The organism is Catenulispora yoronensis, assembly GCF_039531695.1.
In the GTDB taxonomy this organism is placed as follows: Bacteria; Actinomycetota; Actinomycetes; order Streptomycetales; family Catenulisporaceae; genus Catenulispora; species Catenulispora yoronensis.
Genome location: NZ_BAAAQN010000034.1, coordinates 57,672 through 115,342 on the forward strand (window position 1 = coordinate 57,672; position 57,671 = coordinate 115,342).

Consider the following 57,671-nt stretch of genomic DNA (forward strand, 5'->3'; position numbering starts at 1 on the left):
CCGGAACCAGTACGCGTAGCCCAGGACCCGGTACCGCGGATGCGCCGGATCGGCCACAGGACGCTCCGGGAGCTGCTTCTCGACCAGGGCCGCGAGGTCGTCCGGCCCGTCCTCGGCCGTCAGGGCGTCCGCCAAACAGTCCAGGCCCTCCTCGTGCGCGATCCGGGACATGAGGCATAGGTCTGTTTCGCCCCCGTGCGACTGGCGGCAGACCTGTACGACCTGCCGGTAATTCCCGCGATGGAGCCGGAAGTCCGGCTCCATCGCGACCATGGCGTCGACGAAGAACCGAACCGCCGGGCTCCGGCCGAGCGCGTCGAGATCGGTCCAGCTGTAGTCGGCCGGCAGCGAATGGCGCTCGCCGATCATCAGGCCATTCATCCGGTCGGCAGGGATGGCGTCATCCGGAATCGTTTTCCGGAAACTGTTTCGGGCATCGCGATCAACCTTTCCCCGTTCGAGCACTCCGCCACGGGGACGCCGGGCGGAGTGCGCGTCTTCGTCCGTGTCTGGTGTCTCGGCAGACAGGCCCGCGGCCCCCGTGGCCAGGCCTACCGCACCGGGGCGGGCGGGCGGCCCCGGACGAACAGAGGGCTCGGCGTCCCGATTCCGGTGACCGGGTCGTAGCCGGGGGCCGTCGCGAGTCCCTGGTCCCGGTCCAGAGTGAACACCGCGTACGAGCCGCCGCCGTAGGGCGGGAAGACGACAGCGGCCGGGGGCGGGCCGCCGTCGGTCCCCGGTGCCACATCGTGGAACCACGGCGTGCCGGAAAGCCGGTAGAGCGCGGGATTCTGGAATCCCGGCGCGTGCCCGCGGGCCTGCGCGGCGTCCGCCTGGATCCCGGCGAACAGCGGTGCGGACAGACTGGTCCCGCCCAGGGTAACCTCGGCGTAGACCGGCGTCGGCGCGGTTCCCACCGGCTGGGTGAAGCCGATCAGCAGGCCGGTGAGCGGGTCGGCGTCCATCGCCACATCCGGGACGACGCGCGACCGCGCACCACCGGCTCCCGCGGACAGCGAACCGGGTACGACGCCGAACTGGTACCAGGGCTCGGGGAACAGCGGAGCGGCACCCCCGCCGGCCCCCTGCCAGAACCCCGTGTCCGTCCAGGTCGGGCCGGTCCGCACCTGCAAGCCGCTCCCCCAGCCGGACTCCCATCGGCGGTGTCCGGATCCGTCGATCGCGAGCGTGGTCCCGCCGACCGCGGTCACCCACGGGGACGCGGCGGGGTACTCGGCCTGCGTCCGCGAGGAGCCCTTGTGCGCCCCGCACGCCGTCGCCGGATCGTCGTCGCCGCAGTCACCGGAGGAGAAGTCGAAACCGATCCCCTCCACCGCGCCGAGCTCGAAGACGAACTCGTACTCGGCGATGATCGAAGGCTGCTGATTCCCGGACGTCGTGGCGAGCGGATCGCCCCAGGACGCCGAGACGATGTCGGCCCGGTGGTTGTCGACGATGTCGGCGAGTGCCGCGACCAGATCGGCGTCCTTGCACGAGTTCGCACCGTAATACAGCACCTTCGCGTCCGGTGCGACGGCGTGGACGGCTTCGACGTCCAGCGACTGCTCGGTGGTCCACTGCCAGCGGCTGCAGACGTCCAGGTCGGTCCACTGGTCCTGGGTGACCTTCTCGGTGTACTGACCCGGCGCGAATCCGGCCGTCGCGCGGTACGCCGAATACGTATTGGCGTCCGCGGGCATCGTCGATGAGCCGTAGGCCCCGACCACGGCGACCGTGTACCCCGCGCCGCTGGCTCCGGCCCCGCCCGCACCGTACGCGCCGCGCAGCTGCTGGGGCGTGTAGCCACACGTCAGGTAGGGCAGGTCCGTGCCGTAGGGGGTCACCACCCCGGTGGCGATCTTCTGCCCGAAATAGTCCGAGCAAGGGGTCGGGTTCAGGTTGAGCGGTCCGCCGGCGGCCGAGGCGGGGCGCGCCTCGGCGGGCTGCCCGGTCGCCTGGGGAAGCGCTATCAGATCCGCCGTCCGGTAGCCGGACGGCCGGTCGTCGAGCCCTGTGACGGCCAGCACGTCGGGTCCCAGCGCGGCCGGAACCGTGGCCGGCGCCGCCGGCGCCCGGAACACGCCGTCCGCCGTGGCGTACTCCCGGACCGCGGTGCCGAACGCCTTCTCGGCCGCCGCCGCCGTGCCGGTGACGGTGACCGTGTGCGCGGTCACCCCGACGGTGTGCAGGCCGGCGCCGGCCAGCCACCTTTCGACCGCGGTCGCCTGCTGGGCGGTCGCCCCGAAGCGCGCCCGGGCTTCGGACGCGGTCAGATGGTGGCCGTAGGCGGCATCGCTCGGATCCGAGACCGCCCGCGCGTACGCGGCCAGACCCGCGGGGTCCTTTCCGGCCAGATAGACCTGGATGGTCAGCGCGGTGTCGTCCCGGACCGGGCCGCGGTCGGCCTCCGCGGTCGCCCAGATCGGGTGCGTGCCTCCTAGGGAAGTGGCGCCGGGCGCGCCGGGCGCCGTGGAGGGCGGCGCCGAACCCGCGGTCCCCGTCGTCGCGACGGCGACCAGCGCCGTCGCCGCGACCGTCCCGAGCGTTCCGGCCCGGATGGCGAACCGGCGGGGTCCACGAAGCGGTTTCGACAGTGGCAAGGTCTCTCCCCCGTTCCCTTCGGGGGATTCACCCCCCGACCTGGATTTGTCGAGCCGATGCGAGCCGGCCTTCGACGCGGCGTCGTGACTCTCCCCCGAGAATGCGGCCGCGACGACGCCGTGGGTCGGCGCACATGCCAGAGCTCTGATATACCACAGATGAAGTGGTCGCGCGGTCACCTCGGTTGGACGAGTCCCCGGTGTGCTCCCCGCGACGGCCTCACGTTTCGAGCAGGCGAGCGCGGGTGGGACCGAGCCAGCTGTCCTCGTCCTGGAACAGCTCGGTGATCAGACCCGGATCGTCGGCGAAGGCTTGGAGGGCGTCGGCATGCGGCATCGCGTGGCGCAGCAGCGCCTCCGCGGCGTCACGGCGCGTCCGCCAGCGCTCCAACGGCTCGGCCGTGGAGACCAGTTCGGTGGGCACCGCCTGTCCGAGCAAGATGTTGTCGACGCCGGCCAGGCCGTAGAACGGCGGGGTGGCCTGCATCAGCATGCTCCTGACAAAACCCTGCCGCCGCGCCAGCGGAGCACCCGTCGCGAAAACATCGAGCAGCGGCTGCAGGCCGGACACGTCGGTGGCGGCGCGGGCACGTTTCCAGAACGGTGTGTCCAACCGCGTATTGAACCGGTAGTGGACAGCCAGGAACCAGCGCAACGCGTCCCACTGACCGTTCAGGGACGCGTTCACCGCGTCCCGCGCGAGGGGTTCGTCCCAGCTGGCCGGCAAGACGCTGACGAAGGTCCGGATCGCTATGGTGGCCATCGCGAGTCCGGTGGACTCCAGCGGCTCGACGAATCCGTAGGAGTTGCCGACCGCCATGACGTTTCCCCGCCAGACCTGGGACCGCCGACCGGACTTGAAGCGCACGTATACGGGGTCGGAGATACCGGGGAACCGGGTGCGCAGTTCTTCGGCGGCCTGCTGATCGGAGATCTCCGACGAGTCGTAGACGTAGCCGTGATGGTCGTTCTCCGGCACCGGGATCGTCCAGCACCATCCGGCGTTCATCGTCGTCGCCGTCGTGTAGGGCTTCAGGTGCCCTTGGTGGTCGCGGTTGCCCGTGACCGCCGAATCGGTGAACAGGCTGTCGGCGTAGCTCTCGAACGGCACGCCGAGCGCCTGGCCCAGCAGTCTGGAGCGGAACCCCGTGCAATCGATGTAGAGGTCGTAGCGGAGGTCTCGGGAGTCGGTGGTCCGCAGGTGGTCCACCCAGCCGTCGCCGCCCAGGACGACCTCGGCGACCGTGGCGTCGACGTGCCGGACACCGCGACGCTCCGCGACGGCGGTGAGGTATCGCACGAACCTGACGTTTTCGAGGTGGTAGGCGCAAGGCAGGTATTTCATCAGGGAAACCGGCTCGCCGCCGAGGTTCAGCACCGGTGCCTTGTCGGCCATCATCAGCAGCGACCCGATGGAGAACCCGTCCACGCTGCCGGTGTCCGCGAGAGCTCCCAGCATCCCGACCGGGTGGCTCGCCCAGTCGAAGGGCGCGGTGAACCCGGACGGGTCCGGTCCCCAGTCGAACTTGATGCCGAGCTTCCAGGTCGGGCGGACCTCCTGGTAGAACTCGACCGGATCGATGCCGAGGTAGCAGTGCAGGAACCACAGCATCTCGGTGACCGAGGCCTCGCCGACACCGATGATCGGAATGTCCTTGGACTCGACCAGGCAGACGTCCAGCCAGGGTCTTTTGACCCGCAGCGCCAGCGCCATGAGGTAGCCGGCGGTACCGCCTCCGATCACTCCCACCGTGCGGACCGCGGCGGGGTCGTCGGGGCTCGGCCGACGCAAGTCGCGGCCGACCGGTTCCAGGATCGCGGTGAGGGCGCCCGGGTGGACACCGCCGCCGTTCCTGGCCGGGCTCAGCCAAGCGCGGACGGCCTCGGCGTCCGGTGGATCCAGCAGATCGATGGCCGTGTCGAGCCGGTTCGCCGCACCGTTCCGGCTGTGGTCCTCGGCGCCCATGTCCATAGACTCCTTCGCCTCGTCGGCGCAATCGTGGGAACGCGGGACCGCCGTCCGCCAGGGCGGGAGCGGCCGGTCCATGACGATCTCCGACGCTAGCCAGCCGGGCTCCGGGCGGTCTATACGACGTTGGTGGAGGTTGCCCGGGGCTCCACCAAAGTCGTATAGACGCTTGTTCACGTCATGGGTGAACCTGAGCGGACGGGGCCCCGGGGTTGTCGTGATCGCGACCGCCGGATCCGGCCGTTCGACAGCGGACGACCGAGCCCGCCAGGTCGGCGATCACCCCTGAGACCACACCGGGAGTGGACAGCGAATGACGCCCGAGACCGCAGGACAGCACCCCGCCCCGACGATGACGGCACCGTGTCCTCCCGAACCCCGCCCTCCCGAATTGCGCACGCCCGAACTGCGCTCGCCCGAGGTCCGCACTTCCGAAGTCCACACGTCCGAGGTCCGCAGCTGCGACGTCTGCTTGGTGTCCATGCCGTATGTGGACCTGGAGCGGCCGTCGATGGCGTTGGGCCTGATCCAGAGCATCCTGGCCGAGGACGGCATCAGCTCGCAGGTCGTCCATGCCAACCTGATGTTCGCCGAGACGGTCGGCCCGAAACTGTACAGCTTCGCGCTGGGCGCGCCGACGACGTATCTCCTGGGTGAGTGGACGTTCGCCCGCGCCGCGTTCGGCCCCCGCCCCGAGCAGGACGAGTCCTACCTGCGGCTGCTGAGCGAAGCCGGCGCGACGAACAAGGGCCGGGACTCGCAAGCGATCGTGGCGGCCGTGACCGCGCTGCGCGACGCCGCGACCGACTTCGTCGACGTGATCGCCAGGCGGGTGCTGGCCACCGGAGCCCGCGTCGTCGGGTGCACCTCGACGTTCGAGCAGCATGTCGGTTCGCTCGCCCTGCTCCGCCGGATCCACGAACTCGATCCCGAAGTGATCACGATGCTCGGCGGCGCGAACTGCGAGACGGTCATGGGCGAGGCGACGCACCGCTGCTTCCCCTGGGTCGACTACGTCGTGTCCGGGGAAGCCGACGCCCTCATCTGCGACCTGGTCCGGAAGGCGATGACCCGGGGCCGGGAGGTCGAGCCCGCCGAGCTGGCGCCCGGCGTGCTCGGCCCCCGCCATCGCGACGCGGAACCGGCGGCGGACCCGTCGGCATCGGGGCTGCCGAGGTCGATGTTCAACAGCCTGGACAGCCTGCCGGTACCGCGGTTCGACGACTACTTCGACGCCCTGGCCACTTCGCCGCTGCGCTCCCGGATCCGGCCGGGCATCCCGGTCGAGACGTCCCGCGGCTGCTGGTGGGGCGACAAGCACCAGTGCACGTTCTGCGGACTGAACGGGCTGGGCATGTCCTACCGGTCGAAGTCGCCCGATCGGGTCCTGGCGGAGTTCCGGACCCTGGCCGACCGCTACGGCGTCAACGGCTTCGAAGTCGTCGACAACATCCTCGACATGAGGTATTTCAAGACACTGCTTCCGCAGCTCGCCGACGACAGCCGCGACTGGCGGCTGTTCTACGAGGTCAAGGCGAACCTGAGCCGCGCACAGGTCGACCTGCTCGCGCGGGCGGGCGTCCGCTGGATCCAGCCCGGCATCGAGAGCCTGCACAGCGAGGTGTTGAAGCTGATGGACAAGGGGGTGACCGCCACGCAGAACATCCAGCTGCTCAAGTGGTCCCTCGAAGCGGGGATCCGGGTCTCCTGGTCGCTGATCTGGGCCTTCCCCGGCGAGAAGGACGACTACTACCGGAAGATGGCGCAGTGGATACCGCTCCTGGAGCACCTCCAGGCCCCGGGCGGCCTCAACCGGCTGCGCTTCGACCGGTACAGCGTCTATCACGCGCAGGCCCAGAAGCTCGGCCTGGTGCTCTTTCCCATCCCGTCGTTGTCCTACATCTACCCGGTGGGGAACCGGGACCTCGACGATCTCGCGTACTTCTTCACCACCGAGCCGAGCCGGGCCAAGCTGGACACGGACCCCGAGCCCGGCGCCGACCCGGCGGCGGGGCCGGGTGTGAGGGCGGTGCAGGAGGCGACGAACCGCTGGGTGTCGGCCTTCGGCGCGCGGACCCGCCCCGTGCTGACGATGACGGACCAGGACGAGGTCCTCGACGTCGTGGACACCCGTGGTTGCGCCCGCCGGCACCGGACGAGTCTCAAACACCTCGACCGCGCCGTCCTGCTGGCCTGTGACGCGGCACCGCGTCCGGACAACCTCGTCGAGCTCGTCGAGCGCGACTATGGGATCTCCGCCTCCCCCGACCAGGTCGCCCAGGCGCTCGACGCCCTCGTGCGGGACAACCTGGTGCTCCTCATCGACGACCGCGCACTCGGCCTCGCGGTGAACGGAACCGTGGCGCCGATACCGAACGAGTCCGAGTTCCCCGGGGGCAGCGCCAGGCTCACGGACCGGCTGGAAGCCTGAGCGGCCCGGCGAAGGAACGGACCGTCGGCCCGGACCGGGAGACGGCTTGATGAGCGCGTCCGGGCGGAGCGCCGAAACCGTTCGCAAGCTGCTGCGTTACACGGCCCCGGAACGGTTCCTGCTGGTCCTGACGCTGCTGCTGGCGGCAGCGGGCACGGCGCTGTCCGCCCTCGGGCCGAAGCTGCTCGGCAAGGCCACGGATCTGATCTTCGCCGGAACCCTGGGGCGGAACCTGCCTCCGGGCACCGACAAGGCCGCGACGATCGCGAGCCTGCGAGCCGCGGGCCGGGGAGAGCTCGCCAACCTGTTGTCCTCGGCGGACTTCGCCCCGGGTGCGGGCGTCGACTTCGGCCAGGTCGGCGACGTCCTGGCGACCGTGTCCGTCCTCTTCCTGCTGGTGTTCCTGCTCGGCGTGCTCCAAGCCCGGCTCACCGCGATCGCCGTCAACCGCTGGGTCCATCGGCTGCGCCGGGACGTCCAGGCGAAGCTGTCCCGGCTGCCCCTGGGACACCTCGACGGCCGGCCACGCGGCGAGATCCTGAGCCTGGCCACCAACGACATCGACAACCTCGGCCAGTCGTTGCAGCAGACGCTGGGCCAGGTCGTGCTGGCCGTCCTGGGCATCATCGGCGCCGGCGTGATGATGTTCCTCACCAGCCCGACACTGCTGCTGGCGACGCTGCTCACCGTCCCGCTCCCGCTCCTGGTCGCCGCCCGGACCGGCGCGCGCTCGAAGCCGCGGTTCGTGGAGCAGGCGCAGGCGATGGGACGACTGAATGCCTACGTCGAGGAGGCTTACAGCGGACACGCACTGGTGCGGGCCTTCGGGCGGAGCGAGGAGTCGGCGGCGGCGTTCCAGGAGCACAACGAGGCTTTCCGGGAGGCGAGTTTCAAGGCACAGTTCATCTCGGGCCTCATCCAGCCGGCGACGACACTGCTCGGCAACCTCACCTACGTGCTCATCGCCGTCGTGGGCGGTCTGCGGGTGGCCTCCGGAGCGATGTCGCTGGGCAGCGTGCAAGCGTTCATCCAATACTCGCGACAGTTCAACCAGCCCTTGACCCAGGCCGCGGCGATGGCGAACCTGCTGCAGTCCGGACTGGCGTCGGCGGAGCGGGTGTTCGACCTGTTGGAAGCTCCGGAGCTGAAACCCGATCCGGTTCCGGCCGTGGAACCGTCCCGCGTCCGTGGGCACGTCGAGTTCCGTGATGTCTCGTTCGGCTATTCGGCCGACCACCCGCTGATCGAGCACCTGTCCCTGACCATCGAGCCGGGCCAGACCGTCGCGATCGTCGGCCCGACCGGCGCGGGGAAGACCACCTTGGTCAATCTGCTGATGCGGCTCTATGAGATCGACAGCGGACAGATACTCCTGGACGACGTGGACACGGCACTGATGACGCGCGAAGGCTTGCGGTCCCACACCGGCATGGTGTTGCAGGACGCCTGGCTGTTCGGCGGCACGATCGCCGAGAACATCGCCTACGGCACGGTCGGTGCCGGCCGGGACCAGATCCGCCGGGCCGCCGTGGCGACCCAGGTCGACCACTTCGTCAGGACCCTGCCGGACGGCTACGACACGATGGTGGACGACGAGGGGTCCAACCTCAGCGCCGGCGAGAAGCAGCTGATCACCATCGCCCGGGCCTTCCTGGCCCAGCCGGCCATCCTCATCCTCGACGAGGCGACCAGTTCGGTCGACACCCGCACCGAAGTCCTGATCCAGCGTGCGATGAACACCCTGCGTGAAGGCCGGACGTCGTTCATCATCGCGCACCGGCTCTCCACGGTCCGCGACGCCGACCTGATCCTGGTGATGGAGAACGGCCGGGTCGTGGAGCAAGGGACGCACGACGCGCTTCTTCGGAACTCCGGAGCCTACTCACGCCTGTACAAGGCTCAGTTCAGCGAGTCGCTGGACGAGTGATGACCGGCTTGCGCGGCACCCGACCAAGTCTCGACCAGCGCCTCCCAGTCGCCGGTGCCGACGAGCCCGCGTGCTCTGACGACACCCCGGTCGAGGTGGTAGAAGAACGGAGTCGACTTGCGAGGGTTGTAGGCGTGGAGCGGGTGGTCGCGCGGAATGAGGAGGACACCGCACGGAATGTCGTACTGGCGTACCAGCCTGGCGAGCCCGGACGTCGTCTTGTCGTTCTCCAGGAACGCCGCGGCGAGCAACTCGCCCCCGGTCCCCCGCGCGAGGTCCCGCCATTCGCCCAGCAAAGGCAGGTACCGCCGGCAGCCGGCGCAGTGGTCGGAGATGAAGATCAGTGTCACCGTGGAGCCGAGATAGCGGCTGGAGTCGACCACGCCACCGTCGAGCGCCTCGGCCGAGAAGGCGGGCGCGGGCCTCCCGACCGGGAGGCTCGGCACGCGAAGCGGGTACTTGACCGGGTCCAGCAGGAACCGGAGCCGCCCGGCGAGCCGCAGTATCAGGAGGCTGTTTCCCAGGCAGAGCACCAGCACGATCAGGGTGAGAAGGTGTCCGCTCATCCGTTTCCTCGGTTCGAGTTCGGCGTACGGTCGGGCCCGACCAGCAGGGCCAGCGCCTCGATGTGGACCAGCACCACGGCGAGGACGCCGGCGCAGAGCACGTCGGCGGCGATCGCCTCCACGGACAGCCGGGCACCGGAATCGCGGTGCAGTACCGCCAGGGCGAGCCCGGTAAGCGCACACGCGAGGAGGACGAGGTTGCGCAGGACATGGATGCCCGACACCACCTCCGCCGAGCCGCCGAAGCAGTTGCAGCGGACCTGGGTCCGCCGCAGAACCGCGGAGCCGATGATCACGCAGTAGGCGGCGAGCAGTGCGGCTCCCGCGGCGAACGCCGCCACCAGCGGGTAGCCGTCGTCCAGGGTGAGACCGGCGATGCCCAGTTCGATCAGCACGACCGCGATCGCGGTCGGCCGGGCCGTTCGCGGCCCGAGGCCCGTCAGGACGCCCACGGTGTCCGCGAACTCGCGCAGGCGGGCCGTCTTCGGCAGCGCAGCGACGCCGAAGACGATGCCGATCACGGCGCGCAGGAACACGAGCGCGTGATCGGTGAAGGCGGCCGTGTCACCCATGGGCCGAGCCTCCGTGAGCCAACCTGTCCGCGACCGCATCAGTGATCCGCAGCTCGGGGACCCGTTGCTCAACGAACATGAACTTCCCCGTCGGATTGACTTCGAGGAACACGAACCGGCCGTCCGGATGCCGGATCAGATCGACCGCGCCGTATTCGAGCCCGTAGCTCCGCACGAACTCCACACAGCGTTCCCGCACGTCGTCCGGAAGGACCGTCGCCTTGTAGACGACGTCCGCGGTGAAGTCGCGGAAGTCGACTCGCGTCCGTTCGTCGTCCTGGGAGTGGATCTCCGCTGCGAAGACGTCGGCGCCGACAACGGTGGCCCGCACCTCGTAGTCCTTCGGAACGTATTCCTGGAACTGGCAGGGAGCCACCTTGACCGAGTCCAGCCTCCGAAGGTCGTCCGGTGTCAGCATCCGCGTCGCCAGGCGGACGGCCGGGGCGGGCACCGGGTCCGGGCCCAGACGGCCGGCCATCGCCCCGGCTCCGGCCATGCTCTTGACGATGACCTGGCCGCGGTGCTTCGCGTAGAACGCGTCCACCTGGCCGGGGTCGGTGGTCACCAGCGTTTCCGGGACGGCGAAGCCCATCCGGGCGGCGCGCGCCAGCTGCTCGCCCTTCCAACTCGCGGAACGAAGCGCCTCCGGGGCGCTCATCCAATAGCACTGGAAGGACGAGTACAGCGTCTGTAGTGCCTGTTCCCGCTCCGCGGCGACGAATCGTCGCTCGTAGTGCTGGAGGTCTGCCGGGAACTCGTAATAGAAGGGCCTGCGGAACCAGATGGAAAGTGTCTCGCCGGCGTGGATGAACCGCCGACTGTTTGTCAGCGCCAAACCACCGGACCAGGTGCCGTCCCGCAACTCCATTCGGAACTCTGCACATTCCTGGAGGTCTTCGGCATTCAACCGAATCGGCTCACAGCTCATGCTGCCAAGTTTCGAAACCATGACGTCGGAATGGCGGTCGGCCCGGCCCGTGAGAATAAGAACACGCCTATTCCCCATACCAATAGCTCCTCGTCGCTGCCGGGCATCTGTGAAGTGGAGGCCAGGTTTCCGGGCCGCCATCACGCCGGACCGGAGCCGACGGAGTCACCTCAGCAGAGGTTCTGGAATTCGAGCCAGAAGGTGGCGCTGACTCCCCAGAACGGAGAGGTGCACAGGTCCAGCGAGACTTGGGTGTCAGTCGCGCCGACCCAAACCTGGTCCTCTGCGTCGTACGCACCGTCCCAATGCAGACCTTCGAAGATATCGATGTCGCTTTCCGGCGCCGGTGCGGATTCGAGCACGAACGGAGGTGCCATGATGTATCTCCGATCAGTCAGGAAATGTTGTCCTTCTCGAACCGTAGCGACCGCCGGGACACGAGGCCATGCCACCTTTGTCGTAGTACTGAGCTTTAAGGCGTGGTGGGGAAGTCGTCGACGGCCGACAGTTGTGAGGATGGAGGCCGGTGAGCGGTTCGCCGCCGGCGACGACCGGGGAGGCTGGCTTGTCGGTGCCCGGACCTAGTATGCGGAGCATGACGCGGTATATCGACGAGGATCTGCACGGTGCGGAGTTCCGCGAGTGCGATCTGACCGGGGCACGCCTGATCGGCGTGGTCATGCAGGATGCCGTGATCGACGGGCTCGTCACCAACCTCGTGGTGAACGGTGTCGAGGTCACCGAGTACGTCGAGGCAGAGCTCGACCGGCGTCATCCGGTGCGGGTGCTGATCCGCTCCGAGGACCCTGACGATCTGCGCGAGGCATCGCGTCAGCTCCATGCCGGCTGGACCGCCACGATCGAGCGGATCCGCCGTACGCCCGGCATCGAGCGCCGCAGCGTGAACGACGAGTGGTCGGCGGTGCAGACGATGCGCCACCTGGTCTTCGTCCACGACTCGTGGTTCCGCCGCTGCTGCCTGGGCTCGACGGAGCTGTTCACCCCGATGGGCATCGGGCCGACCGTCGAGCCCTACCGTGGAGCGCACGGGCTTGACCTCTCGCTCGATCCGGCCCTCGACGAGATCGTGAGCGTGCGCGACGCGCAGGCCGCCGAACTCGAGGCCTGGCTCGACGAGGTCACCGCCGTGCAGCTCGCAGCGCCCGCGCCGGTGCCCGACGACGATGTCTGGCCGCCGTACGCCCGGGGCCGCTCGGTGCGGCAGTGCCTCCGCACGGTGCTCAACGAGACCTTCGAGCACCACCGCTTCTGCGTTCGCGACCTCGACCTGATCGAGGCACAAGACGCCGAGTGTCGATGATGGAGACCGGGGTCCTATAGTCTGCGGCGATCTCCGCGAGCTGGCGTTCAGTGGGCATGGCGCATCGCCAGCGACAGGTATGCCAGACGCACGCGGGGGCGCCTGGGCTTCGGCGCGGGACGGCCGACGGATTCCACTGGAGCCAGGGCCAAGACTGGTGCCGGAGCCGGGGCCAGGGCCGGAACCGGATCGGGATTCCCAGCGGCGGCGAGTGCGGGCACTGGCACCGACACTGACACTGACACTGACACCGGCACCGGCACCGGCACCGGCACCGCATCGATCCGCATCTGCGCCGCACCGGCCAGTCCGAACATCTCACGAGCCACGGCACCGTTCAGCGGAATCCACTCCTGCTCGGACCCGAACACCTCGGCGAGTGCGGGCAGCGAGGTGAAAGCCAGTCCGACCCGCTCACCCGTGTCCAGCCGACCGGTCCGCACGGCGACCGAGCCGCACCGGCCAGGCCGGACCGGCACCATCAGCAGTCGATCGTCACCCTCACCCATGGCACTGCTCCTGATTCGTACGCGGACCCCGGCCGACGGTTCCGACCAGGCGTCCCGAAATCGACGCTAGGACGCTTGGAGCCTGGTGAGGGGGGCGCCAACACGATCCAAAGCAGCGCGGCCAAAACGAAAACGCTTCGCAAGCACTGTTTGTGAACACAGTCACAAGGCAGGTCCGGGTGACCGATGAGGATTGCCACCCCCGCCGTTGGCTGTGGCTGCCGGCCCTCCGGAAGCGCTGCTTCGTCCCCGGTGATGCCTCAGGGCCGGTCCGACGGCAGCAGCTAGGGTGACGTCCATGTCACGCACCCGCCTGTACCGCAACGGAGTGTTGGAAGCCGAGAACTTCGACCCGGCGCGGATCTCCGATCACCTGGCCGATCCGTCCTCGGTGGTGTGGTTCGACTTGTGCGAGCCCACCGCCGAGGACCTGGCCGCGGTCAGCGAGGAGCTCGGCCTGCACCCGCTGGCCGTGGAGGACGCAGTCCACGTACACCAGCGCCCCAAACTCGACCGCTACGCCTCTCACCTGTTCCTGACCGCCTATGCGGTCGACCTGGACGAGTACACCGGGCAACTCGTCAAACACGAAGTCGCCGCCTTCATCACCACCGGCGCGCTGGTCACCGTCCGTAAAAGCGAAGGATTCCGCATCGACAAGGTCCTCGAACGCTGGGATGCCTCCCCGGACCTGGTCAAGTACGGCGTCGGCTTCCTGCTTCACGGACTGCTGGACTTCATCGTCGACACGCACTTCGAAGCCGTGCAGACCTTCGACACCCAGATCGAGGGCCTGGAGGAGCAACTCTTCGACGGCAACCCGAAGGACAGCGAGATGCAGCGGCGCACCTTCGAACTGCGCAAGTCGCTGGTCTCCCTGCGCCGAGTCGTCATGCCGATGCGTGAGGTCGTCAACGCCGTCCTGCGCCGCGACCTGCACATCGTCGACCAAGAGATAGTGCCGTACTTCCAGGACATCTACGACCACGTGCTGCGCGCCACCGAATGGACCGAGTCACTCCGGGACCTGGTCACCGCGATCTTCGAGACCCACCTGACCATCCGCTCCAACCACCTGAACGTCATCATGAAGCAGGTCACCAGCTGGGCCGCCATCATCGCCGTCCCCACAGCCGTCACCGGCTTCTACGGACAGAACGTCCCCTATCCAGGCTTCGGCCACACCACCGGATTCTGGACCTCCACCGGCGTCACCATCGGCCTGTCCGCGATCCTCTTCGCCGTGTTCCGGCGCAAGGACTGGCTCTGAACACTGAACACAGAACACAGAACACAGAACACAGACATCGAGTTCGGCTCGCAGGGTCGGTCACGTCTTCGTCCATTGAGGTCGATGACGTCAGCATCCCCTCCAGCGCGGCGCTCTCTTCTCGACGAAGGCAAGCGGGCCCTCCTCGGCGTCGGCGCTGTGCATGCGGTGCTCCTCCCACGTGTATCGGGTCCGGAAGGCCTGCTCCAGTGGGATGGTTGCTGAGGTGGCTGCGGTGTCCCAGGGCGATGCGGTACGGGGCCTGGCGGGTGAGGCGGAAGACGCCGCCGGCTCCTGCTATCAGTCCGAGTTTCGCCTCTGGCAGGGCGAAGGTGGCATGGTCGGCGGCTACGATCACGTCGCAGGCGAGGGCTAGTTCGAAGCCGCCGCCGAAGGCGTGGCCGTTGACCCTGGCTATGACGGGTTTCGTCAGGGTGAACCGTTCGGTCAGGCGGGGCCATCCCGGCTTTCCGCGGCTGCCGAATGTTGCGGGGGCGGCCGCACCGCTGCGGATTCGCTCTGCCAGTTCCTTGAGGTCCTGGCCCGCGGAGAAGGCCCTGTCCCCGGCGCCGGTGAGCACGGCGAGCCACAGCTCGTCGTCGGTTTCGAAGTCGTCCCAGATCAGGGCCAGTTCCTCGTGCATGCGAAGGTCCATGGCGTTGAGGCAGTCGGGCCGGTTCAGCGTCACGTACGCGACCCGGCCCCGCTTCTCGTATCGGGTCCCGGTCAGTTCGTCCAACCCGGCCAACCCGGCCAACCTCCGGCCGCCGACCCCCAGTCCGCTCATGCGCGCGACTCTCCGCCGGCTGCGGAGGCTGCCGAGAAGCGGCCGACTTTCCCGATAACGTCCGCGCTGTACAGACGCAGCGACTGCTGCAATGCGAACTCGGCCATGTACTGCCGGAACGCCTCCGGCGGTTCCTCGGCCAGTTTGACCATCCGGCGGTTGGTGATCACCGCGGGGCTGTCGAGGCGTTCGAGAGCCGTCTGGACGGCTCCGTCCACCTCCTCGGGCTCGACGACGTCATCGAACAGGAACCGGGCGTCGGGCTCGGTGGCGCGGACGCAGCGGCCCCAGAGCACCACCTGGCGGGAGATCCGCCCGCCCGCCAATCGGCCGAGGCGCAGGTTCCCCGCACCGGGCACGATCCCTTCCTGCGCCGCGGGCAGGCTGAAGTAGGCGTCACTCGCCGCGATCACCCGGGCGTCACGTTCGTCCTCGCACCGTTCGCCGGCGGCAGCGCCTACTCACTGGTCGACCTGCCGCCCCTTCTGACCCGGCCGGGCGACACGGTACTGGTGCTCCAATACCCCGGCCGGGGCCCCCGCATCTCCGAGCCGCACGCCTCAAGCCTGCCCGCCCTCGCAGCCGAAGCCGCCCACGACATCGCCCGGCACACCACCGGCGAGCTGGTAATGGCCGGACACAGCATGGGCGGAGTCCTGTGCTACGAGATCGCCTCGAAACTGACCACAATGGGCCGCCCCCCGGCCTGGGTGGTCGTCTCAGCCGCCCGCACCCCGGACCGCAACCGCCTGGACTCAGCACGGGTACTGTCAATGACCCGCGAGGACTGGCTCGCCGAAATCGCCGGCGGCCCAGCCGCACCAGCCTCCCCGACCTCCCCGACCGAGACCGACGAAGTCACAGACCTCGTCATCCCAGTCATGCGCGCCGACTACCTGATGCTCGCCCGCTACCAACCCGCCCAAGTCCCCCTGACCGTCCCCCTCCTAGCGCTAGGCGGCGCGACCGACCCATGGATCACCGACGACCACCTGACAGCCTGGAGCACCTGGACAACCACCCACTTCGAACGCAGAACGCTACCCGGCGCCCACTTCTACTACCGGGATCAGCCCGCCGAGTTCTGCGCGGCGATTCGGGAGGGGCCTCGTCGGAGCGTCAGCTGGGTCTGATGGTGTGCGGGGGCGGCAATCGCCGGAAAAGTATCTGGATATTGAGATGGGCGACGACGCCCGCAGATCGTTGAGATCCGCATTGGACGCCCCATCCACACACCCTGACATCCTGGAGCGTCCCCCACCCAGCCAGGTCGATCAGCCCGGTTGCCGACAACCATCAGCTTGAGTCGACCGCCCACTATGGCCTCGGTTTTCGCTGTTTTCGCAGGGCCGGGCAGTGCGTCAATCGGGTCGGTGCGGTTGGGGAGCCGCATCCATTCCCATCGCATAGCCAGGGCCGCGCCGACCCCTCGTAGCGAGACAGGTGCCTTGCACCGCGTTCCATAGTCGGCTATAAAATAGCCGACTATGGAACTGATCGATGTGCTGGCCGTCTGCGGCAGCGGCCGTGCCGGCTCGCTCAATCAGGCGTTGCTGCAAGCAGCGCAAGAGCTGGCCGAGGACCCTCTGCGGGTCCAGATATGGGGGGACCGCCCCCTCATCCCCCACCTCGACGCAACCCGCGGGCGCCCGTTCCCACCGACCGTCGAAGCCCTGCGTGAACGCGTGTCGGCAGCTGACCTACTACTGATCGTCACACCTGAGCTCAACCGGGGAATCCCCGGCGCGCTCAAGGACACCATCGACTGGCTCTCGGTTCTTGCCCCACCCAGGCCGTTGGTCGGCAAGCCCGTCGTGCTCATGAGCGCATCGCCGAACAAGTTCGGCGGAGCCTTCGCGCAATTGCAGCTCGGCGACATGCTGCGGCGAGCCGGCGCCGAGGTCCTCACCGACTTCGATATCGCCATCGGATTCGTCCACGATCATATCGACGCCGCCGGCGTCCTCACCGGCCAGGAGCCGCGGCAGGAGATCACAGCCCTTTGGCGGCGAGTCCTGGCCGAGATCACCGCCCGGCGCCGGCCGGTACCGGCATGACCACCGGACGCGAGATCGCGGCGGAAGCCGGACCGATCGGCTATGCGCTCGCACAGGCCTCACGAGCACACCGCCTCGAAATGCAGCGGCAGATGACGCAGCTCGGTCTGCACCTCGGCCAGGAGCTCCTGATCGTCGATCTGCACCAGCACCCCGGCACCACGCAGGCCGACCTGGTCGGGCGCATCGGCATGGAACAACCCACCATCGCCAAGGCCATCACCCGCATGGAGCGGGCGGGATTCGTCGAACGCGTCGCAGACCCCGGCGACCGCCGCGTCACCCGCCTGCACCTGACCGAACAAGGCGAAGACGTGGTTCAGGCCGTCATCTCCGCATGGGCCGACATCGAGAGCCGGGCTGTCGACGGGCTCACCCCGGCCGAGGCCGACCACCTCACGCGACTGCTCAACACCGTACGCGACAGCCTCGCCTGATCCCGGGCGTGCCAACGATCGAAGGGACACGTATGGAACTCGGCCTGGCAGGCAAGACAGTGCTGGTCACCGGCGCGAGCTCGGCCATCGGCAAAGCCACCGCATTGGCCTTCGCCGACGAGAAGGCCCACATAGCAGTGGGCTACCACCGCCACCGCGAAGCCGCGGAGGAAACAGCGGCCTCGGCGCGACAGCGCGGTGCCACCGCGATCACCTGGCAGCTCGATCTCAACCAGACCGATACGCTGGAAGCGGCAGTCCAAGATGCCCGCCGGCAGCTCGGACCGATAGATGTTCTGGTCAACAACGCTGTGAACTGGCCGTCATGGCCCGAGCCGGGCGAACTGTTCGAGACCGCACCCCCGGAACGATTCGCCGCCTCGGTCACCGCCAACCTGCTCGGACCCTACCTGCTCGCCCGCGCGGCGGTCACCGACATGCGGGCGCGAGGCTGGGGCCGCATCGTCAACGTCTCCACCGGCCTGGTCGAGGACGGCTTTCCCGGCAATGTCTCCTACGTCGCGGCCAAGTCCGGACTGCACGGCCTCACGCGCGTCATGTCCAGAGAACTGGCCGCAGCCGGAATCCTCACCAATGTCGTCATGCCCGGCTTCACCCCCGCGGACAAACACATGCCACCCCAGCTCATCGACACAGCAAGCACAGCCGCCGCGACCAAGCGGGTATCGGAGCCCGAAGACGCAGCCCGCATGATCGTCTTCCTCTGCTCGGCCGCCAACACCAACACGACCGGCGAGGCCATCAGAACGGACGGCCACTTCCTCAGCCCCGGCTGACCCGTCCAGCTCACAGGCGCACTCCTTCTTCTCTCGCGCGAGCTGGAATGCCGAGATCCTGGGGACCACGCCAGCGCACCTGATCGGCAGAACGCTGCTGCCGGACGGGGCCAGGCCGGGCCAAGACCGTCGCCGTGGACGACACGCTGTTCAAGCGGCGCGGGAAGAAGGTGTTCGGCGCGGCGTGGCAGCACGCAGCGCGGCGATCGGCGGCAAACCGGTCGGCTATGCGAACTAGGCGACGTCAATACACGCGGCGCTGTTCAGCTGGAGGTCCGCAGTCACACAGACCGGACCAGTAGTCGATTCACACCGTCGCATCGGACACAACTGAGGCGATTCGCTCAATGTTGAGCGAGGACCGGCCGCTCCTCCACCTCAGCGCGCCATACCTGGTGGATGCGGTCCATGCCGGGGAGCGCTGAGTCGGTCACGAATACGGCTCGGGAGGCTCCCTCGTAGCTGATCATCAGTGCGGATACGGGGGCGCCGGCGGGTAGGGCTGTGATGGGGTCGATTGCTTGGACGGGGTCTCCGTTGTAGGCCAGGGGGTGGCGAATCGCGAAGTGGGAGGAGCAGGCGGCGGCCCGTTTGGGTGAGAGCAGGGTGCGGAACGATGCCTGGATGAGCCAGGGCGGGATGCTGTCGAACGTTCGGCGGATCGCCTCGCGGTATGGGGGTTGTTTCAGTGGTGTGGTGGCCGCCACGGCCATCTGCAGCGTTCGGCTGAGGGGCTCGGTGTGTCCGGGCAGGGTGAAGCGACCTGTGGTGACGTGGTTTCCCGGGGTATCGGCGAGTGCGGGGCTGCGTAGGTTGATCGCCATGGTCACGGGCATGCCGGGTCCGCTGTGGCGGGGGTGGCCGTGCGCCGCCCAGTGGGAGACGGCGCGGGTCATGGTGGCCAGGAAGGCGTCGTTGGCGCTGCCGTGGTGGGGGGCGGCGAGGCTGCGCAGGGAGTCGGTTGGTACCTCAGTCCACTGGTATGCCCATTGGTCGGAGTACCCGTGGTCGGGGTGCGGCCAGAGGCCGGACTTGGCTGTCGAGTGGGCGAGCAACCGAACAGCATAGGTACGGTGACGAAGGGTTGGGCGCGGTGGCGTGATCAGCCCACGTACCGTCGCCGACGAGGCGGCCGCGGGCACGGGAGCGGTGGCGAACAGTATCTCCAGCGTGCGGGCCATGCCGCCGGTGTCTTGGATGCCGTGGCTGATTCGGTAGACGAGGGCATACCGACCGGGGCTGTAGCCCTGCACCAGCGTCATGGTCCACGGCGGTCTGCCGTCAGCAAACGGCTCCTGATGCAGGTTCCGGACGACCTCGTGGATGTTCGTTCCTTCGGGGACTTCGCGGACACCGAGGTGGTCTTCGAGGTTCGGGGGCTGGAGGTGCCAGACCGCCGAAGTTCCGCGGCCCACCAAGGTCAGGGACAGTGCGGGACTTTGCCCGAGACGTTCGCGGACATGATCGATGAGGCGTTTCAGGGGAGGGGCCTGCCCCGCCAAGTGCAGGACGAGCCCGATGCGCATGGACCGGTCGTGATACAGCACGCTGTCCAGCGGTCCCGGTTGTGCCTCACGGTTCATGAGGACAGTTCCTCTCGCGTAGAGGTCAGCAGCTGCCTAGCGATTGGTCTCCTGGCTCGCCGAGCAACAGGTTGTCGTAGAGCAAAGGTCCCGCGGTGTAGCACACCCTGATTCCGAGATTCACCTTGTTGTCGAGGGACTGGAGGAGCTCGTCTCCATCGCACACAGGACATCCGCTGTGTTCGTCCGTCGCTCCCAGGTAGTCCACGCCGGCTCGCCTTCGCTCCTTCGAGACGGAGTTGAAGAACCGGGTCGCCCAAGGAATCTGTTTCTCGTTGAGGTCAGCGCCACCAACATTCGAGCGATGGGCAGCCAGGAACACGTCCGATGTCAGCTTCCACGCGCCGTCCACATAACGCACCTGTCCGGATCCATGGCTGCCCAACTCGGGAAAGGCTCCCGGAACTCGCCCTCGGACCTCCATGGTGAGACGTACACAGTCCAGTAGCTCCTTCTGCTTCTCCTCACTCAGGTGCGCGGTGCGTGGTCGTGCCCATTCGACCATCCGGTGTACGTGTTCTTGTGTCAGGTTCGGTCGAGTTTCGCGCAGCACTCCGGCCAACGCGCCGCATGTCGTGACCTCCAGAACCTGATCATCACCGTCGCCCCGCGCACGCCAATAGGTCGCGTAATCGGACATCCAGGCTATTGACCGGTAAACGAGTTCTTCCTGTTCCGCAGGGGTCAGGTCACCGGCCGCATCTCCCAATTCCGCGGCCAACTCCCGAAGGCGGGTGAGGAGTCGCGGGGTGTGCGTCCCGATCATCAGTCCCCGGGTCCGGTCGATGAATTCTTTCTTCTGCGGAGGGTTGACCCACGTGTTCACATGCTCTGCGGATCGCACCAGAACCTCGGTCATCTCGGACGGCCAGCCGGCCCCGGCTCCGAACCGGCGCACCGCCTCGGGGCTGGGCGCTCGTCCGCGCACATCTGCGCGCCAGGCTTTATGCGGGTGCTCGCCACGATAGGCGAGCCACGTGGCACCCACCATGTGATGCGCTGCGACGACACTGAAGAAACGAGTGAGGGCCGCGTCGTTGTCGGGGTCTGCCCCGGCCTCGTCCAGGGCACCGTAGAAGCCTGCGATCCCCCACATGGCGGTGCCCTTGCACCAGGCCTCTCCGAGGGCCGGAAGCTCCCAGTCGCCCACGCCACGACCGGACCCGCGCACCCACTTGAACCCCTGGTGCACCATGGCGGCGCACACCTCCCCGAGGCGGCCGATCCACTCCGCTCCGCCCGGTGTGCGGCACAGCCCCCGGAAGGCCCCGTGCCGCCAGGCGGCGTCCACGACAGCCAGCGCCCGGTACTCGTCGCTGCCGTCGCTGCCGTCGCTGTCCTCCAGCACCTCAAGCAGGGGTCGGCCGTGGGTCAGCAGGTACGCTTCGAAGTCGAGGAAGTCCTTGACACCCTCGACCCAGTCCCGGTTGCTGCCCGAAACACGTTGTCTGAGCTCGCCGATCAGTCTCGTCTTCGTAAGGGGGCTGTCACACTCATCGATCTCCGCGCAGGCGTCGTACACCGACGCCATGAACGCGTCTCTCTGGTTGCCGTAGAGCCAGTCAGCCCAGCATTGGCCGTAGGTCTTCACGTTGCGTCCCTCCTATTCGATGGCACAGGGAAGGCGCTCGATCCCGTTGACAAGGCTCGCCTTCACCCAGGTGGGCTGGTCTGTGGTGTGGAAGCCGGGAAACCGCGTGTAGAGCTCGTTGAAGAGGGTCGTCATCTGGCGTCGGGCCAGATGGGCGCCCAGACAGATGTGGGGGCCTCCCCCGCCGTATCCGACGTGCGGGTTGGGGGACCTCGTGACGTCGAAGGCGCGCGGGTTCCTGAACACTCCCTCGTCCTGGTTCGCGGAGCAGTGGTAGAGGAGCACGCGATCCCCTCGCCGGTAGGTGTACCCGTGGAGTACGTGGTCGCGGGTGACATTGCGTCTCACCCACGCGACCGGCGTCGCGCACCTGACGATTTCGTCGACGGCGGTGGGGAGGGCACCCAGCAGCAACGCCCGCTGTGCCGGATTCTGCGTCAGCAGGTGGACTCCGTGCGACAGCGCGTGGCGCGTCGTCTCCACCCCGGCCGCGACCAGCAGAGTGAAGAAGCGGCCCAGTTCGAGGTCGGTCAGGAACTCACCGTCCAGGTTCGCCGTGACCAGGACGCTGATCAGGTCCTCAGCCGGTCGCTTGCGGCGGACCTCGGCCAGGTCCGCCACGAATCCGTGCATCACGGCGAACTTCTCTTTGATGAACGCTTCCCGCGCTTCGGGGCTTGGGAAGTCCAGGTTCCCCGAATCGCTGATTGCCAGCACGATATTCACGGCGGCCATAAGCTCCTGGCCCGCTGACGCGGGGATCCCCATCATCGAGAAGGCAGTTCCGACGGTCAGCGGTGTCGACACCGTCTCCACGAAGTCGCTCTCGCGCCGATCGGCCAGACCATCCACCAGACGGGTGACGCGCTCCTGGATGTCCGCCTCGAACCGGGCGAGGATTCGCGGAGTGAACGACCCTGAGATGATCCGGCGCAGGCGGGCATGCCGGGGGTCGTCCATGCTTTCCATGGAACCGCCGTACTTCTCCGTGCCCGCCGGCAGATCGTCCAGGCGGACGGCGCTGGGTTCGGAGCTGAACGCCCCTGGGTTCCGGGCGGCCTCGACGACATCCGCATGCCGCGTGAGCGCATAGAAGCCGACGGTCCCCTCGCGCGGGCAAAACACCGGACCGTCTGCCGCGCGCAGTTCGGCGAACAGCTCATCTCGGACAGCCGGAGGCTGTGTCCAGAACGACGCGGTCATGAGGTCCTTGTTGACCATCACGCCACCGGCTCCCGTCTGCATCGCCAGAGGATCGAGGTGCGTCTCAGTCGTCTTACTGCGTCTCAGTCGTCTTACTTTGAAGCACCACCTGTTGCCACCGCTGAAAGCCTCCGCACGGCCCTCCTTTCGGTGTCTCAGCACGTCAGACGGAGGGCAAGTGTGGCGCGAGGTGGCAGCGACCGGCGACGACCCGGCGTCTTGCCGCCATCCCCTCGTTCCTGGTCCACACCGCGCATACCGACAGCCGCGAGGGCTAGTGATCCGCATCACATGCGTCTCGGCGATGTCACACTCCGGACTACGGCAGGGCTCTCAGATGTCGAACAAGGCCCTTGCCATCGAGGGGAGCACACCTCGCCCATGTCTGACGCTGACAATCCTCCGGATCGGTTGGACGAGGCCACGCAGGCCTTTCTCGACCACCGTGAACTCATCTTCTCCATCGTCTACGACATGCTCGGCCTGCTTCAGGACACTGAGGACGTCCTGCAGGAGGTCTGGCTGTCCTGGCAGGCTCGATGTCAAAGTCCTGCTGAGCCGGTGCTCAACGCCCGCGCCTACTTGGTGCGGATGGCGGTGAATCAGGCGATGGCGCGCCAGGTGAGCATCCGGCGGCGGCGGGAGGCGTATGTCGGGCCCTGGCTGCCCGAACCGCTGCTCACCGAACAGGTCGAGCACCTGCCGGGCGGGGAGGCGGACGCCAGCGCCGAGGTGGTCGAGCGCACCGAGGCCGTGTCGATCGCGCTTCTTGTGGTGCTGGAGACGCTGACGCCGCTGGAGCGGGCGGTGTTCGTGCTGCACGACGTCTTCGGCTTTCAGCATACTGAGATCGCCGTCATCCTGGACCGGTCGCCGAGCGCGATCCGACAGCTGGCGCATCGGGCTCATGAGCATGTGCAGGCGCGGCGGCCCCGGTTCCGTATCGAGCCCCGAGTGCGGCGGGAGGCCACCGAGCGGTTTCTGGCCGCGGCGATCGGCGGCGACCTGCCTGGGCTGATGGAGATCCTGGCGCCGAATGTGACGGTCTGGACCGACGGCGGCGGAAGGATCAGGCGGACGATTCCGCGGCCGATCCACGGCCGGGAGAAGGCGTCGAAGTTCATCTGCGCGGTCGCGAGCAAGGACCTCGCCGGTGTCGAGATCCGCTACCGGCAGGTCAACGGCGACCCGACCGCGGTGATCTATTCCGAAGGCTCCCCGCTGGCCGTGATGGTCCTCGACCTCGCGCCGGGCGGAGGCCAGGTGACCGCCGTCTACACGGTGACCAACCCCGAGAAGCTGACCGGCGTGATCAAGGACGTCGTCGGCGAGGCCATGACGACCTCGGAACGCGAGCAAGGCGTCCGAACAGAGAATTCCGAGGATATGCGATGAGCAGAATGCGAGCGGCCGTCATCACGGCCCTGATAGCGGCGCTGAGCCTGGTCGCCGGGCTGGTCTCGGTGGCGCAACCGACCGCCGCCTCGGCCGTCGCCACAGCGGCCACGGCGGCCCCGGCGGCCACGGCTCCGGAAGTCACCTACGCGCACGACGACGCCGGCCAGCTGACCGCCGTCTTCGATTCCACCGGGAACGGCACGAAGCTGGTCTACGACCAAGCAGGCAACATCACGAGCCGACAACCACTTCCGTCCACGGCTCTGGCCGTCGCGCAGATCTCACCGCAGCATGCCCACGCCGGAAAGGCCGTGGACGTATACGGGACCGGTTTCGGCACGGATCTGACCGCTATCACCGTCTCCTTCAACGGCGTGACGGCCAAACCGACCGCGCTGCACCGCAACCGCCTCACCGTCACCGTGCCGACCACCGCGACCACCGGAACCGTGACGGTCACGGTCGGCACAGCCAATACGACCTACCCGGCCCTCACCGTCGCCCCGGTCGTCGTGCCGACCATCTCGGGCCTCACCACGGCACTGGCCGATCCGGGCACCCCGGTGACGATCACCGGGTCCGGGTTCGACCCCGATCCGAGTCTGGACGTCGTGTCCGTGAACGGCACAGTGGTCGGGGCCACGGCCGCGACGACATCGAGTGTCACCTTCAACGCTCCCCCGACACGCTCTTTCGGACATGTGACCGTGAAGACCCCGGTCGGCACCGCGGTCTCGACGGCGGACCTCGTGACGCCGCCCTCCCCGTTCATGACCGCCGACGTCGGCTGGGTCGGACGGGTCAAGACCGACGGCACCGGCACCGCACTCGCCCTGGCCAAGACCCAGCAGGTCGCCCTGGCGCTGTTCGACGTCCCCGCCGGGCAGCGGGCCCGCGTGGTGGTCAGCGGCGCGACCTTCGCACACCCCTATGAGCTCCACGTCTGGAGTCCCAACGAGACCACGGCCGCGCACAGCGAGTCCGTCTCCACCTCCGGCAGCACCACCTTCGACCTTCCGGGAGGGACCTCGGCCGGGAGCTACGAGGTGGAGGTCCGGCCGGCGAGCACCGACACCGGATCGGTCACGCTCGCCGTGACGGGCGAGACCGATGCCAACGCCGCCGCGACGGTCGACGGCGCGGCCGTCACCGCGACCACCACGGCGGCCGGGCAGCGCGCGGTCTATCAATTCACGGGAGTGGCCGGGCAGCGGGTCTTCAGCACCCTCACCACGGTCAGCGCGACCGACACCGCCTCGGCGCAGCTCGTTTCTCCGGCCGGGCAGGTGCTGACCACCAACACCCTGCTGTTCTCCAGCGCCAACTCGGTGGGCTACCTGGACACGACGACTCTGCCGATGAACGGCACCTACCGGGTGGAGGTCATTCCCGACAACGTCGGGACGGGTTCCTACAAGATGCAGATCGCGAGCGTCCCGGCCGATCTGTCCGCCACGGCGACGATCGGGGGCGCCGCGGTACCGCTGAACTTCGCCAAAGCCGGCCAGAACGCGAAAGTCACCTTCACCGCAGCGGCGGGAGCCAGAGTCTTCACCAAGATCACGGTGAGCAGCACCTCCAACAGCTCGAAATGCTTCAACGCCTCGCTCGGTGACGGCGCCGGATCGGTGTTCGCGTCGGCCTGCGCATCGAGCTCCACCTATCTCGACGCCCTCACGCTGTCGGCTGCGGGCACCTACGTCCTCACCTTCGATCCGGCCGGCGCGGTCACCGGCTCGCTGTCCGTCGCACTGCTCGCCGTCCCGGCCGACGCCGTCGTCGCCTCGGCCGCCGACGGCACAACACACAGCACCGCGACGACGACAGGGCAGAACGCCGTCTTCACGTTCGCCGGTACCGCGGGTCAACGTGTCTTCGCCCGGCCCGGGATCACCGGCAGCACGACCGGCACCAATCTGCACACCACGCTCTACGCACCGGACGGGACCTCGCTCGCCGACGCCTACAACGGCGCCCCGATCGCGACCGCCACCCTCCCCTCGACCGGTACCTACCAGCTCGTCGTGGATCCCTATGGGGACGAGACCGGGACGGTCAGCGCGACCATCTACAACGTTCCGGCCGACGCCACCGCCACCGCCGCGCTGGACGGGACAACGGCGACCGCCACGATCACGGCGCCCGGCCAGGGCGCGGTGTTCAGCTTCACGGTCCCGACGAGTCAGACCATTTACATCACCGGAGCGACGACGACCGTCGACAGCCAGAACGACGGCACCGCGTTCAGCGTCCGCGACCCCTCGGGGAGTCAGGTCGGATCGGCGACGGCTTACAACTCCCGCGGACTCACCGTTCTGGAGCCGAAAGCCCTGACCGCCACCGGCACCTACACCGTCCGCGTGTCGCCCGGCATCGGGCTGACCGGGACAGTCACGCTGCACGTGTACAACGCCTTCGTCACCAAGACCGCGACCGTGAACGGCGGCGCGGTCACCGTGACCACCACCAAACCGGGCCAGAAGGCCCGTGTGTCCTTCACCGCCACGGCGAACCAGGTCGTCGACGTCACCGGCTCGACCACGACCACCGACTCCTCCGGCAGCGGGACCTGGTTCTACCTGCTGAGTCCGACCGGGTCGACGCTCGCGTCGAACACCACGAACACCACCACTTCCTTCACGGTCTTCAGCGCCAAGACCTTGACCGCCGCGGGGACGTACCAGATCCAGATCGAGCCGCCAGGCGGCCTGAGCGGGAACATCACCCTCAAGGTGGCCACGCACACCACGGCCGCCGCCACTGCTTCCGCCACCACCACAACCGCTACCACCACGGAGCAGCCGGCGACGGCGACGGCGCCCGCACCCGCACCCGCACCCGCACCCGCACCCGACAAGGCCACGCCCCGTCCACCGGTGTCCGCACCCGGCCCAGCACCGCGAATGGGCCAACCGATCTGGTCGGAACAGCCGTCGCCGACCACCCGGCCCTCGGCCGTGTCACTGACCGGCCGGGTCCTGGCCACCGACGGCAAGCCGCTTCGCGATGTCACCGTGGCGATGGACGGCCACACCGCGAAGACCGACAAGGACGGCCGGTTCGTCCTGCGCAGCCTGATCGAGGGAACCAGGGTCCTGCGTCTGGACGGACGTAGCGCGTCCGGCCACGGCAAGACCTACGGCGTGTTCGACGTCCAAGTGCACCTAAAGGCCGGCGCGAACACCTTGTTCTACACGCCGTATCTGCCCGTGCTGGACACGGCGCACGAGATCGCCATCGACTCCCCCACGACCCACGAGGTCGTGCTGACCAACCCCGGTATCCCTGGTCTGGAGGTCCACATCCCGGCCGGCGACGTCATCACCGACGCGGACGGCAAACCGGTGCACCGCCTCGGGATCACCCCGATCCCGGTCGACCGCACGCCGATCCCGATGCCGGCGGGCGTCCAGGTCCCGGTCTACTACACCGTGCAGCCGGCGGGCGGGGAGATCCTCGGCGCGGGAGCGCACATCGTCTACCCCAACTACCTAAACCAGAAGCCCGGCACCCCGGTCAACTTCTGGCACTACGAGAAGAACGGCGAGGCCTGGGAGACCTACGGCCACGGCACCGTCGACCCGGCGGCCAAGCAGGTACAGCCGGACGAGGACACCGAGATCCACGACTTCGACGGCGCGATGATCAACGTCCCCGGGCTGCTCGCCGCGGCCCAGCACGGACTCGCGCGCGCTCTGGGCCTGGAGGGCGACCCGGTGGACCTCCAGACCGGCCTGTTCGGGCTGCAACGCACCGACCTGACCGTCGACGACGTCATGCCGCTGGAGCTGACTCGCGCCTACAACAGCGGCGACACCTACCAACGACCGATCGGCGTCGGCGACAACGACCTCTACGACACGTTCCTGACCTCGGCGAACCAGTACCAGGAGGCCGACCTCAACTTCGTCGACGGCAGCCAGGTCCACTACGTCCGCACCACCCCGGGCAACGCCTACGGCACGGCGGTGTTCGTGGCCACGACCACCCCGACCGAGTTCGCGGGGTCGATGATGACGTGGAACGGCGCGGGCTGGCACCTGACGCTCCGCGACGGCAGGACTCTGATCTACGGCGAGAACGCGCCGCTGCAAGCGATCCGCGACCCGAACGGGAACCAGATCACCATCACCCGCCAGTTCAAGAACAGCTTCGGCAGCTACATCGGCGACATCACCGACGTCCGCTCTCCCAACGGGTACTTCCTGCACTACACCTACGACGCCTCCGATCGCGTCATCGAGGTCGACGACGGCGCCGGGCGCTCGGTGAAGTACGGCTACGACACCCCGAGCGGCACCGGGCACTTGACCTCGGTCACCGACCCCGACGGCGGACTCACCACGTACGGCTACGACACCGCGGGCCGGCTCACCACCCTCACCGACGCTCGGCGCAAGCTGTTCATGACCAACGTCTACGACGCGAACGGGCGTGTCGCCTCCCAGACCCTGGCCACCGGCGTCAGCTACGTCTTCGCCTACACCCTCGACGCCAACGGCAAGGTCACCGCCACCACCGTCACCGACAACTCCGGGCATGTCCGCAAGGTGACCTACGACGCCAACGGCATACTCACCGGCGACACCAGGGCCGCGGGCTCGACGTCGCAACGCGCCATCGGCATCGTCTCCGACCCGGCCACCCAACTCCCGACCTCGATCGACGACGGGTACGGCCGGAAGATCAAGACCGTGTACGACACCAGCGGCCAGGTCCTGTCCTCCACCTACGCCGACGGCACGACCCAGCCGAGCACCACCACCGAGACCCACAACAACACGCCCTACGGGCTGGCCGACACCGTCACCGACCCGATGACCCACACCAGTACCCTGACGTACGACAGCGCCGGCAACGTCACCAGCGTCGCGGACCCGCTCGGCAACACGGTCCGGGAGTCCTACAACAGCCAGGGGCAGCCGGCCACCGACAAGACCCCCCTGCTGTACACGACCACTTACGGGTACGACAACGGCAGCCAGGGCGACGGCAGCCAGGGCGGGAATCTCGCCTCTGTCACCGATGCCCTCGGACACATCAGCCGTGTGTTCCACGACGCCGCCGGGCGGGAAGTCGTGGAGACCGCTCCGGACGGCACAACACAGCGCACCGTCTACGATCCGGCCGACATGGCCCTGAAGTCCATCGACGCCGACGGGAACACGACCGTCTTCACCTACGACGCCGACGGCAACCCCACCGCCATCACTGACGGACGTCAGACAGCGCTCGGGGCCAACGGCAAGGCGACCACCTACAGCTACGACGACGCCGACCGGGTGGTCACCGCCACCGATCCGCTCGGCGCCACCGACGTCTACACCTACGACCCCGCCACCGGGCAGCTCGCGACCTGGACCGATCGGCGCGGCAGAACGACCGAGTACCAGTACGACGACATGGGCCGGATCACGTTCACCGGCTACGGGCGCAGCGGCAGCGCAGCCCCCTACAGCTACGAGTCCACCCTCACCTATACCTACGACCCGGCCGGACGCCTGCACACCTTGGCCGACACCTCGCCCGGCGCCGGAACCCTGACCTACGGCTACGACCTTCTGGACCGGCTCACCAGCGAGTCCGGGCCGACCGGCAGCATCGCCTACAACTACTACGACGACGACCGGCTCAAGTCCGTGACCCCGTCCGGTCTGACCGCGACCTCTTATATCTACGACAACGCGGGCCGGCCGAAGACCATCACCCAGGGCAGCCTGACGGTCGGGTACACCTTCGACATCGACGACGAACTCGCCACCGAGACCCTGCCGGACGGGATTGTCATCACTCTGAGTCACGACGCCGCCGGTGAGGTGACCAACGCCGCGTACGCCAAGGGAACCACGGCTCTGGGGAACCTCGGCTACACCTACGACGCGAACGGCAGACGTATCGGCGTCACCGGAACCCTGGCCGCCACCACCCTGCCGGCACCGGCAAGCACGCTCACCTACGACCCCGCCAACCGGTTGACCGCGTCCGGATCCACAGCCCTGGCCTACGACGCCGCCGGGAACCTGGCGAACGACGGCGTCTCGGGTTACATCTGGAACGCCCGCGGCCAGCTCACCAACGTCACAGGACCCCAGGCCGCGACACTTGGCTACGACCCGGCCGGGCGGCTTCGCAGCAGTACCGTCGGCACCTTGACCAGCACCTTCCGCTCCAGCGGCGTCCAGCCGATCGCCCAGCAGGGATCCGATGGCAGCAGCCTGACCTACCTGTCCGGACTCGGCGCCGACGACATCCTCGCCACCACGGACGGTACCGGCAAGACCAGATCCCTGCTGCCCGACCTCCAAGGCTCGGTCGTCGCCACCGGCGACAGCAGCGGCGCCCTCACCGCCTCGTTCACCTACAGCCCGTTCGGAGATGTCACAGCGCCGACCGGCGACACCAACCCCATCCGATACACCGGGCTGCTCTCCGGACCGGCGCTGCCCAACGGCCTGCAGAACAACCGCGACCGCTTCTACTCCCCCGGTCAGGAACGCTTCATCAGCCAGGACCCGAGCGGCCTGGCGGGCGGCAACGCGGACATGTACGCCTACGGCAACGGTGACCCGGTCGACAACACCGACCCGACCGGCGACTACTCGCTGCTCGGCATCAAACTCGACTACGGCGACTTCCTCAGCCGCCACTGGCGCGGGCCGCTGCAAACCAGCGCCTTCGTCGCTTGCCTCGGCGGAGCGCTGGTGTGCGTCGTCGCCGAAGGAATCAACACCGGCGCCGACTACCTCGCCGACGGAAAAACCTACGGATGGAGCTCACACACCGCCCTGGGCAACCTGGAATCCGGCGCCTTCTGGGACACGGTCAGCGTCGCCACCGGCTTGGGCGCCGGAAGACTGTTCACCAAAGCGGTCGAGAAGGACGGCTTCGTCACGCAAAAGCACGCCAAGTTCGTCAGCAGATACTTCCGACCCCGTGACCACCTGCCCCGGCACGCCGCCGGCCGCCATGCGATGGACTGGGCTCCCATCCCGTCGGCGACCGGATGGCTGGTCCAGGCGGTCAACAACCAGGGCACCTGCTCCACCGGCTTCAGCCCCGACTGGTGCACCTGGCCGTGATCCGCGGGGTGGCGGCATCACCGACGCTCGGGCGTCGGTGATGCCTCCAGCACCTACGGCCTCATCCCACCAGGGGTGAGGCCGTAGGCCATGCGGGCTCCTCGCGATCGGCGACCGGAGGCTCTGCTCGGTCCTGTTTGGTCCTGCTTGGTCCTGCTCGGGTGCTACTCGGTCCTATTCGGTCCGCAGCGCGGTGGCGGTCCGCGACCGGGCCGCCCAGCCGGCCGGCAGCAGCGCCCCGAGCAGGGCGATCACGATCCCGCCGGCCAGCAGGGGGATGAGCAGCCCGGCGCTGTAGGTGTGGGTCACGCTCGGCGGCAGATGCCGGCCGATCGCGTTCCCCATCGGGGTCAGCGTCGCCTTCTCCACCGCGACCCCGAGCGGGACCCCGATCAGCCCGGCGAGCAGGCCGGTGAGCGTCACCGAGGTCAGGACCATCGCGATGGTCTGCCTGGGTGTCATCCCGAGGGCCTTGAAGATCCCCAGATCGTGAGCCCGCTCCCGGGTGTCCTGCGCCACCATGCTCAGCACCCCGAGCGCGGCGACCGCCGTCATCAGCAGCGTGAGCGTGGCCACCAGGGCGCTCATGGTGATCACCACGATGTTCTTGCCCCAGCCCGAGTTCGACTGGACCGAGGCGGCCAGCGGGGTCAGCGCGGCGGCGGCCGAGGTGGACCAGTCCGTTCCGCTGACGTTCGGGGCCAGCTCGACGTTGAACTGGTCGATGTGCGGGGTCAGACCGGCGGCGGTGAAGGTGGCCGCGTCCGTCATGACCGTGTAGTCGCCCTGGTTGGTGTCGAAGTCGATGCCGACGACCTTCAGCGACAGGTGCTTGTTCTGCTGCACCACGGCGACGTCGTCACCGACGTGGATCCCCACCGCCGAGGCCAGCTTGTCGCCGACCACGGCCTCGCCGGGCGCCGAGTACCAGCGGCCGGACAGCAGCTCCATGTGCGTCCAGGAGAAGTCGCCGGTGACCGTGAACACCCTCGGCGATTCGCCGCCGGGCGGGGCGCCGACCATGGTCGCGCCGCTGTCGCCCCAGCCGAACGCGGTCTTCGTGCCCGGGATCGTGGCGAGCGCGGCGGCCACCTTGGCGGCGTCCAGGTGCGGGTTGCGCGGGTCGTTGGGGCCGTAGAAACCCCAGGGCACGCCGACGTCGGCCGTGGGGATCACGATTCTCGACGCGACGTTGAAGCCTGAGGTGCTGACGTCCAGGTACTTGGTGAACCCGGTCTCCAGCCCCACCGCGAACGTGACACTCACCACGCCGAACAGCACCGCCGCACCGACCACCACGGCCCGGGCCGGCCGGGCGAACGGCTGGGCCAGCCCCAACGACACGGCCCGGGGCAGCGGCAGCCGCGAGGCCAGCCGCTGCGCCTTCTGACCGCCCCCGGCCTTGGGGGCGCGGCCGACCACCAGCGTCAGCACCGTCGGCATCCGGCCGGCCCGCAGTGCCGGGATCAAAGCCGTGACACCGACGATCAGCAGGGTGCCCAGCGCCACCACGGCGCTGACCCACCACGGAATCGCGGCACTGGCCGCGCCGAGCTGCTTGGTGGCCCCGCCCAGGATCGGCACCGCCAGGAGGTTGCCGAACACCGTGCCGAGCACCACGCCGAGGGTCGCCGGGATCATGGCCTGCGCGACGTAGGCCCGGGCCACCTGCGAAGGGGTGAAGCCCAACGACTTCAGAATCCCGATGCGCCGGAACCCCGCGGCCACAGCCCCGCTGACCACGATCGAGATGATCAGCACCGCCATGAACAGCCCGAGGATCCCGAAGCCGACCAGAAACGGCACGTATGCCTTGGCGTTGCCAGTGGCCTGCTGCTCCGCGGTCAGGTACGACTGTCCGCTCTCGACCGTGCCGGCCGGCGCGGCGGCGGCCACCGCCTGCTTGTCGGCGGCGATGTCGGCGGCGGTCCCGGCCTTGGCGAACCGGTAGAGCATCTGCTCGTCGGACTTGGCGCCGGCGGCGGTGAGCCGCGCGAACCCGTCGGCGGTGGCGAAGGCGGTCGCGCTGCTGGTCACCGAGTTGGCGAAGCCGACGACCTTGAACGACGGCTTGCCCGGCAGCGAGGAGAACACCAGCGAGGATCCGAAGCAGGCGACCGAATAGTGCTGCCACGGCAGGGCGATCTCGCCCGGGCCGGTCGGCCAGCGCCCCTGGGTCAGCGCCAGCTGGTCCAGGCCGGAGCTGCTGCCCAGGTCGGGCCGGGTGGTGACGGTGATCGGACCGTTGTCGTGACCGGCCGCCCAGGTCTTGGGGCAGTCGGTGCCGACGGCCGTGTCCAGGGCGGCGGCGACCGGGTACGGCCCGGACGCCTCGGTGACGCCGGCGACGTGCGCGGTGGCGGCGGCCTGCGCGACCGTGACCTTCGAACCGTCGAACTGGACCGACAGATGCGCCCCGTTCCGGGCCTTGAAGGCGTGCTCGAACGGAGCCTGCACCACGGCCAGCAGACCGAGCGACAGCACCGAGGAGGTGACGGCGGCGAACGTCGTCAGGGCCATGACGAAGGACTGCAGGCGGCGCCGGCCCACGCCGGAGCGTACGACCTTGCCCAGGGCGCTCACCGGCTCACCGCCAGCAGCAGGCGGGCCATGGCCCGGAAAGCGACCTCGAACAGGCGCCGGGGCAACGGCGGCTTGCGCCGTTTCATCGAAGGCTTCTGCGGTGTCATCGACGGCGTGCGCAGTTTCATCGAAGGCTTATGCGGTGTCATCGAAGGCTTATGCGGTGTCATCGAAGGCTTGTGCGGCGTCATCGGGTCTCTCCCGCCGAGCTGGTCAGCGGCGTGCGGGCGGCCAGGCCGGCACCGCCGCCACGGTTGACGACGTCCCGCTCGACCGCGCCGTCCACCAACTCGATCGTGCGGCGCGCGGTGCTCGCGGCCAGCTGCACGTCGTGGGTGACCAGCACGATGGTCTGGCCCTCGCTGTTCAGGTCCAGCAGCAGCCGGCGCACGTCCTCGGCCGAGCTCGAGTCCAGCGCGCCGGTGGGCTCGTCGGCCAGCAGCAGCGCCGGCTTGTTCATCAGGGCCCTGGCCACCGCCACCCGCTGCCGTTGCCCGCCGGACAGCCGCTGCGGGTAGGCTTGGGCGTGCCGGTCGATGCCCAGCCGGTCGAGCAGCTCGACGGCCCGCCGCCTCGCTTCGCCCTTGCCCATCCCGGCCAGCTGCGCCGGAACCATGACGTTGTCCACCACGGTCAGGTCGTCCAGCAGGTTGAAGAACTGGAAGATCATGCCGACGCGGGCCCGGCGGTACCTCGCCGAACCGGCCTCGCCGAGCTGGTCGACGCGGGTGCCGTCGACGGTCACCGTGCCGCTGGAAGGCTTGTCCAGACCCGCGATCAGGTTCAGCAGCGTGGACTTGCCGCTGCCGGAATGGCCGAGGATCGCCACGCACTCGCCGGCCGCCACGGACAAGGTGACCCCGGCCAGTGCGGGCGGGCCGTCGTCGTACTTCTTTGTCGTGTCGCGAAGATCGATCATCGGTGCGTTCGTCATGACCATGAAGCTAGGAACAGACCGCGGCCCGCCGCGTCGGCCGCCGGATGTCACTCTTCCCAGGCCATCGCCCCGCGGACGTATCCGGCGTACATCCCCGGGGCGACGCGCGGCGCCGACACCACTGAATACGATCTCCGTATGGATGAGCTTCTCCAGCGTCTCTCGACATCGAAGCGCGTGACCTGGCTTTCGTCACAGGCCTTGGTGCTGGCCGCTGCCTGCTTCTACGCGCTGGCTCTCGCCTGGATGATGCCTCCTCCCAAGTTTGTGCACTACGACGGCCTGTTCCGGTTCCCCGACCTCGGGCCCCTCCAGATGCTGGCGCTGTGCGTCGTGGTCGCCCTTCCGCTGCTGCTGGTGCGGCGTCTGCCGACGACCGTCTTCTGGACGATCCTGGGCGAAGCAGTCCTCGGCGACGCCTTCGGCGCGCGGCCCGACATCGTGTTCGTCCTGCTCGTCGCCCTGGTCGGATACCTCGCCGCCCGGCGGCCGAAGGCTGCTGCCGTCGGCTCCGTCGCGGGCGTCGCGGCCGCGTTCGTCAACGACACCCACATCCACGGGCAGCACCTCAGGGACGCGGTCGAGTGGTCCGGGTGGATCGCGGTGTGGTTCGCGGTGGCGTGGGTCTTCGGCAGGGTGCATCGCAAACGCCGTGAATACCTCGACGCGCTTCAGGAGCAGACCGCGGCGCGCGTCGTCATGGCCGAGCGGCTGCGCATCGCCCGCGAACTGCACGACAGCGTCGCGCACAGCATCGGGATCATCACGGTGCTGTCGGGGGCGGCGGCGCGCGTCGTGGACACCAAGCCCGAGCAGACGCGGCAGGCGCTGACCGGCATCGAGACCACCAGCCGGGAGACACTGCTGGAGCTGCAACGCATGCTCGGGGCACTCCGCCGCGCCGAGCCGGACGACGCCATGCCGCAGGCCGCTCCGCTGGCGCCGGCCGGCAGCCTGGCCGACGTCCCGCAACTCGCCGAACGCACGGCCGGCGCCGGGGTGCGGGTGCACGTGACCTGGCGCGGCGAGCGCCGTCCACTGCCGCCGGAGATCGAGCTGTCGGCGTTCCGGATCATCCAGGAGTCGGTGACGAACGTGGTGCGGCATTCCGGGGCGCGCGCATGCCGGGTCGCGGTCGGCTACGAGCCGACCGGAGTGCGGATCGAGGTGGTGGACGACGGGGACGACAGCCTCGGCGGGCCGGGCCGCCCGAAGTTCGCGGCGGCGGCCGGCGGCAGCGGCTTCGGTCTGCTCGGCATGCGCGAGCGGGTGACGCTGCTGTCCGGCCAGTTCAGCGCCGGCCGCCGTCCGGAAGGCGGATTCCGGGTGACGGCGAGGCTCCCGGCGTGAGCGTGCGGGTACTGCTGGCCGACGACCAGCCGCTGATGCTGGTCGGCCTCGCGATCCTGATCGGCGACACCGACGACCTGGAGGTGGTCGGTCAGGCCGCCGACGGCCACGAGGCGGTACGCCTGGTACGCGAGCTGCGGCCGGACGTCGTGGTGATGGACATCCGGATGCCGGGCATGGACGGGATCGAGGCGACCCGCCAGTCGACCGCCGAGCCGGACCCGCCCAGGGTGCTGATACTGACGACCTTCGACGACGACGAGTACGTCTACGGCGCACTGCGCGCCGGGGCCAGCGGCTTCCTGCTCAAGAGCACCGCCCTGGACGCGATCCTGGAAGCGATCCGCGTGGTGGCCGCCGGCGACGCACTGATCGCACCAAGCGTGACCCGACGGCTGATCGCGGACTTCACCGGAGCAGCCGCGGCGGCCCCCGAACCGGAGGCCGAGCCCGCAGCGGACACGCGCCTCCTCGCGGAGATCACCGACCGGGAGCGCGAGGTACTGGCGCTGGTCGGACGGGGACTGTCGAACGCTGAGATCGCCGAGCAGCTGGTGATCAGCGCGGCGACGGCGAAGACCCACGTCGCGCGCCTGTTCGCCAAGCTCGAAGCTCGGGACCGCGTTCACTTGGCGATCATCGCGTTCGAGACGGGGCTTGTGCCGCGTAGGCGGTAGGTACGTGCTTCATCGCTGTTTCACTGCGTGTTCGTGCTGCCCCGGACGCCGTTGCTCCGGCCTCCAATCAAACAGAGTCCGTCGCGGCGATCACCTCACCCACCTCACAGTCCGGCGAGCAGGTTCTCGGTGACGTCGTGGAGCCGCGCGGCGTCGCCGGGGTCGAACGCGGCGGTGCTCGTGCTCACGCGCTGGCCCTCCAGCACCGCGGTCAGGCGGGTCGGCGGGGTGTCCAGGAACGGCAGGATCTGCTCGACGGCTTGGGAGACCGGTTTGCCGGAGACCCGCAGGCCGTCGACGTGGGCCGCCGTCGCCGGTTCGTACTCTCCCGCGAAGCTCGTCGACACCACGCCGGGGTGGTTGAGCACGTAGTCGATCGCGGAGTCCTGGTACAGGCGGGTGAAGTGGACGCCCAGCAGGTCGCACAACGCCGCGCTGTGCCCGAGGCCGCCGGTGCCGGAGTAGCCGCGCCGCAGTTGCAGGTCGTCCCAGCGCACCGGACCGGTCAGGCCGGCGCCGCCGAAGTTGAGCACCACCGCGCGTTCGGCGTGGCCGAGTGCCTCGGCCAGGCCGTGGCTGAACAGATAGCGGCTCAGGTAGTAGAGGGCGAAGTTGCTCTCGAATCCGTCCGAGGTCTGCGTCCGGGTCGAGCGGTGGAACCGCGCGCCCAGTACCAGGACGTCTATCGACGGATGGTTGCACGCGATCCATTCCACGGCCCGCCGGTTCTCCGCCACCAGGCTCAGGTCGGCCTGGAGGAAGTGCGCACGTCCGCCCGCGCCGGCGTGTTCGGCGGCGGCTAGGAACTCCTCGCCCTTCGCCGTGCTGGTACCGACGACGAGCACGTCGTGGCCGCGCGCCAGATAGGTGGTGGCGAGGGCGCGGCCGATGCCGTCGGTGCCTCCGGTGATGACTGTCGTGGGCATGGGGTTCCTTTCAGGGAGCTGGTGTCGCGGAAAGCAGTGCCGACCGGGGCACTGCGTCGAGGAGCGCCCGGGTGTAGTCGTGGCGCGGGTCGGCGAAGACGGACTCGGTCTCGCCGGTCTCCACGATCCGGCCGTCCCGCATCACCGCGACGCGGTCGCTGATGTGCCGGACGACGTCCAGGTCGTGGGAGATGAACAGGATCGCGAGCCCGCGGTCGCGCCGCAGACCAGCCAGCAGGTCGAGGATCTGGGCCTGGATCGTCACGTCGAGCGCCGAGACCGGTTCGTCGCAGATCAGGACCCGGGGCCCGGGGGCGAGCGCGCGGGCGATCGCGACGCGCTGGCGCTGGCCGCCGGACAGTTCCAGGGGGCGGCGCGCCAGCAGGTCCGGCGCGAGCCCGACCCCGTCGAGCAGCGCGGTGATCTGTTCGCGGCGCGCGTCCCGGGCCCGGTGTCCCGTCGGGCCGGTGAGGGCTTCGCCGATGATCTGCTCGACGGTGAACCGCGGGTCGAAGGACGACAACGGGTCCTGATGGACGCCTTGGATGGTGCGTCGCAGGTCGCGGCGTCGGCGTTCGGGAACGCCGGACCAGGGGCGGCCGTCGAGCGTGACCTGCCCGGCGTCCGGCTCGGCGGCGGCCAGGACGATGCGTGCGAGCGTCGACTTTCCGGATCCGGACTCGCCCACCAGACCGAGGACTTCGCCGGCTTGCAGGTGGAACGAGACGTCGCGGACCGCGGGGTGGGGCCCGCGCCGGGTGGCGAACGACTTGGTGATTCCGTCGGCGGTGAGCAGCGGCTGGCGGTCGGGAATGGGTGACGTGGCTTCGGCGCCGGAGCTGGTGCCGGAGCTGGTGACCGGCGTCGGCAGTGGCTTTGGCGGCGATGGGGACATTGGTGGCGTTGGTGGCGTTGGTGGCGTTGGTGGCGTTAGCGGCGACGGCGGCGCCACCTTCGGTCGCGCACTGGGCACGGCGGCGATGAGCTCACGAGTATGAGCGTGCTGAGGATCGGTGAGCAGCCGACCGGTCGGGCCGGTCTCGACAACGCGGCCCTGGTGCATGACCGCGACGTCGTCGGCAAGCCGCGCCACCACGCCCAGGTCGTGGCTGATGAGCAGCAAGGCCGTGCCGGCCGCCTTGATCTCGGCGAGCAGGTCGAGGATCCGCGCCTGCACGGTGGCGTCGAGCGCCGTGGTCGGCTCGTCGGCGATCAGCAGCGCCGGCCGGCAGGCGATGGCGGACGCGATCAGCGCGCGTTGCCGTTGGCCGCCGGACAGCTGGTGCGGATAGCGGCGGGCGATCGTGGGGTCGGTGAGGCCGACGACGCCCAGCAGCTCCCGGACGCGGGCGTCGACGTCCTGGCGCGACAGTCGGCCGTGCGCGCGGAGCGGCCCGGCGATCTGGGCGCCGACGCGGCGAAGGGGGTCCAGGGAGGCGAGCGCGTCCTGGAGCACCAGGCCGATCTCGCGTCCGCGGACGTCCCGCCACTCGTTCCCACTCAGGCCGCTGAGGTCGCGGTCGCCGAGGCGGAGACGGCCGGCGCGGACCGTGGCGGTGTCGCCGGCGAGGCCGAGCAGGGCGCGGGCGGTGACGCTCTTGCCGGATCCGGACTCGCCGACGACGCCGAGGCACTGCCCGGCCCGCAGGGTGAGGGACACGCCGCGGACCGCCGCGACGCGCCGTCCGGCGAGGTCGAAGTCGACGTGCAGCTCGTCGACGTCGAGCAGGGGCGCGGGGCCGGTCATCGCGGGGTCGGTCATCGCGGGGCCAGTCATCGCGGGGCTCCGTCGCGGACCCTGGTCTGGAGCCGTCGGCCCAGTGCGGTCAGGGCTGTGACGGCGGCGGTGACGGCGAGGCCGGGGAAGACGGCGATCCACCAGGCCTGGTCCAGGTAGTCGCGGCCGTCGGAGAGCATGGTCCCCCACTCCGGCGACGGCGGCCGGGGCCCGAGGCCGAGAAAGCTCAGCGCGGCGCCGGCCAGGATGGATTCGCCGAGGCCGATGGTGGCGAGGACCAAGACCGGTCCGACGGAGTTCGGCAGCACGTGCCGTGCCACTACCCGCGGCCAGGGGATCGCCAGACCCGTGGCCACCTGGACGTAGTCGGCACGGCGCACGACCAGGGCCTGCGCTCGCAGGATGCGCGCGTAGGCCGGGACGACGGCGACGGCCACCGCCAGGGTCGCGTTGCGGATGCCGGGCCCGGACAGGGCGACGATGAGCAGCGCCAGCAGCAGCGGAGGGAAGGCCAGCAGGACGTCGGTGATCCGCATCAGCACGGCGTCGACGCGCGGCCCGGACAGGGCCGCGAGCAGGCCGAGCACCGTTCCCGCGGTGACTCCGACCGCGGTGGCGCCGACACCGATGACCAACGACGGCCGTGCTCCGTAGACGATCCGGGAGAACACGTCGCGGCCGAGCTGGTCGCTGCCCAGCCAGTGACCTCCGCCGGGTGCGCTAAGAGCGTGCAGCGGGTCCACGGCGTCGGGCGCGTAGGGGGCCAGTGCGCCGGGGAAGGCGGCGAGCAGCACGAGGGCGGCGAACCCGGCCGCGGCGAGCGCCGGCCCGGCGCGGACGCCGGAGCGTGCCCGGCCGGCGGGCGGGAGTGACACGGTGGTCATGGAGGTGCGGCTCCGAACGCTAGGCCGCGCGCAGGCGCGGGTCGATGAGCAGGTACAGCGTGTCGACGACGATGTTCAGCACGACGAACACGGCGGCGGACAGCATGACGACGCCGACCACGACGGGGAGGTCTCCGTCGAAGATCGCCTCCTGGGCGACGCGGCCGATGCCGGGCCGGCCGAAGACCGTCTCGACGAGCACGGCGCCGGACAGCAGGCTGCCGATGATCCAGCCGGACAGGGTGACGGCGGGCAACGCCGCGTGGCGCAGCGCGTACCGGGACCGGATACGGCTCTCGCGCAGCCCTTGGGCCCGGGCCGTCACCGCGAAGGGCTGGGCCAGTGCGCGATCCAGCTCCTCGCGCAGCAGCCGGCCGAGGACCGCGGCGATCGGCAGCGCGAGGGTCAGCGTCGGCAGCACCAGTCCCGCCAGGCCGTCGCCGCCGACGACCGGGAACAGGTGCAGCCGGAAGGAGAACAGCGTGAGCAGCAGGATCGCCGACCAGAAGGTGGGCGTCGACACCGCCACGAGTTCCAGTCCGCCGACCGCGAGCCGCCGGAACCGGCGTCCGGGGCCGGCGGTCGCCAGCGCCGAGGCCAGCGCGCCGAGGATGCCGAGCGCGGCCGCGGCGGCGGCCAGGGCGACCGTGGAGTCGAGCTGGTCGCCGACGACCCGGCCGACCGGTTCGTTGAGCTGGTGGGAGAAGCCGAGGTCGCCGGTGGCCATCCGGCCGAGGAAGCGCAGGTATTCGGCGGGCCACGGCCGGCCCACGCCCAGCTCGGCGCGGACCTGCCGGACGACGGCCGGGGTGGCGGGCTCGCCGCCCAGGACGGTGGCCACCGGATCGCCGGGGAGCAGGTGCAGCGCGGCGAAGGCGACGGTCGCCGCGCCGAGCAGCACGAAGGCTCCGGAGGCGAGGCGGCGGGCCAGCCACCACGGGACGGCGGGCCTGCTCCGCCCCGCGCCGTCCGGGGCCGGGTCCGTCCGGCTCACGGCGCGAGCCAGGCGGCCTGGAGCAGCGGGTACGCGCCGATGTCCCAGGTCAGGCCGTGGACCTTGGCCGTCGTGGCGTCGATGGCGGTCGGTGCGTACAGCGGAATCGCCACCGCGTGCTGGTTGACGTAGGCCTGCACCTTGGCGTAGCTGCTCGCGCGGGCCGCCGGATCGAGCGTCGTGGCCCCGGCGTCCAGCCAGGCGTCGAGCTGGGGGTCGGCGATGAGCGAGACGTTGCCGTTCGGGGTGCCGTCCTTCGGGCGGGTGCTGGAGGCGAAGGCCAGGCGCAGTTCGTCCGGGTCCTCGCCGCCGTAGCTGGAGGAGAAGAGGTCGTAGTCGTGGGTGTCGTAGGCGCGCTTGAGGTACGTGCCGACCGGGACCGGGTCCAGCTGGATCTGGATCCCGACGGACTTGGCCGCCGCCTGAACGAGCTGCGCGATCGTGGCGTTGGTCTGGGCCCGCTTGCCGCCCTGGGCGTTCTGGAGCCAGGTGAGCACCAGGCGCTTGCCGTCCTTGGTGCGGTAGCCCTCGGAGTCGCGGGCGGTCCACCCGGCGGCGTCGAGCTGTCGGCCGGCCAGTGCCGCGTCGTAGGGCCAGCTGCCCTCGGTCGCCTTGTCGTACCCGGCGGTGGTCGGGCCGATCTCGCTCCAGGCGCGGGTGAACTGGTTCGCCGAGGCCGCGCCGACGATGGTCTCCACATCGAGGCTGCGTTGCAGGGCTATGCGCACGCGCTCGTCGGCGAGGGGACCGTCAGAGGTCTTCAGGAACAGGGTGTAGGTGCCGCCCGGGGAGTCCTTGGTCAACAGGCGCAGAGACGGGTTCGCCGTCACCGACTTCGCAGAGGTCGGCGGTACGTTCTGCACGAGATCGGCCTGGCCGCTGGTGAGCGCGCCGACCCGGACCGAGTCGTCGGGCAGGAACCGGAACGTCACCCGGGACAGGTGGGCCGCCTTCTGATTGGCCGAGAACGCCGGGGCCCACGCGTAGGCGGGGCTGCGGTCGAGCACGACGCTGTTGTGCGGGTTCCACGCGGCGAAGGAGAACGGGCCGCTGCCCACCGCGGTGTGGCACCGGTCGTCGGCGGACCGGCCGAGGTCGGCGGGCGCGAGCAGGCCGAGGAAGGTGGTGGACGCGGCCTGGAGGAACGGCGCGAAGGGCCGCTCGAAATGGACCTGCACGGTGGCCGGGTCGACCACGGTCGAGCCGGCGTACGGGCCGAGCAGCGACACCGCGTAGTGCGACTTGGTGGCCGGGGCGGCGATGTCGTCGAGGTTGGCCTTCACGGCGGCGGCGTCGAGCGGCGTGCCGTCGTGGAAGGTGACACCCGGGCGCAGCTTGAAGGTGTAGGTCTTCAGATCCGCCGAGGTGGTCCACGAGGTGGCCAGCCACGGCACGATCGTGCCGTCGGGGGCTTGCGCCACCAGGGAGTCCACGATGTTCCGGTCGATGACCGCGACGGCGTCGAGCCCGCTGACGTGCGGATCGATGCAGTCAGGCTCCTGATCCATGGCGTAGGTGAGCTTCCCGCCGTCGACCGGGGTGCCCGCGGCCTCCGCGTTTCCGAGGGCGGAAGCAGGCGAACCGCCTCCACTGCCGCAGGCTGCGAGGGCGGTGGTCATGGCGGCCGCGGCGGCCACAGCGGCCAGCCGGGCGGCGGACGCGAGCAGGATCGATCTCCGGGTGGGCATGGCGAATCCTTCGGTGCGGGATGAGGTGGGGCGGCGGCTCAAAGGAACTAGAAGACTCAGAGGGCATACGAACGGTGCGCTCGGCGGCCGCCGGAAAAGTTCAACTAGTTTTATCAATCAAAACAGATGCCCGCGGACCCCGGCAAGCGATCTCCAGGCACGATCATCTGCTGAGACCACCCGGTATCGCCGAGTGGGACCGCCGAGGTCGACAGGGATATCCGGGGCCGGACCGAACCGCGCGACGAGCCCGGTCAGTCGACCGCGACCACGTATCCGGCCTCGACCATCCCGGCGAGCATGCGGTCCTGAACCTGCATGAGGATGTCGGCAGCCTGCCCGAGCTCATCGGGCGTGACCTGGGTGAACGCCTCCGCGAGCAGCTCGCGCCGCGCCGCACGCACGCGCTCCAGCACCTCGCGACCATGCGGCGTGATGGCGATAACGCCCGAGCGGCCATCCGACGGGTCGCGATGCCGACTGACGAGGCTGTCCGCCTTGAGCTGACGCAGCTGCAAGGAGACCGTCGAGATGTCGATCCGCAAACACTCCGCGATGTCCGAGACCCGCATCGCCCCGGCGACATCGAAGTGCTCCAGCAAGCGCAGCGCACTGGCCGGAATGTCAGCGCCGGACCGCCGAACCACCTCAGCCCGCGTGTACTTACTCTCACTCCACCGCACCAGCGCCGACAACGCGACCTCCAGACGGGCCAACTCCGGGCCGTCGGGTACAGGCTTCGGCGTCGCGCCGGGCGTCGCGCCGGGCGTCGCCGGAGTGGATGCGGGCATTGGACCACGGTAGCGCGGGCGGCTGGGCGCTGCGGCATTGACGGGCACCGGTCTCCACCGCGCGCGGGTTCGCACGTCCACCCAAACTCACAGAGAACCGCAGCTCACAGCCTCAAGCAAGCCTGGGGTCACGCCCAGCCGTTGCGGATCGCTTCCGCTTCCGCTTCATCAGCATTCTCGGAGATCATCGCCTCGAAAAAACGCATGGAACCCCGCGTACCGCTCAACGACCACACCAGCAATCCAAAGGACAAACGAGCACCTCCGGCTCCAGATACTGAATCATTTCCCTTGCCTCGCTTAGCGCTTCACCACCAATATCACAAGCGCCAAAAAGGTCGATATCCTGCAAGAAGGCGGGCCAGCCATCCGCATGGAGCAGGAAATCCAGATAGTCCCGATCGAGAGGGCGCCTCACGACTCGCTCCATTTCGCGCAACGCTTGAGGCGTAGCAGGATCGCGCGGCGACTCGACACGCCAAGGGTGATCTTGTTCGGCAGCCTCAACCGCGCGCTTCGCAAACTTCATCCGAGAGATCTCGGCTTCCCAATAAATCATTTGTCGGTCCAGATGGTGAGTGTCGGGATGCCGTCTTCGCTCTCGAGCACCTCGAGTGCCAGCAGCAGGTGCGCAGCGGCCTTGGCACTGGCGGTGTCGTGCCCACGTCGCGGGCGTACATCTTGCCGGATCTCGGCCGAAGTCACCGTCCGATGCCAGTGTGGGCCGCCTTGCTGCGGATTGCTCGAGTGCGGGTATCCATGGGTCCTGAAGTACTACGCTCGCAGATATCGGCAGCCGAAACCAGGTGGGGGTTCAGGTGGGCGTGTTCGAGGAACGACTCAGCGCGGCATGCGCGCTCCTGGACAGCACTAACGATTCCGATAATCTTGAACTGCTTCTTACGTCTGAGGTGACCGATCTGATCGAGGCCCTGGACAGCGCGGTCGCCGCACTCGCTCCGGGAAGCCAAAAGGCTCTCGACGCGCTACGCACGCTGGGCTGGCTGCGTTGGCGCCGCTTTATTGCGCTGCCGCGCAGCGAGGGCGGCATCGAGCTTTACAATACACTGTCTTACTTTGTGCAAGTGTTCTCCGTCTCGGAGGATGCTGTTTCGGAGCTGCCCGAGTGGCTACTGCCGCAGATAGCGGATCTAGCTGCGCCGCCGGCGGTCACCCTGCTTTTTGGTGCGTATGCGTCGCGGGAGCCGGTACGCCTTGACGCTGCCGTGAATCTCTGGCAGCGCATCGTGGAGGTCACCGACTTCGCGCACGTAGGCCTTGACGGGTATCGATCCACCAAATATGCCGATCACCAACAGAATCTCGGCCTTGCGTTGTTCTGTCGTTTCGAACACCTGGGCGCCCCCGACGATCTGGACGCGGCCATCAGGGCATTGCAAGCCGCGGTGCAGGGGATTCCAGCAGGCCACCCCGACGGCGTGAAGCGCCTGACGCTCCTTGGGGAGGCACTGACCAAGCGCTTCGAGAGTTCGGGCGCGATCATCGACGTCGAGTCGGCGATCAGAGCCCATCGTGCTGCGATTCTGACGAGCCAGCCGGATCATCCCATGCGGGCCAGGATTCTGATGAACCTGGGGGATGCACTGTTCAGCCGGTTCAAACATGCGGGGCGTGAGGCAGACCTGAACGCGGCGATCAAGACGACCCGCGCCGCGGTGAAAGCCGGCGCGACAGGCAGCACCGATCGCCCTCCGATGCTCCTGAACCTGGGGATCGCACTACTCGCCCGCTATGAACGGGCAGGGACTCCCGTCGATCTTGACGCAGCGATCGAGGCATTCGATACCGCCCTCCGGTCCCAGCCACCGAGCGGTGCTACACGAGAAGAATCCTCATGGAATCTGGTAAGCGCGCTGCTTACCAGATTCGCATCTTCAGGTTCAATCGCCGATGTGCGCCGAGCGCTACAGGAATTGGAATTCCAACAGACTGACGGGCTCCCAGCAATCACCGCAGAGTATATCCCGGAAGCGGACCGGGCCGCGATTGTCTCGCACCTTGGGAGGCTGCTGAGTGATCGCTTCGACCTGTCGGCGGCGATGCCGGACTTGGATCGGGCAATCGACGTGGGTCGCTTCGCGATCCAGATCGAATCGCGCAGCGATCTGGCCCGAGCGACGTACTTGTGGGATCTGGCGAGCGCTCTGTTCACTCGTTACTCGGATGCGGGAGCGGCCACCGACCTGGATGAGTCGATCGACGCGGCCCGGGCCGCCGTCCAAACCGCCCCTCAAGGCAGCACCGATCAAGCCGCATACACTTCGCACCTTGGGATCACCCTGTTCACCCGGTTCGAAAGAACCGGGGTGACCGCCGACCTGGACGAGGCGATCGATGCCATGCAGGCCGCGGTGCGCGCCACCTCCTTGGACGCCGCTGGCCGCGCGATGCGCCTATCGAATCTCGGTGTAACGCTACGGGTCCGCTTCGAGCGGTCAGGAGCGATCGACGATCTGGACAAGGCTATCGAAACCGGCCGTGCCGCAGTCCTGGCCAGCCCACCAGACCACCCGCAACGTCCCGGATACTTGTCGAATCTCGGCATGGCGCTTCGGGCCCGCTTCGAGCGGTCGGGAACGATCGACGATCTGAACGAAGCCATCGAAACCGGCCGTGCCGCGGTCCTGACCAGCCCACCAGACCACCCTAAGCGTCCCGGGTATCTGTCGAATCTCGGCAATGCACTACGGGTCCGCTTCGAGCGGTCAGAAGCGATCGGCGATCTGGACGAGGCCATCGAAGCTTCCCGTTCCGCGGTAGCGGCGACTGCACCAGACCTAATCAGCGGCGTGAGGTACATGACGATCCTTGTAGGCGTCCTGATGGTCCGCTCCAAACAGCCGGGAGCCGCCGCTGATCTGGACGAAGCGATCGAGACCGGCCGGGCCGCGGTCCTGGCCAGCCCACCGGACCACCCGGATCGTGCCGTTTGCTTGTGGATGCTCGGAACGGCGCTTCGTGGCCGCTTCGAGCTGTTCGGCCGAACGCCTGATGCGCTCGACGCGTTCGAGCAGTTCGCCGCGGCTGTCGATGTAGCGTCCGCGAGCCCGTATATCCGGGTGCGAGCGGCGCATCAGGCTGTCTATCTGGGAGGCGACCTCAACCAGTCGCTCAGCACGGACGTACTCGCCACCGCCGTCGGCCTGCTGCATGAGCTGACTCCACGCTATCTGGAGCGCTCTGACCAGCAATACGCCCTCGACGGCCTCGCAGGGCTTGCTTCGGACGCCGCCGCCTTCGCCCTCGCGGACACGCGGTTGTCCGAGCAGCAGCGCGCAGCACAGGCCTTGACCCTGTTGGAGTCAGGCCGTTCAGTCTTGCTGAGCCAGGCGCTGGAGACTCGCAGCGACCTGACAGACCTGTACGACGAACACCCCGACCGCGCTGGACGCTACGCCACGTTGTGCGCCCTCTTGAACAGCGCCCCCGCCACGGCGGACGACTTGCCGGATGGCCGGCCTTCGGAAGTCGACCTGCGCACGGTGGCCGCACAGTTCGACGAGTTGCTTGAAGACATCCGCGCGCTTCCCGGTTTTTCGTCCTTCGGCCGACACCTCTCCGCGGAAGAACTCCTCGCTCATGCGTCCGAAGGACCGATCGTCACCTTCAACGTCAGCTCCTACCGCAGCGATGCGCTCTTGCTCACCGACGCTGGGATAACAGCGATCCCGCTGCCCGGCCTTGACCGAGCCACCGTGGTCACACAGATCTACGCCTTCCATGACGCACTGGAGCAGTCACACGACAGATCCGCCTCCAGTGCCCACCGGGCCAAGGCCCAGGGCACTGTCCGCGACGTCCTCGGCTGGCTGTGGGATGTAGCCGCCGAGCCCGTCCTCAAGGAGCTCGGTCACCATCAGGGTCCGACCGCCATGCAGGAGTGGCCACGGGTGTGGTGGGCGACCGGCGGCCTGCTCAGCCTGCTACCAGTGCACGCTGCCGGACGCCACGATCCCAAGAATCAAGGAAACGCAGTCATAGACCGGGTGGTGTCCTCCTACACGCCCACCATCCGTGCCCTTGGTTACGCACGCCAGAAAGCCGCCGCCTGCCGCGCAGGAGCCGAGGCGAAGTCCCTGATCGTGGCCATGCCCACCACGCCGGATCTTCCCGAACCAGCTCCATTGCCAGGCGCCAAGCGCGAGTCCGCGCTTCTCGCGACCATTCTTCCCAATCCCATCCTCATGATCGAACCCGATTCGGACGGGCCGGTGCCGCCATCCGGCTCGGCACCCGCGACCCCGACCCTCCGGGCCCTGCTCGACGAACTGCCCCGGTGCGCATTCGTTCACTTTGCCTGCCACGGCGCCCACGACACCGCCGACCCTTCACGCAGCCGCCTACTCCTGCATGACCATGCGACCTCACCCCTGACTGTCAACAGTCTGAGCCATATACGGCTGGACGAAGCGCGGTTGGCTTTCCTTTCGGCCTGCCGCACCGCGTTTCACGTCTCCGAGCTGCTGGATGAGGCCATCCATCTGGCGGGGGCATTCCAGCAGGCCGGATTCCCGCATGTGGTCGCTGCTTCGTGGGAGATCTCCGACCTTATCGCGGTCGACATCGCTGAAGCCTTCTACGCCAACCTCACCGCGCCCGACGCAGCCGGCCGACGGGTACTCGATCCTGATCGCTCTGCCAGAGCGCTGCACGACACGGTACGCACACTTCGGGAACGCCATCCCAACCTGCCCTCGGTGTGGGCTTCCCACCTGCACGCCGGGGCATAGCCGTCTCGCCTGTCGGGGCCGTCATCGCCGTGAACCCTCCAGGCTCGTTCCAGACTCCGTATCGGACCTGAACGGCTCACGTGCCGGACAACGGATCGGAAGCGTGCGCGCTGAGTTGGCTGGTGATGGCCTGGCCGGTGCCGACGGTCGCCGGCCCGTCGGCTGGGAGACGTAGTTGGTCAGCCAGGGCGCTGGTGTGCAGGCGCGCTGCGGATTCGATGAGCAGGGCGTAGGTGTTGGTGGTGATTCTTATGCGCCGCCGGCCCGCGGTGGCGAGCACGACCGCGATGAGCGCGGCGGGCCACCACCACACGGCGATCGGCACGTAAAGCACTGCCCAGCCGGTTAAGGTGGCGGCGGCGGCCAGGTCGGTGCGGGCGGCGGTGATCTCACTGCGGACGGCGTCGGGCAGGATCAGCCACAGGGCCGGCCAGATCCTGACGGTGTCGAGTCCGAGATCGTCGTGCAGGCGCCGACCGACAGCGTGGATGCGGTCCCCGCTCCAGGTCGGCCGCTCGGGGCGGCCCTCGGAGACGCGAATCAGGGCCCGATAAGCTCGGTCGCGCTCCATGGGCTCCAGACGTTCGCCTCGGGCGCGGGCCCGGCGGGCTTGTTCGCGAAGCCGCTGGTAGTCGGCGTTGGCGGCATTCCAGCGTTCACGACGACGGGCGACGAAGCGATCGGCGACGACTCGCAGCGGCCGTGGCCAGTCCGTCCAGTCCGCGGCCAGGGCAATCCGCTCGAACGCACGTCCCGCTGCTTGGGCGGACAAACCCGCCATGCCGGCACCGGCCAGGACAGCAGCCAGGACGATGATCTGGCCGCCAACGGCAGTGGCGTCGGGCGCCTTCGACCAAGCAGTGACCCGGCGGGCCAAACGGGCCGGGTCAAGGGCGTGGGCCTGGCCCAGAGCGTCAGCCGCGGCCGCGACGGCCAAATACAAGGCGCCAGGCAGCACCAGCAGGGTGAACCAGTGATCGGCCAACTTCTTGCCCAGCTCGCCCAGGAAGGCATCCACCACTACAGCCGGTCTTCTCGCAGAGCTTCTCCAGTGAACGCGCAGTGCTGCTGCTCGGGAATCAGCCAGGAGCTGCGGGTGCACCGCTTGGACGGGCACAGGAGCACCACCTCGTCCGCATCCGGCGGCCGGACCGGCAGACCGGTCACCTCGAATCCAGACGGCTGGCCGCGGGGGTTCGGATCGAACCTGCCATACAGGCCAAGAACGTCCCCGGCGTCCAGCAGCACGTTGTGAATCGCATCCAGCACCGAGGCCACTGGCAGACCCGCGCTCAGCGCCGCGGCCAGATCCTCCAGCAATGCCGTTCCGCTCCCGCCGGGAATCGGCGCAGCCGCGGCCAGATCCTGGCGGATCTCGTCCCTGTGCTCGCACACGTACGCCAGAGCGGCTCTATTCCGGTCCAGCCCGCCTGTGGCAACCGTGTCCAGATCAGACTCCCCACTCATCGGGCGCACCCTCTCTCGAATACGGCCAGTGGCGCCGCAGCGCTGCGTGCATGCGACGGAGTCTAGGACGGAAAGCGCGGCAGAATCAGGAGTCTGGGGCATATCCCTAGGCGCGAGGCAGTTCACCTCCAACGCTACAAATCGGGTGACAGACATGTGAGGCTGGCGGATGGGACGCGGCGATGAAGGCTTGGGAGGCGCGGCCCGGGTGATCCCAGCTTCCCGCACAGTTGCATACGGCGCTGGAGCCCAAGACCTACTAGAAGGACGACCTGGCCGAACACCCTGCTGAAGCCAGTAGGCGGCGGGGATGCCGTGGGAGGGAATCGTGGGAGAGTGGGAAGATCGACTCGAAGCTTTACGCAGACTTGCGCGGAGCATCTTCGGGCTCGAAGATATACGCCGGCTGTTCGAGCCGGAGGCTGCCGAGGACATCAGGCGCCTGACGGATCTCCTCGTTGAACGTGACGGATACGAGGGGGCCATCGAGGCCCGTCTCTGGCTAGGCCTGGTGCATTATATTCGGCACAGCGGGTTGTCGGCGAGTGAGGATTCCGAGCATCTCGAGGCCGCACTCGAAATGCTGCTTCCGGTATTCATCGTATTGATGCATTCCGAATCAGTGATACCCGATGCCTTGTTGCCCACTCTGGCCGACCGCGGCGCACCCTTTGCTGCGGAGTTGTCGACGGCCGCGATGGGATCCACGGATCCAGGGCCGCGGGACGCAGCCGTGCAATTGTGGCAGCGGATCATCGTGTCCACCCCCGACAGCCACGTTGACCGTGGGAAGCGCCTGGCAGCGCTCGGTTTCGCCCTACAGATCCGGTTCGACCGGACTGGAGTGCCGGCAGACCTCGACGAATCGATCGCCGCCTGCCGCCAAGCCGTCGAAACCACCTCAAAGAACCAGGCGGACCACGCGCTGTTCTCAATGAACCTCGGTACCGCGCTGTTTCTACGGTTCGAGCGCACCGGCGTCCTGGCGGATTCGGATGAGGCGATCGCCGCTTTCCGCCGGGCTGTCGAGACCACCCCCGACGATCAGCTGATCCGCAGCGCGTTCCTCTCGGGACTCGGTAACGCGCTGCGCAGCCGGTTCGGCCGTACCGGGAACTCGGCGGATCTGAACGAGGCGGTCGACGTCGGCCGTCAATCTGTCGCGGCCACCCCCGAAGACGAGCCCGACCACGCGGGGTTTCTAGCGAACCTCGGGAACGCGCTCAGCACGCGGTTCACGAGCACCGGGGTTCTGGGGGACTTGGACGAGGCGATCGCCGCCTTCCGTGAAGCTGTCAGAACCTCCCCTGTCAGCGCCCCGTATCATGCGGGGTTTGTCTCAAGCCTTGGGGGCGCACTGCGCACCCGGTTCGAGCGCACCGGGGCGTTGGAGGATCTGGACGAGGCTGTTGCCGCCTCCCGACAGGCCGTTGAGGCCATGCCTGAGGACCACCCCACCCGCATCATGTTCCTGGCGAACCTCGGCATCGCTCTGCGTACCCGGTTCTGGCATACCGGAGCACTGGCCGATGTGGACGGCGCGATCGAGGCCAGCCGCCAGGCCGTCGACGCCACCGCTGAAGACCACCCTGACCGGGCCGCGTTCCTGGCGGATCTCGCGAGCGCCCTGTACCGGCGCTTCGAGCGGACCGGAGCGCTCGAGAATCTGGACGACGCGATCACGGCTTCCAGGCAGGCCGTCGGGACCACGCCCGAGAGTCACCCCGCCCGCGCCCAGTTCCTGGCCAGTCTCACGTCGATGCTGCACAGCCGCTTCGAGCGCACCGGAGCGCTCGCGGCTCTGGACGAGGCGATCGTCCACGCCCGACAGGCGATCGACGTCACCCCCGCCGACCACCCCGCCCGTCCCGTGCATCTGATGGTCCTGGGAGGTGTACTGCACTCCCGATTCCGGCGGCTCGGAACGTCGGCGGATCTGGATGAGGCGGTCCAGACCATGCGAGACGCCGTAGCGGCGACCCCCGAAGACGACGCGACCCGCGGAATCTTCCTGTCGAACCTTGCGGCTGTGCTCCAGGCTCGAGTCAGCAGTACTGGAACGCTGGCAGATCTGGACGAGGCGGTCCAGGCCATGCGAGACGCCGTCGCGGCGACCCCCGAAGACCACGCGGCCCGCACAATGTTCCTGTCGAACCTCGGGCTTGCTTTGCAGACCCGGTTCAGGCATACCAGGACGCCGGCCGACCTGGACGAGGCGGCCGAGGCCGGGCGGGCCGCGGTGGCGGCAGCCCTCGACGACCACCCCGAGCGTGCGGCGCATCTGACCGGGCTGGGAGGCGCACTGCGGATGCGGTTCGAGCAATCAGCCCGGAACGCCGACCTGAACGACGCGATCGAGGCGTACGCGCAAGCGGCGGACGTGAGATCTGCCCGGCCTTCGATACGCATTCAGGCCAGCCGGGTCGCTGCCGCGCTGGCCGGAGTGCGGGACCCGCGGCGTGGCGCCGACCTGTTGGAAGCCGCGGTGGGGCTTCTGCCAGAGCTGGCCGCACGTCATCTCGAGCGCGGCGACCAGCAGTACGCGCTGGGCGGCGTGGCCGGGCTCGCCTCCGATGCCGCGGCTTTCGCCTTGTCGGATACGAGCCTGCCCAGGTCCGAGCGGGCCACCCGGGCTCTGCGTCTGCTGGAGGCCGGGCGGGGTGTGCTGCTGAGCCAAGCTCTGGACACCCGCAGCGACCTCACGGACCTGACGGCGCGGCATCCCGATCTCGCCACGCAATACATCGCCCTGCGCGAACTGCTCGACCAGGCCCCCTCGACGATCACGCCGGACCCGGCAGCTTCGGTTCCTCTTGACCGACGCGCATTGTCGTCCGCGTTCGACCTGCTGCTCGACCGGATCCGCGCCCTGCCGGGCTTCGCTTCCTTCTCGCGCCTGCCCGACATCGGCGAGCTGCTCGGCCATGCCGCCGCCGGACAAGTCGTCACGTACAACGTCAGCACTTACCGTAGTGACGCCCTGGTCCTGGCGCGGGACGCGGTCGTCCTCGTCGAACTGCCCCGCCTCACTCAGCGCGCGGTCGTCGAACAGATCGACGTCTTCCGGCGGGCATTGGCTGCGAGCGGGGATGGCACCAAATCCCACGCCGACCGCGTCCATGCCCAGGCGGCGTTGCAAAAGGTCCTTGCCTGGTTGTGGGACGCCGCGGCGGAACCAGTCCTCGACGCTCTCGGCCATACCAGCCCGCCGGGTCCCGAAGTCCTCCCTGACGCATGGCCGCGGGTGTGGTGGGCGCCCGGCGGACTGCTGGGCCTGCTTCCGCTGCACGCGGCCGGACACCACGACCGGGCCGGCAGCGGCCGGTCGGTCATGGACCGGGTCGTCTCGTCCTACACTCCCACCATCCGTGCTCTGGATCACGCCCGCCAGCAAGCCGCCGCCACCACAGCCGCCCAACGCTCCGGGACCGCTGTAGCCGGCCGATCGCTGATCGTCGCCATGCCCACCACCCCGGACCTGCCCGTCCCCGCACCGCTGCGGGCCACCGCGGAGGAAGCGGGACGGCTGGCCGCCCGTCTGCCCAGCCCCGTGGTGCTCATCGAACCCGGCCCTCAGCATCCCGGCGATCCGGAAAGAGACCTCGCGACAATCCCCACCCGCGCGGCGGTGTTCGAGCAACTCCCCCATTGCGCGATCGCACACTTCGCCTGCCACGGCACGCACGACCCCGCTGACCCCTCCGCCAGCCGCCTTCTCCTGCACGATCACGCCACCGAACCCCTGACCGTCGCCAGCCTGGCCCTCGTCCGCCTCGACCATGCCCAACTGGCCTACCTCTCGGCCTGCCGCACCGCCTTCACCGGAACCCAGCTCCTCGATGAAGCCATCCACCTGGGCGCCGCCTTCCAACTCGCCGGCTTTCCCCACGTCATCGCCACCCTCTGGGAGATCCCCGACAACACCGCTGCCACCATCGCCGACACCTTCTACACCCGACTCGCCAGCCGACCCAGCGACCTTGGCAACGGTGCGCTCGACACCGACCGCACAGCCGAAGCCCTTCACCACACGATCCGCGACCTGCGCGACCTGCACCGCGGCCTGCCCTCCTTGTGGGCCGCCTACATCCACGCCGGCGCCTGACCGGCCGCAGCGCGAGAGGGACCGTCCATGCCGCGCCGAGACGGTCGGCGCAGGACAGGCTGGGCCCTCTTGCCGCTGGCCAGTCCACACCAGTCATCCAGCGCGGGACACGACGATGCGAAACCAGGTAGGAGGCTACGGCAGCGCCGGCGCGCCGCACGGCCGGTCTTGGGCGACCGGGTTCCGTTGGAGGTCAGGGCAAGTGGAGAGGGAGTCAGATCCGCGGTAAAGCTCAGAGTGCTGATGTCGCAAGCGGTGAGCAGTGAGCCGGAACAGCACAACCAGCCGTCATCGCCGACCTACATCGACCGCGCACCGGAAACCACCAGCGCGACCCCAATCCGAGATCGACCGGAGCCATAGCCCTCACCTGCCGACTGCCGCCGGTCCATTGAATCAGCTCGCCAAATGTGGGTGCGCATTGCGGGCAAGACGTCTGTCAATAGCCGAGGCCTGTCTTTGGCGAGTGGCCCGCGATAGCCTCACTGCGTTGAGAGGTGACGGTATGTCTTCGAACACTAAACCGGCAGCCGATCCGCCGAGCCCGGTGCACATGTCTGTGCTCGATCGACAATGTGAAGCATTCGTTCCCGCCAAGCGGCGTCAGCGAGCATTCGAGCGCAGCCTGCTGTCCAACGTCCTCTTCGAGACCGCGGCGGTCGTTCCCGATGTCTACTACCTTATCTCTCAGGGCTTACATGGTCACGTCGAGGCCGCCATACGCGAGGATCGGCCGAGCCTGATGGCGGCAGCCGTCGCGTCTGGAGTAATCATCAGCGCGTTCCGGGATCCCGATTGCGACTCGTTCCGGACAGCGTACGACATCATCCGGGAATCGGGCATTGTCGGACTGCTCGAACCCACTGATTGCCGGGATATCTGCGCGCATCTCGATCGCGCCGCCGATACGGGAAAGAGCTCTGGCGCATTCACGTTCATTCCGTGGCCGACCGAGAGTGTCGGTGCTATGTACGAACGCCGAATGATTTCGTTCTTGCAGCCAGAGGGCGACGAGCCGCCCAGCTCGTCCCCGGGCATGCGGCGCATGTGGGATGAGAGTCGGGAGTGGCGGCACGACGTTCTCAACGAAGCGCGCGGCCGGGACCAGTCGGGCTTCCGGCGCGGGTCTTACATGGCCGCCCTTGGTGAGTCTTTGGGCCTTCGTGGTGTCCGGATCGATGACGTGAGTCAGCTGTTCCAGGTGCCCATGGCTCCTGAGCGGTTGAAGGCGTTGCAGGCTCTGTGTCGCTGGATGACCGACTGTTACGCCTACAACCAGGCACGCGCGTTCGGCGCGATGCCCAACTTCCCTGCCTATCATCCTGATCTCACTCCGTCGTTGCTGAATTCACTCGAAGCGTCGACGCCGCCGTCATTGCCGGAGACGGAGATCTTTGAGATGACGGTGACCGCCAAGGTTCCGCGTCCGTCCGTACTGCTGGGAATGGACCCATACAAGCTGCTAGCGGTCCGAGACGGCGAGGCCGGACGGGCCTACCTCGACGCGCTCAAAGAGTGGCGCGGGGACCCTCGTTCCGACACGGCCGGAGAAGCGGTCAGACGCAGATTCCAGGGCTATGCCATAGCACTCAGCAAACAAGCCGCGAAGGAGGGACGATATACCGAATCCCTCCTCACGCTAAACCTTGCGAAGCTACCCGGCCCTACTCGGCGATTCGTCAAAGCGGGGCTTGTCCCGGCGGCCACTGCGGTCGCCACCCAGGTGCCGGATCACCTTTGGTATGCCATCGCGGGAGGTGCGAGCTATGCCGGCTACGACTGGGTCGTCGACGTGGTGCGTGGCAAGACCCAACACGTCGTGAGGTCGGAACTGACGATCTCCTGATCGTCGCCGCTGAGGAACTCTGTTGGGAAGTCATCACCTTGACTCGGTGATTGTGTACCCTGACACTCTGGTGCACGGTCCGGTCGAGTTGGAGACAGCTTCCAATGAGAGGTCGGCAAGCGGTTGATGATCCGGCAGGGAACGCAGGTGACCGCAGGCGGGCCGACGCATCAACAGCTCATCGCGCGGGATCGGTTGCTCAACCTGCTGGACGCCGCGACGGCCGGCAAGGTCACCGTCATCAGCGCGCCGGCCGGGAGCGGGAAGACGTCGCTCCTGCGGAACTGGGTCGACCTCGCCGAGGGCGGTGGGCCCGGACGCCAGCCAGGGCGGGTGGCCTACATCCCCGGTGAGCAGTTCCGCGGGGAGTCACAGCCGTTCTGGCTGTCGGTCCTCGACGCGGTGCGGTACCCGGTGTCGCGCGCGGGCCGGGAGCCGGCGCCGACCACTCCGCACTTCGAGGCCGCCCGCGTCGTGGACCTCATTCTCGCCGAGCTCGCCGCGTATGCCGCTCCCGACCGCCGGATCGTGCTGGCGATCGACGATGTCCATGAGCTGATATCGGCGGAGACGGCCGCGCATCTGACCCGCCTGCTCTCCGAGCTGCCCGACGGGGCGCACGCTGTCCTGGCCACGCGGCGGGACCTGCCGCTGCGGCTGCACCGGCTGCGGCTCGTCGGCGAGCTGACCGAACTGCGGGCCCGGGACCTGCGCTTCACCGGGGACGAGGCCCGGGCCCTGCTCGCCGCGTCCGGGACGGACCTGCCGGAGCAGGCTCTGGCCCAGCTCATGGAGCGTACCGAGGGCTGGGCCGCCGGATTGCGGCTGGCCGCCGTCGCGCTGGCCGGCCACCCCGATCCGCGGCGGTTCGTCGCCGAGTTCAGCGGCAGCAGCCGGGCGGTCGCGCAGTACCTGGTCGCCGAGATGCTGGAGCGCCAGCCGGCCGACGTCCAGGAGCTGCTGCTGCGGACCTCGATCCTGCGCCGGGTCAACGGCGCGCTGGCCGACCGGCTCACCGGCCGGTCCGGCACCGAGCGGATCCTGCTCGGTCTGGAGGACGCCAACGCCTTCGTCGTCTCCCTCGACCCCGAGCGGACCTGGTTCCGGTACCACCGGCTGTTCGGCGACCTGCTGCGGCTGGAGCTGCGACGGCGGCTGCCCGGGGAGATGCCGGCGCTGCACCGCGGCGCCGCCGAATGGCTGGAGCGGGGCGGCCAGCCCGTCGAGGCCGTCCGGCACCGGCAGCTGGCCGGAGACTGGGACGAGGCCGCCGCGCTGCTGGCCGACCAGGCCTTCAGCATGATCCTCGACGGGCAGGAGAAGACGATGCAGTCCCTGCTGCACGCCTTCCCCGATCCGGACGGCGCCGACCATCCGGAGCTGAGCGTCGCGCAGGCAGCGGTCGACCTCGCCCACGGCGGCCTGGACGACGCCGCCGCGCACCTGACACGGCTTGAGGACTTCCTCCGGCAGGCCGACCCCGAACGCCGGCGCAGGCTGGCCCCGGCGACGACCGCCGTCCGGCTCTCCCTGGCCCGCCGCCGCGGACAGCTCGCCGACGTGCTGCGCCATGCGGAAGTGCTCGACGCCCCGGTCGGCCCGGCGGGCGAACCGTCCTCGTCCCACGCCGACCTGCGAGTACTGGCCCTGATGAACCTGGGGATCGTCGAGGCCTGGGCGCTGGGCCCCTCGGACGGCGCGCGCCACTTGTCCGAGGGCGCCGAGCTGGCCCGCGGGATCGGCCGGCCCTACCTGGAGGTGGCCTGCCGGGCGCAGCTCGGCTACGCGACGAAGTTCACGTCGCTCACCCGCGCGCGGCAGCTGTGCGAGCAGGCGATCGCCCTGGCCGAGGAACACTCCTGGGGCACTGCCACGATCCTGGCCCCGGCACTGATCACGCTGGCCGAAT

40 protein-coding genes and 2 pseudogenes (2 of these 42 cut by a window edge) are annotated in these 57,671 nt (G+C 68.7%); 16 read left to right on the plus strand and 26 right to left on the minus strand.

Features of this window, described 5'->3' with window-relative positions:
- From ABD481_RS25600 to ABD481_RS25610, 3 genes are all read right to left on the minus strand, one after another.
- On the minus strand, positions 1 to 369 hold the beginning of the coding sequence (locus ABD481_RS25600; RefSeq protein ID WP_344668296.1) for a LuxR C-terminal-related transcriptional regulator. It extends 1,497 nt beyond the left edge of the window; the window shows 369 of its 1,866 coding nt (coding positions 1-369); the start codon lies at positions 367 to 369; its stop codon lies off the left edge, out of view.
- 182 nt (positions 370 to 551) lie between these two features.
- The gene (locus ABD481_RS25605; protein ID WP_344668297.1) at positions 552 to 2,600 is read right to left on the minus strand and encodes a S53 family peptidase; all 2,049 of its coding nucleotides are present in this window, start codon (positions 2,598 to 2,600) and stop codon (positions 552 to 554) included.
- A 220-nt stretch (positions 2,601 to 2,820) separates the two neighbouring features.
- Complete coding sequence (locus ABD481_RS25610; RefSeq protein ID WP_344668298.1) at positions 2,821 to 4,566, minus strand: tryptophan halogenase family protein; 1,746 nt, start codon at positions 4,564 to 4,566, stop codon at positions 2,821 to 2,823.
- Positions 4,567 to 4,960: 394 nt separating this feature from the next.
- Between ABD481_RS25610 and ABD481_RS25615 the strand changes: the two genes are divergently transcribed.
- Entirely contained in the window at positions 4,961 to 7,000 is a 2,040-nt protein-coding gene (locus tag ABD481_RS25615) for a RiPP maturation radical SAM C-methyltransferase (protein WP_344668299.1), read from the plus strand.
- Positions 7,001 to 7,049: 49 nt separating this feature from the next.
- On the plus strand, positions 7,050 to 8,927 hold the full coding sequence (locus ABD481_RS25620) for an ABC transporter ATP-binding protein (RefSeq protein ID WP_344668300.1): 1,878 nt from the start codon (positions 7,050 to 7,052) through the stop codon (positions 8,925 to 8,927).
- Here ABD481_RS25620 and ABD481_RS25625 read toward each other — a convergent pair.
- The 4 genes from ABD481_RS25625 to ABD481_RS25640 all read right to left on the minus strand — a co-directional run bounded on the left by ABD481_RS25625 (position 8,900) and on the right by ABD481_RS25640 (position 11,370).
- The gene (locus tag ABD481_RS25625) at positions 8,900 to 9,493 is read right to left on the minus strand and encodes a TlpA family protein disulfide reductase (protein WP_344668301.1); all 594 of its coding nucleotides are present in this window, start codon (positions 9,491 to 9,493) and stop codon (positions 8,900 to 8,902) included. The two genes, ABD481_RS25620 and ABD481_RS25625, sit on opposite strands and share 28 nt — an antisense overlap.
- Positions 9,490 to 10,065 carry a MauE/DoxX family redox-associated membrane protein gene (locus ABD481_RS25630; RefSeq protein WP_344668302.1) on the minus strand — a complete coding sequence of 192 codons (576 nt, stop codon included), beginning with the start codon at positions 10,063 to 10,065 and terminating at the stop codon, positions 9,490 to 9,492. The genes ABD481_RS25625 and ABD481_RS25630 overlap by 4 nt, the downstream gene beginning before the upstream one ends.
- Entirely contained in the window at positions 10,058 to 10,933 is an 876-nt protein-coding gene (locus tag ABD481_RS25635) for an ATP-grasp domain-containing protein (RefSeq protein ID WP_425559285.1), read from the minus strand. The genes ABD481_RS25630 and ABD481_RS25635 overlap by 8 nt, the downstream gene beginning before the upstream one ends.
- A gap of 230 nt (positions 10,934 to 11,163) precedes the next feature.
- Positions 11,164 to 11,370 carry a hypothetical protein gene (locus ABD481_RS25640; RefSeq protein WP_344668303.1) on the minus strand — a complete coding sequence of 69 codons (207 nt, stop codon included), beginning with the start codon at positions 11,368 to 11,370 and terminating at the stop codon, positions 11,164 to 11,166.
- Between the two features lie 209 nt (positions 11,371 to 11,579).
- Between ABD481_RS25640 and ABD481_RS25645 the strand changes: the two genes are divergently transcribed.
- On the plus strand, positions 11,580 to 12,314 hold the full coding sequence (locus ABD481_RS25645) for a DinB family protein (protein WP_425559287.1): 735 nt from the start codon (positions 11,580 to 11,582) through the stop codon (positions 12,312 to 12,314).
- Positions 12,315 to 12,361: 47 nt separating this feature from the next.
- Here ABD481_RS25645 and ABD481_RS25650 read toward each other — a convergent pair whose 3' ends face one another.
- On the minus strand, positions 12,362 to 12,823 hold the full coding sequence (locus ABD481_RS25650) for an SAV_915 family protein (protein WP_344668304.1): 462 nt from the start codon (positions 12,821 to 12,823) through the stop codon (positions 12,362 to 12,364).
- A gap of 298 nt (positions 12,824 to 13,121) precedes the next feature.
- Here ABD481_RS25650 and ABD481_RS25655 point away from each other — a divergent pair, with 298 nt between their 5' ends.
- Positions 13,122 to 14,093 (plus strand): magnesium transporter CorA family protein, encoded by a 972-nt coding sequence (locus ABD481_RS25655; RefSeq protein ID WP_344668305.1) that lies wholly within the window; start codon positions 13,122 to 13,124, stop codon positions 14,091 to 14,093.
- Between the two features lie 90 nt (positions 14,094 to 14,183).
- Here ABD481_RS25655 and ABD481_RS25660 read toward each other — a convergent pair.
- Together ABD481_RS25660 and ABD481_RS25665 are read right to left on the minus strand one after the other, a co-directional pair.
- Positions 14,184 to 14,880: pseudogene (locus tag ABD481_RS25660) on the minus strand (enoyl-CoA hydratase-related protein).
- A pseudogene (locus tag ABD481_RS25665) lies at positions 14,877 to 15,293 on the minus strand (Clp protease/crotonase-like domain-containing protein); the annotation flags it as partial. The pseudogenes ABD481_RS25660 and ABD481_RS25665, both read right to left, overlap by 4 nt.
- Here ABD481_RS25665 and ABD481_RS25670 point away from each other — a divergent pair.
- The 4 genes from ABD481_RS25670 to ABD481_RS25685 all read left to right on the plus strand — a co-directional run bounded on the left by ABD481_RS25670 (position 15,249) and on the right by ABD481_RS25685 (position 18,171).
- Positions 15,249 to 16,013 carry a thioesterase II family protein gene (locus ABD481_RS25670; protein WP_344668342.1) on the plus strand — a complete coding sequence of 255 codons (765 nt, stop codon included), beginning with the start codon at positions 15,249 to 15,251 and terminating at the stop codon, positions 16,011 to 16,013. The pseudogene ABD481_RS25665 and the gene ABD481_RS25670 overlap by 45 nt on opposite strands.
- Positions 16,014 to 16,367: 354 nt before the next feature.
- Positions 16,368 to 16,937 carry an NADPH-dependent FMN reductase gene (locus ABD481_RS25675; RefSeq protein ID WP_344668306.1) on the plus strand — a complete coding sequence of 190 codons (570 nt, stop codon included), beginning with the start codon at positions 16,368 to 16,370 and terminating at the stop codon, positions 16,935 to 16,937.
- Positions 16,934 to 17,374: a MarR family winged helix-turn-helix transcriptional regulator gene (locus ABD481_RS25680; protein ID WP_344668307.1), complete on the plus strand. Its 441-nt coding sequence runs from the start codon at positions 16,934 to 16,936 to the stop codon at positions 17,372 to 17,374. Before ABD481_RS25675 ends, ABD481_RS25680 begins: the two co-directional genes overlap by 4 nt.
- 32 nt (positions 17,375 to 17,406) lie before the next feature.
- A complete protein-coding gene (locus ABD481_RS25685) occupies positions 17,407 to 18,171 on the plus strand; it encodes an SDR family NAD(P)-dependent oxidoreductase (RefSeq protein WP_344668308.1) in 765 nt (254 codons plus the stop codon).
- 344 nt (positions 18,172 to 18,515) lie between these two features.
- On the opposite strand, the gene ABD481_RS25690 is transcribed toward ABD481_RS25685, so the two are convergent.
- The 3 genes from ABD481_RS25690 to ABD481_RS25700 are packed head-to-tail and all read right to left on the minus strand — an operon-like array spanning position 18,516 to position 22,590.
- On the minus strand, positions 18,516 to 19,754 hold the full coding sequence (locus ABD481_RS25690; RefSeq protein WP_344668309.1) for a wax ester/triacylglycerol synthase domain-containing protein: 1,239 nt from the start codon (positions 19,752 to 19,754) through the stop codon (positions 18,516 to 18,518).
- A 25-nt stretch (positions 19,755 to 19,779) separates the two neighbouring features.
- Entirely contained in the window at positions 19,780 to 21,345 is a 1,566-nt protein-coding gene (locus tag ABD481_RS25695; RefSeq protein ID WP_344668310.1) for a hypothetical protein, read from the minus strand.
- Between the two features lie 12 nt (positions 21,346 to 21,357).
- The gene (locus ABD481_RS25700; protein WP_344668311.1) at positions 21,358 to 22,590 is read right to left on the minus strand and encodes a cytochrome P450; all 1,233 of its coding nucleotides are present in this window, start codon (positions 22,588 to 22,590) and stop codon (positions 21,358 to 21,360) included.
- Between the two features lie 339 nt (positions 22,591 to 22,929).
- Here ABD481_RS25700 and ABD481_RS25705 point away from each other — a divergent pair, with 339 nt between their 5' ends.
- Positions 22,930 to 23,943 carry a sigma-70 family RNA polymerase sigma factor gene (locus ABD481_RS25705; RefSeq protein WP_344668312.1) on the plus strand — a complete coding sequence of 338 codons (1,014 nt, stop codon included), beginning with the start codon at positions 22,930 to 22,932 and terminating at the stop codon, positions 23,941 to 23,943.
- Entirely contained in the window at positions 23,940 to 31,025 is a 7,086-nt protein-coding gene (locus ABD481_RS25710; protein WP_344668313.1) for an RHS repeat-associated core domain-containing protein, read from the plus strand. The genes ABD481_RS25705 and ABD481_RS25710 overlap by 4 nt, the downstream gene beginning before the upstream one ends.
- 174 nt (positions 31,026 to 31,199) lie before the next feature.
- Here the strand turns inward: ABD481_RS25710 and ABD481_RS25715 are convergent, their stop codons facing one another.
- From ABD481_RS25715 to ABD481_RS25725, 3 genes are read right to left on the minus strand one after another with little or no spacing between them, the layout of a single operon-like run.
- Positions 31,200 to 33,608, minus strand: a complete 2,409-nt coding sequence (locus ABD481_RS25715; protein ID WP_344668314.1) for an ABC transporter permease — start codon at positions 33,606 to 33,608, stop codon at positions 31,200 to 31,202.
- Positions 33,605 to 33,799, minus strand: coding sequence for a hypothetical protein (locus ABD481_RS25720; protein ID WP_344668315.1), 195 nt, complete (start codon positions 33,797 to 33,799; stop codon positions 33,605 to 33,607). The genes ABD481_RS25715 and ABD481_RS25720 overlap by 4 nt, the downstream gene beginning before the upstream one ends.
- Positions 33,796 to 34,542 (minus strand): ABC transporter ATP-binding protein, encoded by a 747-nt coding sequence (locus ABD481_RS25725; RefSeq protein ID WP_344668316.1) that lies wholly within the window; start codon positions 34,540 to 34,542, stop codon positions 33,796 to 33,798. The genes ABD481_RS25720 and ABD481_RS25725 overlap by 4 nt, the downstream gene beginning before the upstream one ends.
- A gap of 141 nt (positions 34,543 to 34,683) precedes the next feature.
- Here ABD481_RS25725 and ABD481_RS25730 point away from each other — a divergent pair, with 141 nt between their 5' ends.
- Positions 34,684 to 35,895: a sensor histidine kinase gene (locus ABD481_RS25730; protein WP_344668317.1), complete on the plus strand. Its 1,212-nt coding sequence runs from the start codon at positions 34,684 to 34,686 to the stop codon at positions 35,893 to 35,895.
- Positions 35,892 to 36,572, plus strand: coding sequence for a response regulator transcription factor (locus ABD481_RS25735; RefSeq protein WP_344668318.1), 681 nt, complete (start codon positions 35,892 to 35,894; stop codon positions 36,570 to 36,572). Before ABD481_RS25730 ends, ABD481_RS25735 begins: the two co-directional genes overlap by 4 nt.
- A gap of 104 nt (positions 36,573 to 36,676) precedes the next feature.
- Here the strand turns inward: ABD481_RS25735 and ABD481_RS25740 are convergent, their stop codons facing one another.
- From ABD481_RS25740 to ABD481_RS25775, 8 genes are all read right to left on the minus strand, one after another.
- Positions 36,677 to 37,498, minus strand: a complete 822-nt coding sequence (locus tag ABD481_RS25740; protein WP_344668319.1) for an SDR family NAD(P)-dependent oxidoreductase — start codon at positions 37,496 to 37,498, stop codon at positions 36,677 to 36,679.
- Positions 37,499 to 37,508: 10 nt separating this feature from the next.
- The gene (locus ABD481_RS25745; protein ID WP_344668320.1) at positions 37,509 to 39,275 is read right to left on the minus strand and encodes a dipeptide ABC transporter ATP-binding protein; all 1,767 of its coding nucleotides are present in this window, start codon (positions 39,273 to 39,275) and stop codon (positions 37,509 to 37,511) included.
- On the minus strand, positions 39,272 to 40,120 hold the full coding sequence (locus ABD481_RS25750) for an ABC transporter permease (protein ID WP_344668321.1): 849 nt from the start codon (positions 40,118 to 40,120) through the stop codon (positions 39,272 to 39,274). The genes ABD481_RS25745 and ABD481_RS25750 overlap by 4 nt, the downstream gene beginning before the upstream one ends.
- 19 nt (positions 40,121 to 40,139) lie before the next feature.
- Positions 40,140 to 41,114, minus strand: a complete 975-nt coding sequence (locus ABD481_RS25755; protein WP_344668322.1) for an ABC transporter permease — start codon at positions 41,112 to 41,114, stop codon at positions 40,140 to 40,142.
- Positions 41,111 to 42,802 carry an ABC transporter substrate-binding protein gene (locus tag ABD481_RS25760; RefSeq protein WP_344668323.1) on the minus strand — a complete coding sequence of 564 codons (1,692 nt, stop codon included), beginning with the start codon at positions 42,800 to 42,802 and terminating at the stop codon, positions 41,111 to 41,113. Before ABD481_RS25760 ends, ABD481_RS25755 begins: the two co-directional genes overlap by 4 nt.
- A gap of 254 nt (positions 42,803 to 43,056) precedes the next feature.
- Positions 43,057 to 43,593 (minus strand): MarR family winged helix-turn-helix transcriptional regulator, encoded by a 537-nt coding sequence (locus ABD481_RS25765; protein WP_344668324.1) that lies wholly within the window; start codon positions 43,591 to 43,593, stop codon positions 43,057 to 43,059.
- A 223-nt stretch (positions 43,594 to 43,816) separates the two neighbouring features.
- A complete protein-coding gene (locus ABD481_RS25770; protein ID WP_344668325.1) occupies positions 43,817 to 44,152 on the minus strand; it encodes an enolase-like domain-containing protein in 336 nt (111 codons plus the stop codon).
- Positions 44,149 to 44,298 (minus strand): hypothetical protein, encoded by a 150-nt coding sequence (locus tag ABD481_RS25775; protein WP_344668326.1) that lies wholly within the window; start codon positions 44,296 to 44,298, stop codon positions 44,149 to 44,151. Before ABD481_RS25775 ends, ABD481_RS25770 begins: the two co-directional genes overlap by 4 nt.
- A gap of 113 nt (positions 44,299 to 44,411) precedes the next feature.
- Here ABD481_RS25775 and ABD481_RS25780 point away from each other — a divergent pair, with 113 nt between their 5' ends.
- On the plus strand, positions 44,412 to 48,344 hold the full coding sequence (locus ABD481_RS25780) for a CHAT domain-containing protein (RefSeq protein WP_344668327.1): 3,933 nt from the start codon (positions 44,412 to 44,414) through the stop codon (positions 48,342 to 48,344).
- 76 nt (positions 48,345 to 48,420) lie between these two features.
- Here the strand turns inward: ABD481_RS25780 and ABD481_RS25785 are convergent, their stop codons facing one another.
- Together ABD481_RS25785 and ABD481_RS25790 are read right to left on the minus strand one after the other, a co-directional pair.
- Positions 48,421 to 49,365 carry a hypothetical protein gene (locus tag ABD481_RS25785; RefSeq protein ID WP_344668328.1) on the minus strand — a complete coding sequence of 315 codons (945 nt, stop codon included), beginning with the start codon at positions 49,363 to 49,365 and terminating at the stop codon, positions 48,421 to 48,423.
- A complete protein-coding gene (locus tag ABD481_RS25790) occupies positions 49,365 to 49,820 on the minus strand; it encodes a hypothetical protein (protein ID WP_344668329.1) in 456 nt (151 codons plus the stop codon). Before ABD481_RS25790 ends, ABD481_RS25785 begins: the two co-directional genes overlap by 1 nt.
- A 319-nt stretch (positions 49,821 to 50,139) precedes the next feature.
- Between ABD481_RS25790 and ABD481_RS25795 the strand changes: the two genes are divergently transcribed.
- The 3 genes from ABD481_RS25795 to ABD481_RS25805 form a co-directional block, all read left to right on the plus strand.
- Positions 50,140 to 53,916 carry a CHAT domain-containing tetratricopeptide repeat protein gene (locus ABD481_RS25795; RefSeq protein WP_344668330.1) on the plus strand — a complete coding sequence of 1,259 codons (3,777 nt, stop codon included), beginning with the start codon at positions 50,140 to 50,142 and terminating at the stop codon, positions 53,914 to 53,916.
- Between the two features lie 505 nt (positions 53,917 to 54,421).
- The gene (locus ABD481_RS25800; RefSeq protein WP_344668331.1) at positions 54,422 to 55,762 is read left to right on the plus strand and encodes a hypothetical protein; all 1,341 of its coding nucleotides are present in this window, start codon (positions 54,422 to 54,424) and stop codon (positions 55,760 to 55,762) included.
- Between the two features lie 147 nt (positions 55,763 to 55,909).
- Positions 55,910 to 57,671, plus strand: partial view of a helix-turn-helix transcriptional regulator gene (locus ABD481_RS25805; RefSeq protein WP_344668332.1) — the 5' portion only. It continues 983 nt past the right edge of the window; 1,762 of the gene's 2,745 nt are visible here — the first part of the coding sequence; its start codon is at positions 55,910 to 55,912; the stop codon falls past the right edge of the window.

Bases quoted from the DNA above. Each gene is read 5' to 3' on its own strand.
- ABD481_RS25765 (WP_344668324.1), bottom strand. From the start codon at position 43,593: ATGCCCGCATCCACTCCGGCGACGCCCGGCGCGACGCCCGGCGCGACG.
- ABD481_RS25760 (WP_344668323.1), bottom strand. From the start codon at position 42,802: ATGCCCACCCGGAGATCGATCCTGCTCGCGTCCGCCGCCCGGCTGGCC.
- ABD481_RS25630 (WP_344668302.1), bottom strand. From the start codon at position 10,065: ATGGGTGACACGGCCGCCTTCACCGATCACGCGCTCGTGTTCCTGCGC.
- ABD481_RS25640 (WP_344668303.1), bottom strand. From the start codon at position 11,370: ATGGCACCTCCGTTCGTGCTCGAATCCGCACCGGCGCCGGAAAGCGAC.
- ABD481_RS25635 (WP_425559285.1), bottom strand. From the start codon at position 10,933: ATGGAGTTGCGGGACGGCACCTGGTCCGGTGGTTTGGCGCTGACAAAC.
- ABD481_RS25745 (WP_344668320.1), bottom strand. From the start codon at position 39,275: ATGACTGGCCCCGCGATGACCGACCCCGCGATGACCGGCCCCGCGCCC.
- ABD481_RS25625 (WP_344668301.1), bottom strand. From the start codon at position 9,493: ATGAGCGGACACCTTCTCACCCTGATCGTGCTGGTGCTCTGCCTGGGA.
- ABD481_RS25705 (WP_344668312.1), top strand. From the start codon at position 22,930: ATGTCTGACGCTGACAATCCTCCGGATCGGTTGGACGAGGCCACGCAG.
- ABD481_RS25750 (WP_344668321.1), bottom strand. From the start codon at position 40,120: ATGACCACCGTGTCACTCCCGCCCGCCGGCCGGGCACGCTCCGGCGTC.
- ABD481_RS25690 (WP_344668309.1), bottom strand. From the start codon at position 19,754: ATGAACCGTGAGGCACAACCGGGACCGCTGGACAGCGTGCTGTATCAC.
- ABD481_RS25610 (WP_344668298.1), bottom strand. From the start codon at position 4,566: ATGGGCGCCGAGGACCACAGCCGGAACGGTGCGGCGAACCGGCTCGAC.
- ABD481_RS25725 (WP_344668316.1), bottom strand. From the start codon at position 34,542: ATGACGAACGCACCGATGATCGATCTTCGCGACACGACAAAGAAGTAC.
- ABD481_RS25730 (WP_344668317.1), top strand. From the start codon at position 34,684: ATGGATGAGCTTCTCCAGCGTCTCTCGACATCGAAGCGCGTGACCTGG.
- ABD481_RS25680 (WP_344668307.1), top strand. From the start codon at position 16,934: ATGACCACCGGACGCGAGATCGCGGCGGAAGCCGGACCGATCGGCTAT.
- ABD481_RS25740 (WP_344668319.1), bottom strand. From the start codon at position 37,498: ATGCCCACGACAGTCATCACCGGAGGCACCGACGGCATCGGCCGCGCC.
- ABD481_RS25650 (WP_344668304.1), bottom strand. From the start codon at position 12,823: ATGGGTGAGGGTGACGATCGACTGCTGATGGTGCCGGTCCGGCCTGGC.
- ABD481_RS25770 (WP_344668325.1), bottom strand. From the start codon at position 44,152: ATGATTTATTGGGAAGCCGAGATCTCTCGGATGAAGTTTGCGAAGCGC.
- ABD481_RS25645 (WP_425559287.1), top strand. From the start codon at position 11,580: ATGCGGAGCATGACGCGGTATATCGACGAGGATCTGCACGGTGCGGAG.
- ABD481_RS25685 (WP_344668308.1), top strand. From the start codon at position 17,407: ATGGAACTCGGCCTGGCAGGCAAGACAGTGCTGGTCACCGGCGCGAGC.
- ABD481_RS25700 (WP_344668311.1), bottom strand. From the start codon at position 22,590: ATGCAGACGGGAGCCGGTGGCGTGATGGTCAACAAGGACCTCATGACC.
- ABD481_RS25620 (WP_344668300.1), top strand. From the start codon at position 7,050: ATGAGCGCGTCCGGGCGGAGCGCCGAAACCGTTCGCAAGCTGCTGCGT.
- ABD481_RS25675 (WP_344668306.1), top strand. From the start codon at position 16,368: ATGGAACTGATCGATGTGCTGGCCGTCTGCGGCAGCGGCCGTGCCGGC.
- ABD481_RS25710 (WP_344668313.1), top strand. From the start codon at position 23,940: ATGAGCAGAATGCGAGCGGCCGTCATCACGGCCCTGATAGCGGCGCTG.
- ABD481_RS25720 (WP_344668315.1), bottom strand. From the start codon at position 33,799: ATGACGCCGCACAAGCCTTCGATGACACCGCATAAGCCTTCGATGACA.
- ABD481_RS25800 (WP_344668331.1), top strand. From the start codon at position 54,422: ATGTCTTCGAACACTAAACCGGCAGCCGATCCGCCGAGCCCGGTGCAC.
- ABD481_RS25655 (WP_344668305.1), top strand. From the start codon at position 13,122: ATGTCACGCACCCGCCTGTACCGCAACGGAGTGTTGGAAGCCGAGAAC.